Origin of the sequence: Stenotrophomonas sp. PD6 (genome assembly GCF_049199305.1) — a bacterium.
Lineage (GTDB): Bacteria > Pseudomonadota > Gammaproteobacteria > Xanthomonadales > Xanthomonadaceae > Stenotrophomonas.
The window spans coordinates 218622-274164 of record NZ_JBLZQD010000004.1 but is presented as its reverse complement, the minus strand read 5'-3'; the positions used below and the strand labels follow the sequence as shown (position 1 = coordinate 274164).

The following is a 55543-nucleotide window of genomic DNA, read 5'->3' as shown; positions in this document are numbered from 1 at the left end:
ACAACTCGCCAAATTTGGGGTCCCACGCGAAGCCGATCGTGTTTCGCAGCCCACTAGCGAAGATCGTCCTGCTTTTGCCATCAGGCGTTGACCGTAACAAGGCGGCATGCTCCGGGTTGGTCTCGTTGCATGCGTTACAGGACGAGCCCACGCTGATGTAGAGCATACCGTCTGGGCCGAACGCCATCGTCCGGTTGGGATGCTGTCCGCCGTCCGGCAAATCGTTGATGATTCGCTCGACGGCACCCAGGGAACCGTCTGCATTGATGGGCGCTCGAAAGACCTCGGTCGGGGTAGCCATGTAGAGCTGTCCGCCTCCGATTGCCAACCCGTGGACGTTGGGTCGGTGCGTTACCGCCCTAGGCGCCTCGTCCAGGGCTCCGTCTTCGTTGGCGTCCTTCAAGAGCAACACGTCGCCTTGCTCCCGACGGGAGACGTAAATGTCGCCGTTTGGAGCAACGGCGATGATCCGAATGTTCTTCAGGTCCTTGGCGAAGGCCTCGACCTCGAATCCCTGCGGCACCTTCAGCGCGGCAATGCGCTGGTCAGTAGCGGGGACTTTGTCGGGTTTGAAGGTGTTGACCCGGGCGGGAACGTCCGTCCCATCGCCCTGCTGGGCAAGCACGGGGCCAGTTAAGACGCACAGCAGAGCGGCGTATACGAGGGTCCGTTTCATGGGCTCTAGTCCAAGGATAACCAGGACCTGAATCATCAGACGGCCCAGATCAACCGCGTGCGAATGCTATGCGAGTGGAGCGTGAGCGGGCTCTTGGTGGGTCATGCCCCTCGGAAGAAGTTCCGCTGCCACTCGGTCGTGCCCTTGGACTTCGCGTTCTGTCGTGGTCAGAAGGACTCCGTGACCCTGCGCTCGGCCCGTCAGCGTGCATACGGCAAATGGGTTCCAACGCAGGGGCCAAGATCAGTCGTCTTGTGCCCACCGGGCCAGGTTCTGCTGAATCGTGTTGATGTCCGCCCACGGATCTTTTCGGCGCCGCTTCAGCTTTTCGGGCACCTCCTTCATGGTGAAAGCATCCGCACGGGTCAGCTTGGAGAGCTCGCTCCAGGCGATGGGCACGGCCACAGGCGCGCCGGGCCGACCACGCAGTGAATAGGAGGCCACAGCCGTGGCGCCGCGGCCGTTTCGCAGGTAGTCGACAAAGATGCGCTTGTTGCGAAGGCTCTTGGTCGAGGTCGCCAGGAAGCGGGTCGGCTCCGACTGAGACAAGGCCTCGGCGAACCCTTTGGCAAACCGCTTGGTCAGGTCCCAATCGCACCCGGGGTTCAAGGGCACCACCACGTGCAAGCCTTTCCCTCCCGACACCCGCAAGAACGACTCCAGTTCCAGTTGCTCAAGCAGCTTCCGGATGTCCACGGCGGCCTTTTTGACCTCGGAGAACGGAACATCCGGGCCCGGGTCCAAGTCGAAGACCACGCGATCAGCCCTGTCCGGGTCCTCTGCGTGGCTACCCCAAGGGTGAAACTCCAGCGCGTTGAACTGCACCAGCTCCAGCAGGCTGGCCGCGTCGCGAACCACCAGGTAGTGCGCGTTGATGCCGCTGTCCTCTTTAAGGCGAACCGAATCCACCAGCTCCAAGCCGGCCGTGTGGTGCTTTTGGAAGAAACAGGGCTTGGCTGTCCCGCTGGGACAGCGAATGATCGACAACGGACGGCCGATGATCTCGGGAAGCAAATGATCCATCACGGCCGTGTAGTAATCCCACACGTCCTGTTTAGTCGCCTTTATGTCCGGAAAGATTACCTTGGTGGGACTGGACAGTTTGGGCGGCGTGCGCGCTTCACCTACCGACTTGGCCGAGCTCCCCACAGAAGGTTTTTTGGTCGCCTTCCGGGACGGCTTTAACGGGACTGCATCCGTGGCCTTGTCCGCTGGAGGTGTCCTGTCTGAGTCGGCCAGGTCGGCCACGTCTTTGTCTCGCCGAACCGCTTTGAGCGAGGGTTGACGCAGCAGTTGTTGCCCACCAATGCCCCGGTAGAACGCTTCCACGACAAAGCGCGGCTCAAACCAAGTCGCTGACCGAAGGTCGGTATCCTTGGTGGGCACGTGGGCCGTGGGCGTCTTTCCACCCGCCCGGCCGATCAACTGGCTCAACTCCTTGATGAGCGTGTCGGAGAAGCCCGAGCCCACTCGCCCCACGTAAAGCCACCCGTGTTTGGGATCCGGCTTGGCCAACAACAGCGACCCAAAGCCGGCGCGGCTTCCCTTGGGGGCGGTGTAGCCCACCACCGCAAACTCATCGCTGGCCAACTGCTTGGTCTTCTTCCAGTCCTCGCTTCGGCCACCGCGATAGGCCCGATCAGCTCGCTTGGAGATAATCCCTTCGAAGTGGCGGTCGCCGGCGAGTTGATAGGCCGATTCCCCGTCCCCCTCGATGTGCGAGCTGTAGGCCAAGGGCCCTAAACTCCCTTCCAAGAGCTCTTGCAGGAGCTCCTTGCGCTCCAGCAGGGGCGCATCGGCGATGTCGATTCCGTCGATGTGGAGCAAATCGAACAGGGCGTAAGCCAACGTGCCTTGGCGCTCCCCGGATAACGTGGCCTGGAGGAGGTTGAAGTCCTCCTTGGTGCCACTGCCGGCGATGAGTTCGCCGTCCAATGCGCCTGATTTCAGCCCCAAGGCGGCCACAGCGTCCCGGATTTCGGGGATCTTCGACGTCCACTCCAGCGCATTGCGGGACCATAGCTGCACTTGGCCCTCAGCGATCGTGGCCAGAATGCGGTAACCGTCCCACTTGATCTCATGAATCCACTGGTCTCCCTTGGGGGGCACGTCTCCCAGCTTGGCCAGCTGCGGCTCGAACGGGCCTTCGGGCGCTTTGGCTTTCTTGGCTTTGGTCAGCGCCGAGGCTTTCTTCGCCCAGTCCCTGCGCCGTCCTTTCTTCGGCAACGCGACGGCGGTGAGCTTCTTCTTATCGGCCTTCCCCGCGCCCGCGCGCTTCAGATCTTCGGCGGGCGGTGCGGTCACATCGCCAAGCAAATCGTCCGCCTCCACGTCGCTTGCGAAGGCATCGTCGTCTTTGAATAGTAACCATTGCGGCTGCTTGGCGGGCTTACCCGACCGGACCAGGTGCCATCCACCCTTCAGCTTCGTGCCAAACAACTCGAACCGAAGATGCCCCTTGGCGAGCTGGGCTTCCGGGTCGCCCGTCGTCGCCCACACACCGTGGTCAAACTGGGCGACGTGCCCGCCGCCGTATTGCCCTTTGGGGATGTCGCCTTCGAAGCCGGCATAGTCCACGGGATGGTCTTCCACCTCTACGGCCATCCGTTTGACCGTCGGATCGTAGCTGGGCCCTTTGGGAACGGCCCAGCTCTTCAGCGCGTCCCCGACCTGGAGCCTGAAGTCGTAATGCCGGCGGCTGGCGTGGTGTAGCTGGACCACGAAAATCGCCCGTTTCCCCTGCGGCAACGCCTTGCCGGGCTCCGGCTCCTTCGTTTTGTCAAAGCTCCGCTTGCGGCGGTATTCCGTAAGCGACATGCCCTTCCCCGGTTACTTGTGCAAGTGCTTTCGCACCGCGACCGCCGTCGGACCTACGGCCTTCACCGCCGCCCGCAGTTCCTCGGCGCTGACACCCAGCGCCTTGGTCCAATACTGGAGCTCGTAATCTTCGTTGACGTTGATGCGGTCGCGGTCCGGGCTGCCAGTGTTCTTTTTGTCGTCGGTCATGGTGATCTCCTCCGTTCGTCCTAAATGGTTTGGGCCCAAGCAACTGCCGGCTTCAGGTCACTGCATAGCGGGAGATGGGGTCGCGCTGAACGCTGTTGGCCGAACAGCGACAGGTCCGTAGGCCATCTCGCCTGCAGCAGCAATCACTTCCAATAGGTGAGCTGCGACGGGGCTTCGCGTTTTCCGCACGCCGATAAAGTGGACCCATGAACCGTCCACTTCCACGCGTGTTCCGGCAAGCTCTGGGGACCGGCTCACCAGCCCTTGCAGGTTCTGAATCCACGTATCGCAGGGGGTCGCGTCCAGCTGGACCACGGTGGTGGCATCGCCCGCGTAAAGATCCGCCATTTCCATTCGGGTCACTCGCGGCGTCGCAGCCAGAAACTGTGGATAAGCGCTCATACGATTCTCCTAATAAGGTTGGAGACAAATATCCGCTTCAGAGAGAGCACGGCGTGTCACCAAGACGTCAAGGGGACGTCAAGCCGCTGGGCAGCTCTAGTCGAGTCGCCATTCATACACGAACGCTCGCACGCGCGACGAAAAAACACGCCGTCGTAAGCGGTAGTTCCCTAGTATTTTCGGTAGAGCTAAGCTTGCACCCATTACGCGGGAGTCACGGTGAGAAGTGATTGCAACTGATTCCGGGAGCGACAATGTTCAACTCAGCGATGGACGTGACGATTTGGCATGGCCTCTATCTGCTTTGGCTTACTGCAGGGGCCATCGACTTTTGGCTTCACAGAGCCAGTAGCATCGAAACCACGTCGGGGCTAAAAGAATCCGGGCTGCACTTGGTGCAGATCGCGATCCTGGGGGCGGCAACGCTGCTATGGCTCTCCTTTCGAGCGTCTCAACCGCTTTTCCTGATCCTTCTGGCGCTGGTGTGTCTGCACGCCATCACAGGCTATTGGGACACCCGCGTGGCCTATCCCACGCGAGCCATTCGCCCCTTGGAGCAGCACGTTCATAGCATCTTGGACTTGGCCCCTTGGATCGCAATCGGCGCCGTTTACTGGTCTATGCCTGATACGCATGTCGCTACTGGCCTGGCACTTGACCTGGCTCCCATCGCCTTGTGGTTGTTTGCCATCGTGCCGGCGCTCCTCCTTACGGTGCTTCCCGCCCTGATTGAGTTCCGACGCTGCATTGTCTACCGCGCGCCCTGAGACGCATGGCAAGTTGAGGCCCCGTCGGAGCGTCGTAGCGCATCCGACAGGGCACTGATGACGATCCAGCCGTTACTTCTTGGCTTCGACGCCTGGGGTCGCGTCGCGCACCAGGAATTCCTCGGTCACTTCGGGCAAGTGCGAGGCCAGCCAATCGGCCATTGCTTCTTCCTGGCCCAAGATCTCCTCGCATACGCGGGCCGTCTCCGGGTCGCCGGCGGTCTTGGCGGCCGCGATCAGCGCGGTGTAAGACGCGATTTCGAAGTGCTCGAACACGTAGCCGGCCATCGCGCCTTTCACGATCTCATCCGAGGCGGTCATCCCGCCCAGCGCTTGACCGAAGGCGGCCATCTTGCCCATCACGTCTTTGATGGTGGAAGGAGAACCGCCCAGGCGCTTGATGCACCCTTCCAGCAGCTCTCGCTGGCCGATCGTTTCTTGGATGTGCTCTTCGATTCGCGCTTTCAAGACGGGATAGTGCTCGATGCGGGACGCCTGGCCCTTCAGCATGGTCTCCGCCTGCTGCTCCATCGCATGAGCATCGCGGAGCCAATCGAGCAGGTTTTCTTTGGTTTCAGCCATGGTGCAACTCCTCGTTTGGATCAGGGGAAACCGCACCCTATCCAGACAAGCATCGACGAAACGCGATGTAGAAGTGACGGCCGGGCGAATCCGACCCTCAACGCCGGTCAGACAGACGCCGCCGGGTGGAGCTCAGAGATGGCGCGCCGAATGTCCTTGAGTCGGAATGGCTTCTCCATGACCGGGGTTCGTTGGAAACGCTCGGGAAGGGTCCTAGCCCCAAAGCCCGTGGTGAACACAAACGGGATCCCGCGCTCCATCAGCACATCTGCGACGGGGAAGGACTCTTGGCCGTGCAGGTTGACATCCAACATCGCCACGTCAAAGGCTTCGCTTTGCGCTCGCTCCAACGCTTCAGGCAGATACTCCGCCTTCTCCCCCACCGCATAGCCCAAGCTCTTGAGCGACTCTTCCAGCACATACATCAAGCTGGGTTCGTCCTCGACCAGGAACACACTCACCGATTTAGTCCCATCTGGCATGCCCTCACCCTCCCACGCCCGTCGTTTATCCATGCAAGGACAGTGTGAACGACTACCCGCAGGGTTGTGTAAAGGTCAAGTCAAACTGCGCACCGAGACACCTTTTTACGGTTTCTTTACAAGCCATCCTTTAGGGTCACGCGATCCCGGGGAGGATGGACGTGACAGAGTTGCAGCACCCCAAAGATGTCTTGAATGACGAATCCAGGCAGTTCGCTCTCTTAGTCAACTCCGTCACTGACTATGCGATTTATATGCTGGACGAGCATGGCGTGATCCGAACTTGGAACCCTGGTGGTCAGCGGATCAAGGGCTACACGGCCGAAGATGTCGTTGGAACCAATTTTTCTCGCTTCTACTTGCCGGAGGATGCGGCTGCCGGCGTGCCGCAACGCAACCTGCGAACGGCCGCTACCGAAGGCCGTTGTATTGAGGACCGATGGCGGGTTCGGCAAGACGGCTCGCGGTTCTTGGCGAGCGTCGTGATTGATCCCATCTGGGTTGATGGCGTGTTGGTTGGATACGCCAAAGTGACCCGAGACATCACCGAGCGCCACGACGCTCAAGAACGGTTGCAGCAGGTTCAACACAGCCTTCTACAGGCGCAGAAGATGGAAGCGATTGGCAAGTTGACTCTCGGTCTTGCCCATGACTTCAACAACCTTCTGACGATCATCGTCAACTGCCTCGACCTCATCAGCGTCCGCGTGAAGGACGGGCCCGCTGCCAAGCTGATCGAGACGGCCCTTCGCGCGGCCGAACGGGGCGCCCTCCTTTCCAGACAACTGCTGACGTTTGGCCGAGGACAGAAGCTGTCCCCCGAATCGTTGGATGTCACCGCCGCCCTGCGCGAGTCGAAAGAGCTCCTGCAACGGTCTGCGGGTGACACAGTCAACGTGGTTTTCAATCTCGATGACGATCTTCCGCTGGTGTTCGTCGACAGGGCTCAGCTGGAAGCGGCAGTGCTCAACTTGGTGTGCAACAGCCGCGACGCCATGCCCAGCGGCGGCACCATCACCATCACAGCGCGCGCGCAGGATACCCAAGACCCTGCATCGACAAACCATGCGCCCGAGCCCCACGTCTGCCTGACGGTCGAGGACGATGGCGAGGGCATCCCACCTGACAAGCAGGCACGGGTTTTCGAGCCCTTCTTTACGACCAAACCGGTAGGACGGGGCAGCGGTCTTGGTCTGAGTCAGGTCTTTGGTTTTACTACGCAATCCGGGGGATTTCCCCAACTAAGCAGCGTTCCGGGCGAAGGCACCCGCATCACGCTCTGCTTTCCAATCTATGAGCCTTGAAATGCCCATCAACGTTTTGTTTGTTGAAGACGAAGAAGATCTGCGCACCGTGGTGGTTGAAGCGTTGGCCGATCAAGGATTCGTGGTCACCCCTGCATCAGATGGCGTGGAAGCGATCGCTTATCTTAGGGGTGACACACGATATGCCGTGGTTGTCACCGACGTGAGCATGCCAGGCGGCATATCCGGCTTCGAGGTCGCTGCGGAGGTCGCTCAGACACAGCCCCACGCGCGCGTGTTAGTTGTTTCAGGCCTGCAACGCTCCCAACTCGCGCCCATTCCTGCGGCCGTGCGCTTTTTGCCAAAACCTTACCGCTTCAAGCAGCTGATCACCGCTATCCACGAACAGCTCTCGTAGCCATCGTCAGGCGCCCATCAAATTTCCGCCGATCAGCGTCGGTGTCGCCTACGGAGAGCAAGGATTTGGCCGACCACAGCGGTAACGAGGATCAGGCTATTGGTGACCACAAAGACCGTCGATCCCATCAGGGCGCTGTAAGCGATGAACAACACCGATGCGGTCATTTGCCCGACGAAGAGCCATGTGGACACCGCTTCCACCGACCCTGCCCGGTGTTGCTTGTAGATCTGTCGAGACAACGTGGCAATGAGCACGGCCGTGGCGGCCCATCCGAGTAGGTCTGCCGGCATCGCGGTCATCGCACAAGTGCCTGCGCTGGTGGCAGCGCAGCAGGGGTTCCCAAAACCTCGCGCTCCAAGGCCTGTAAAAAACTACTGAAACCCTGTGGTGCCCTTGATGAGCGTCGGGCGCTGGTGAATACCACCGGCCGCGCACGCCAAGCGATGCTTGCTCGCGAACACTCAAGGGCCCGCACCAGTGCTACATCCTCACCCGTTGCCAACGGCGGGAAGCCGCCGACTTTCTCATAAGCTGCGGCACTGAGGCCCAAGTTGGCGCCGTGGATATGACGGTGCCCATCGCACGACAGCTCGCGGCCGGCAAAGGCTTCACGCACAGCGGGGGGATAGTCGCGCCATTCGGCCACGTCCACCACCCCGCAGAACGCGTCAGCGCCGCATGCTACCTGCTTCCACAGCCAGTCCGCAGGCACGACCGTGTCGGCGTCGGTGCTGGCAATCCAACGTGCGCCCAAATCAAGCGCATGACGGGCCGCCGCCGCACGCGCGACACCTACGCAGCGCGCATCGAGCGCGACTGCCGCTGCACCGTGGAGAGCGCACACGCCGCCTGTGCCGTCGGTGCAGGCATCCAGCGCGACCACGGTTACTACCGGCTCGCCCTCCAAACCTGGATGCACTGCAGCTTCGTTGACCGCCTCAAGGCAGCGACCAATGTCATCGGCTTCGTTGTGCGCCGGCACGATAACCGCGATCACCACATGCCCTCAGGGTGGGCCACTCTGCTCGGTTTGGGGCTCAAGCCAATCAGTGGCAGATCGACGTCTGGGCCGGTCAGAGCGTGCGCAGGGCCGCGGCAAAGATGACGGTTCATTTGTCAGGGGATAAGGATCACCTTGCGGCAGTCCTCCTCCTTACGGTCGAAGAGTTCGTAGCCGCGGACGGCTTCTTCCAGGGGAAGGCGGTGAGTAATAATCACGCCCGGGTTGAGCGCGCCTTCCCCGATGTAGTCGAGCAACTCGGGCATCAGGCCCTGCACGTGGGTCTGGCCCATCTTGAAGGTCAGGCCCTTGTCGAACGCATCGCCAAGCAGGAAGCCATGCAGGTAACCGGCGTAGACGCCAGGAATGCTCACCGTGCCGCAGCGGCGGGTGGCCGCGATGCACTGGCGGATCGCCACCCCGCTGCTGCCTTCCACCTTCAGCGTGGTCAGTGCTGATTCGAGTGCGCTTCCTTCGGCTTCGAAGCCGACTGCTTCGATGGAGGCATCAACGCCGCGCCCGTTGGTCTGCGTGATGATGTATTCAGCCGGGTCTTCGATCTGACTGAAATCCACTGGGGTTACGCCGTAAGTCTGCGCGGCGAAGGCCAGCCGGTAGGCCAGGTGATCGACCATAAAGATGGTCTCGGCCCCCAGCAAACGGCAGCACGCGGCAGCCATCAGTCCGACCGGGCCGGCGCCGAAAATGGCCACAGTAGACCCCGGTTTGACGCCCGCATTGATCGCGGCCTGGTAGCCGGTAGGCAGGATGTCCGACAGGAACAGCACCTGCTCGTCGGGCAGCGCATCCGGCACGCGCAGCGGGCCCACGTTTGCCTTCGGAACCCTGACGTATTCAGCTTGGCCGCCGGACACCCCGCCGTATAGATGGCTATAGCCGAACAGAGCGGCGGGCGGGCGGATGCCCTTCTGGTTCACCGCCGCGCCCTTCCCGGTATTGGTGGTCTCACAGGCCGCGTGTTCAGCCAACTTGCAGTGGAAACATTCGCCGCAAGCGATGACGAAGGGCACCACCACGCGGTCGCCAGGCCTCAAGTCGGTCACGCCGCTTCCTACCTCCTCCACGACCCCCATGAACTCATGGCCTAGAACGTCGCCGGTGTGAAGGTCGGGAATCTTTCCGCGGTATAGGTGAAGGTCCGAGCCGCAGATAGCGGTCGCGGTGACGCGCAGGATCAGGTCATCGGGCGCCGCCAAGGTGGGATCCGGGACGGTGTCCACCCGGACATCTTTGCTGCCGTGGTAGGTCAACGCGCGCATTGGCGGCTCCTCTTAACGTGATCGGTGCACCTAGAGATACCCGTCGCTGCGTCCCGGGTCGGTGATTGCCGTGTCGTGACGATGTGGAGCCCACCAAGCAGAGGGCGGCAATGAGTGCTCTAAGGTGGTTTTCGGTGACCAGAATGCCGGCATCGGCAAGTGCGGAGGGCTCAACGAGGCACTCGTGCTGATCCACGCCGCGCGGATGAGCGGCTTGCGTGTCATGGTTGGCTCAATGATTGGCAGTTCCATGGCCATGCGTCCCGCCTTCATCGCCGGCCAGTTCGCGGATCTGGTGGACCTCGATGCGCCCCTCCTTCTCGGGTCCGACACCAGTCCCTCGGCGAGCTACGATGGTGGCTTTATCCAATTTCGCCACGACTCCCTCATCGATGCCGGCGCTTTGTCGGATGGGTAAAGGGACCGCCATGGATCTCCTCAAGCAGATTTCTAGCCGCAAGAAGCATTGCGTCATTGTCAGCGACTACGCCGGTCATCATCTGAAATTGTGCAGAGAGCAACAAAGCAAAAAGGCATTCCCCGATCACGGCGACTCGCTCTGGGGCCAAGCCGTCGTGGGCGAGCATCGACATCTGCTGCATGACGGCCGATCGCTGTCCCTGATATCCCTGGTCGACTGCCCCTCGAACTTCCGGGCTGCGCCGGGCCAAGGCGGCCAGCTCGAGAGTGACCCGCAAGCGTATGTTGGTCTCGTCCCGAAGCGCAAGCTCCGAAAGCATTTCGGCGAATCGTTGCAGTGTCTCTGGTGCTGTCTTGCATCCTCGGAACAAGGGACGGCTTTGAGGGTCACTTTTGATTAACTCGGCGAGCAGTGCCTGCCTCGACTCAAAGTGCGTATACAGCGCGCCGATACTCAATCCGGCAGCACTGCTGATGCGGGCCATGGACAAGAACTCCAAGCCCTCCCGATCTATCGCCACACGCGCCGCATCAAGGATCTGAGCGCGCCGGGCCGCCATGTGGGATTCGTCTCGCTTCGGCATCGTCTGTGGGGACTTGGACAAGTGGCCGAATGTTACCTCGAAAAGCGAACGAACACTCATTAATCTCTGGAGAAGAACGATGACATCAAGCGCTGCTTCAAGAGTCCACGCGATACTGGACCCATACAACGTGGGGGATGCCCCAGGGTTTGTCATCAGCGTTCTCCATGGTGGCCTCCCTTTGATCCGCCGCGGGTTTGGCCTTTCGAGTCTTGAATCACGCTTGGTCAATCAGCCCGCCACCCGCATGCGCATCGGCTCGACGACCAAGCACTTCGCGTGCGCTCTTGCATTGCTCGCTGAGCAAGATGGCGTATGCAGCATCGATGACCCGGTAGGGAGGTGGATTCCGGAGCTGCCCTCGGCCCAAGGGGTCCGCACGCTCAGGCAGCTGATGAACCACACTGGGGGAAGTCGCGACTATTTGGACCTGGCCCTGATGTCGAATGCAATGTCGGCCCTTCCAATGGACGCTGCACTGCGCTACCAGTGCATCCAGCAGGATGACAACTTTAGTCCAGGCGATCGTTTCATCTACAACAATGGCGGATACCGCTTACTCTCTGTCGCCTTGGAGCGCATGCTCGGCGCTCCGTTGGGAGAGTTGTTCGAGGAACGCCTCTTCCGTCCCCTTCAGCTGAACGACACCGCGCTTTGGGTCAGCGATTCAGATCTGCTTTATGGCGTGGCCACAAACCATTTGCGTCGTCCCACCGGCGATGGCTTCACCCGTGGGGTGTTCCCTACCCCCCTTCTCGGGGAGGGCGGAATAGTCTCCACCATCGACGACATGCAGCGATGGCTCGCTCACCTACAGCGCCCCACCCTTTGGGATTGCGCCCTCACCCATCAGTTGACGGCACCGACCCGGCTGAACAATGGTTTCGAGAGCGCCTACGGTCTGGGCTTGATTCGTGAACGATGGCGCGGCGTGGAGTTGCTCCATCACGCAGGCGGGGTAATCGGGGGAAGCTGCCAGATGTTGACGGTCTCAGAACACCAATTAGATGTTGTGATCATGAGCAACCGCAACGACATCTCCGCGTCAGACTTGGCATTGCGGGTCGTAGAAGCTGTATTGCAGGATGTCTTGTCCCCCCAAGCTCTTCCTGCAAAGGTTCAATCAGGATCTTCCCTGGTCGGTCACTATTATTGCGCCGCCATTGGGGAACATATCGAATTGTTGGTGGAAGACGGCAAGCCGGTGTTGACCTGGTTCGGCATGCCTTTGCCGTTAGTCGATGCCGGCGACGGCGCGCTTGCAGTCAATCTTCTCAGCATCATTGCGCTGCAGCTGCGTCCGCGCCTGGACGCAAGAGGCTACGTGACCGGGCTCGACGTCCGGGAGCAGGGCTACCAACATCAGTTCGACCGCTTGCAGCTGCCGTTGCAGGGCAACTGCGCGGATCTTGCGACGCTTCAGGGGACCTGGCACAGCCCCGATCTGGCGTCGCGCATCGATCTTGACGTCGACGAAAGGGACTGCTCAGCTCGCATGCTCATCAAAGGACTATACGGCCGTGCCCGGTATCGACTAAGCCCCCTTACGAAGGATGCGTTCCTCGTGAAGAGCGATGCCATAGAGGTGCCAATGGACGGGGTGCTGCGTCGGGTAACGTTGGAAGATGGCAATGTTGAGCTCCGGTTCACCACCATGCGCAGTAGGGATATTCGCATTCTTCCAGGATCAGGCGATGAATGACCGTCAGACCCACCGTCTGGGCAGCACCCTGCTCGTAGGCTATGGCGCCGGTGCTTTCGGGGCACTGCTGGGATTTGCGTTGGTGCCGCTCCTGCTCCTTTACTACCTCACAGAAGTCGCCGGACTGCCTCCAGTCTGGGCTGGGGTGGTCCTAGCAGTGCCAAAAATCAGCGACTTATTATTGGACCCGTGGCTGGGGCGTAAGACAGACGCCTTTGCCTCGGCCAACCGCGGGCGCGCAAGCGTGCTCTTGTTCAGCGCCGTGGTCCTCCCACTGCTGCTGGTGTTGCTGTTTATCCCGTTGCACGCCCTACCCCTTGCTGCGCGGGCAGTGGTTTTTGCCATACTGCTGACCACTCAATCCCTCCTCACGACCGTTTTTGCTGTGGCTCATACGGCTTTAGCTGGCGACATAGCCCCGACGCTTGGCGCGCGCGGCACACTCATTTCTGCTAGGTCGTTTGGCGCGACGACGGCAGGGCTGGTGGTCGCGGGCGTCGCCCCAGCACTTGTTTCCCGGTTTGGTAACGCTCAGCCCGGGTATTTGGGGATGGGAGCCGTCCTGGCTGTTGCCTCGATGCTCTTTTTGCTGCTGTCTTGGCTGACGTGCCGAGGGACACCGATGCGCGAAGGGACAGGGGATGTCGCGGCGAAAACCAAGCGACTAATCCCAGCGCTCCGAGCTACGTTGCAGAACCGTGCCTTCTATGTGGTGGCCGCGATGCTCGTCCTCATCGGCATTGGCAGCGGGTCCTTGGTCGCGCTGATGCCATACGTGAACCAATACCTGCTCCAGCGCACCCCCGCCGAGCTGCCTGCCTTGATGCTGCCGGTTTTCTTCGTGCTGCTTGCAGGCGTATTGGTTGCCCCGTGGCTGCTGAAGAAGGCGGGGCCGGGTAACGCGTTGCTGTTTTCACTTGTCATTGCATTGGCCGGCATTGTGGTGCTGGCAGGTGGGCCCAGGCGCGACATATCCATGGCGATCGGCGCCGGGCTCTTTGGGCTTGGCGCAGGGCTCCTGACCGTGCTCATTCTTACGTTGGCCACCGAGACTGCCACGCGCTCCCAAGCGGCAGGCGAAAGCTTGGGGCTTTACCTAGGCGTCTTGTTCTCGGCAGAGAAGATGGGTGCGTCAATCAGCGTGCTCCTTACCGGCTTCGGACTGGATTGGGTGGGTGTGCGGGCTGGCAATGCGCCCGGCCCGACCAAGTTGGGGGCGCTCTGGCTTTGGCTTCCATTGGGGGCCTTGCTCGCCTGCTTTGCCCTGCTCGCGATGCAGCGAAGGGCAATCTTCTCACTCAGGTAGCACTAACGCCTAAAAATGACATTCCGGATGGCTGGGAGGTTCGTTTGCAAAGCCCAGCCCAACGGGTGGATCCAGGTCTTAAACATCCGAAGCGCCGCAGTGGCCGCAGAAGGATCGCCCCACTGCAGTTGACAAATGTTTCGACGGCCTTTTGAGAGCACTGCAAAGGACCTTGCAATCACCATCTGCAGTCGCCGCATATACAGCCGGGAGGCCGCTCGCATCCAATGTAAGGATTGATGAGTGCAGTGACACACTCTATGCCCGTCGGAACCTGAAACATCGACACCTCTTGCCGGGTTGCCAAGCCGCGCCAATCGCTGACCTCTGCGATGCGCAGGTCTTCGGGTTCAACAGCCAGCCAACGCATGGACCAATGGGGAAAGCGCCTTGCCGCTCCAACGCTGCGGCCAAGCTCCACCAGCCTCAGATGGCTGCTGGCACTCGTAATCCTCAGATAAGCCGCGGCAACCCCTTGTTCAGGCCCTTCAATGTATTGCAAGAACCGCTTTCCATCGGTAAGCAGCACCCCGGTCACGCCTGTGTTGAGGTTGTGAGCAGAGGCTTTCTCGGCCAGCTCGTCGATCTGGAGAAGGCTCACACCGGGGCTGACCTGGCTGCAATAGGCAATGGCGAGCAAAGGCATGGCGCGCCCTCTGTGTGGTTACGGACACCGATGGCCCCAGAGTAGCAGCGGCAAGCACTCTGCGGCCGTCGAGCGATAAACGTAGGCGAAGAAGCCGGTCTCTTCTTCGCATAGGCCAAGCGTGCACCTGAGTCCTTTCCTGAACCGTTTGGTGTCTCTTCGCACGTGCCTGGGCCGTCGGCGGCACATGCAGCTAAAGCCACCCTCGCCTGCGGCCGACCAGGACGGACGTCACCCCCAATCCGACCATGACTCCGACGGCGGTCCAAAACCCCGTTGTCTTCAGGCCGAAGAAGTCTGCCTCGAAGTTCATGCCCAGCGCACCTGCGATGACCGCCAACAGGCCAGTGACCACCGTAACGAATGTGAGTAGCTTCATGCGCTCGTTGGTCTGAAGCTCCGTCTGGGTGCTGAACAGCTGGAAGCTCCCCACGACGAGCTCTCGGGCGTTCTCCACCACGTCCAAGGCCCGCTCGTAGCGGTCGTCCAGGTCGCGCAGGTGGCGGGCCACTTCTTCCGCCCCGTCTGGAACGAAGTCGGGCCGAGAAAGCCCATCAAACACGACGCGGTGGGGCGCGAGCATGCGACGCAGCCGAGAGGCCGCGCCCCTCAAGGCACAGAGCTCAGGGAGGGCGGAGCGGCCTGGGGGCTTATCGGAGAGGATGCGGCTCTCAAGTCGTTCAATCTCGACCTCAAAAAGGGCCACCGCCGAAAAATACGTGGACAGGTGCCAGTCCAGCAATGCGGCCACGAAACTTGCCTCGCCCAGGCAACCGATATCGCAGACCGTTTCCGGCTCCCGGACCCGCATGTCGGCCAAGAAGTCGATGTCGTCGACGTGGTGCGTTACGACGAAGTTTGCCCCGGCCACAATGGTGAGGACCGCGCCTTTAAAGCTCAGGTTTTGGCCGGGGAGCACCGCGACCACGCGCGCCATGAAATGGTTCGCGAACTTCTCCAGCCGAGGGTTTGTCGCGACAGGGCCGGCCGGCAACGACCCCCGCCCTAGGGACATGGCCTGCCAGACGCGTTCCACGTCCGCGTCAGTGGCCCCACCGAGATCTACCGAGAGCAACTCGTCGTCGTCGGGGACATTGCTCAACAAGTCTGCAATGGTCAGCGAGGAGCTGCCTTGCGCCTGGAAAAGAGTAATGGTGATGCCAGCAGCACTGCTTCTAGAGATGTCCATGGCTGGATTTTGCTGAGATGACCTTAGACCCTGCGTGAAGGGAGCGCCAAAGGTAGGAAACGCTCCCCTTGCAAACGGCAAGTATGCACTGGGAATCCCCTTGAGCCAGCGATCACGGCGGCAGGCCTAAGGTGAAGGAAATCCTTCCACGTTTCCTCCCATGTCTTCTATACACGCCTACCCCGCCGTCCATGGCAACCTCCTGGTTCTGGAGGATGATCGAGAGTTGGCCCCTCTTCTCAAAGAAGTGCTCGTTATGGCCGGTTACGACGTTCACCTCGTGCGAACCGTAGCGGATGCAAAGGACCGCATCGGCCGAGGCGCCCTGGCTGCCGCAGTGCTCGACTGGGGGATTTTTGGAGGGAATGCAAAGGAGGTGGCAGACGAACTGCGCACAGCAAGAGTGCCCTACGTCTTTGCCTCCGCCTCCAATCCTTCAGAGCTCCCGGCTGACCACCGTTGGGCGCCCTTCTTCTCCAAACCCTACCCCATCACCGCCCTTATCAACGCGGTGGAGGAAAGCCGCTCGGCTGGCGTTCCGATCCCTGGGTGACGACGCACTTCCACACGAGCACAAACCTTCACGCCGCTTGCTCCGAGCCAGGCGCATGGTAGGCATCCGATTCCCCTGAACGAAGGTGCTTTGCATGGCAATCAAGACCGCAGAAGAACTGTTTGTGCATGAGCTCTCGGACATTTAGAGCGCCGAAAAGCGGCTGACCAAGGCCCTTCCCCGCTTGGCCCGCGCCGCGGAGAACCCGGACCTTGCTGCTGCTTTTGAGACCCATCTGGAAGAAACCCAAGGCCAGATCGAGCGCATCGACCAAGTGGTCGAAGTGCTGGGCATACGCCTAAAGCGCATCAAGTGCGCGGCGATGGAAGGCCTGGTCGAAGAAGGCAAGGAAGTCATCGAAGAAATCGAAAAGGGCCCGGTGCGCGATGCCGCCCTCATTGGTGGTGCCCAGAAGGTGGAGCACTACGAAATCGCGTCCTACGGCACGATTGCCGCCTTGGCCAAGCAGCTTGGCTACAAGGACGCCCTGCCCTACCTGCTGGAGACGTTGGAAGAAGAAAAGGCCACGGACGAGAAGCTCACCTTGCTCGCTGAGCAAGGAGGCAACCAGAGCGCGGCCAAGTCGAAGTGAGTTCTGGGCGGGCCTTCGGGCCCGTCTTTTCTGGGAGTGGAAAGATGTGGCGTCGTAACGGTCCGTCTCTGGTGCTATTTGGCCTGATGGCCGTCTTCCTCGCGGGCCAAGCCCTCACTGGGTGGCACGTTTTCAACGAAGAACTAACCCAGCACGGCATGGCCTCGATTGGGCTGTGGAGCTACCGTTCTTCCGGTCACTTCATCAGCGCCACGTTTGAGAACTGGGAGAGCGAGTTTTTGCAGATGGGCATGTATGTGCTGCTCACCGTCCGCCTCCGCCAACAGGGGTCTGCCGAGTCCAGGCCCCTGGACCCGCAGGAAGAGGAAACCCGCATCGACCCCGGCCCTACCCCGCTGCCCGTGCTCAAGGGCGGGTTGTGGAAGGCCCTTTACGGCCACTCCTTGGCGATCGCCTTCTTTGCGCTGTTTTTCCTCTCTTTTGGGCTCCATGCAATGGGCAGCTGGGAGGCCAAATCCGCCGAGGATCGCTTGAGCGGTCTCATGCCTCCTGGCTTTATCGAGCACCTGTTCAGCAGCGACTTTTGGTTCGAGTCGATGCAGAACTGGCAGAGCGAGTTTCTAGCCGTGCTGGCGTTGGTCGTCTTGTCCATCTTCTTGCGTCAAAAAGACTCGCCGCAGTCCAAAGCGGTGGAGGCCCCGCACTCCCAGACGGGTGACTGACGTGCCTCGGCCCGCCCTTCTCATCATCGACCTCTTCTCTCGCTTCGACTTCCCAGACGGGACACCTTCATATGCTCTGGCATGAGGAGATGAACGTCCCGCAGACTCACCGGGACCACGGCATCCGCTGTGATATTCACAATGCGCGACGAGTGCGAGCGATCAGCCGCCGCGCACGCGACCCGATAGCTGGTTCGGTGTGAAGCATGCCACTGGCTCGCGTCATCGCGTGGCTCAGCGGCCCTTCGGCGTGGAAGGCCCCTTATCGGGTTTGGAACTACTTAACGGCTAAGTAGAAATACCGATCCTGACCTTCTTGATCTACGGATGGCCCTTCAGTGGTCCCTTTGTATCGTGTGTTAGACCCAAGGGCTTGCCACTGGGCTTTCGATGACGAGAAATTCCGCCGTTAGGCAGATCGGTGAAAGGGGGCATGTGTTGAAGAAGCGACCAGGAAGCTGTAGAAGAATCCGGCGGCTGTTGATCGCGGACGACCACTTGATCGTCGCAGAAGGGCTGGCCAAAATATGCTCTGATTTGGCGGACACCATCGAATTGGTGATTTCCGGCGACCAATTGCTTGACAGGGTCCAGGAGACGCCGCCAGATCTGGTCATTGCCGAGACCGAGTTGCCCATCCTTTCCGGCATCAACGCGATGAGGATTGCCCGATCGAGGGGTCAAGCGTTGCCATTTCTCTTCCTAACAAGGCGTGCTGACCTGGACGAAGCGGCCTCATCGGTCCGGTGGGGCGCCCGGGGCTACCTCACCAAAACCGCAGACCAAGCCGAGTTGTTGGAGGCCGTAAAGACCGTGCTCGCTGGCGGCATCTACTTTTCCGTAGCGGTTCTGACTTCGCCGCCGCGCTCGGACACCGGCAGCGCCTACGGTTTGACACCCAGTTAGGTCGGCATTACCGGGAACTCGGGCAAGCGATTCGAGCAAAGGGGATTGCATATGCCATGGGGCTCTCGACCCGAACCACCGAGCACCACAACTCTTGATTGATACGGAAGCTCGGAGTTCACGCCACCACAGCTGGTCGCAAAAGCGAGGGAGACAGGGGACATCGAGCAGCGGCTGTCGAACCGACCTCCTGGGGCCGCTATGCGGTCCAGTTGGGCCCTCGGGGGCCACCTGCAAGCGCGACAACCCCAGAACGCTCGACTCCCACCCCGCTGGGGCCGTCAAGCACTGCCGAACCCAGGCATCTGAAGGCTCACCTGCACCCTTGCCGCTGGGCACGTGAGCCTCCTAAGTCCCTGCGTTTGAACAGGCTCATTTCGACCTTTCGAGAAGACCGAGACCAGAAGGGGCCGCGGAGCGGACGTCGGCTCGCTGGTCGCAACCACGGGCATCGCGATCCGAGGGGATAGTAGTTTCAAAAGAACTTCATAGCAGCCGGGCACCCAGCGGCACTGGGTGCTCGGGCACGCATAGGCTGACGTTTCCGCAAGCATCATGAAAACCAAGCACCAAACATTGGGACATAAATGGCCCAACTTGCTTATCGGGGAGGTTCACGACCGCCACGACGTTCTTTCCTACAAGTGACTCCAGAGAATAGAGCGTCGTGATCTGAGCACTGCACTTCCGGATGCCGACCTCTTCACCGAAATCGATCTTAAGTTTGTATGCCGGATTTTTTGCTTCTGGGAACGCGTCGACGGCAATGACGCGACCGACCCTGATCTCCACTTTGCAAAAATCGGACCACCCGATTACGTCCATCGACTCGGCCTCCATACCAGATTAAAAAACGCCGCCACGTCACGTGGCTGTGAGCCCATCCAACCGCTACAGCGGCAACAGCCGTCGGCCTAGTCCAATTGAGAGCAATGCCGACGGCAACTCCAGTTCCCAATCTAGACGCGCCGTTATTCAGCCCCACGCTCTGACAGTCCGTTTGCTGGGTCCGCGATCGCGTCCACCATCAACTTCACAGCAGCCTCCAGTTGAGCGTCGTGGCCTGCCAAAATATCGGCCGGCATGTTCTCAACTTCGACATCCGGATCTACCCCGTGGTTTTCAACGACCTCTTGTCGTCTCATGTTATATACGGCCCTGGAGGGAATGGTGATGTATCCACCGTCGGCAAGCTGCACATTGCCATTGTAGCCACGCAGCCCGCCCCAAGTCCTCTTCCCAACAGCCTTGCCGAGCCCATACTCCTGGAACAAATACGGGAACAACTCTCCGTTCGAACCCGACCACTGATTGATAAGCACCGCCTTCGGTCCGGCTAAAAGCTCTTGAGGCTGGGTGTCCATTGCTCCGGCGCGATTGCCATTGAACCCCACCTGGGTCCTGCGCAGGCGCTCGATGAGATAGTCGGCCACGGAGCCACCAGCGTTCCAACGGACATCGAGCACCAATGCCTGCTTACCCATCTGCGAATAAAATTGGCGTGTGAACTGTGCCAGCCCGTGCTGTCCCATATCGGCTAAGTAGACATAGCCCACTCGGCCGTCCGACAGCCGCTCCACAGACTGGCGATTGCGTTCGATCCAATCGAGCTCGCGCAGGTTCACTTCGCTTGCGACCGGCTTGACACGCAGGGCGCGGCGCGGCTCTTTTGGCCCGACAGCAATTGTCAGCTCAACAGGCTCCGAAACCGCCAGGCCTTGCAACAGTTCGTCCGGCACTAGGGGCGCTTGCAGCTCCTTGCCATTGATAGCCAAGACATAGTCACCCTCTTTAACAGCCAACCCAGGCTGTCTTAACGGACTGCGATACTCTGGCAAGGTATTATCGCCCGGAAAAATTTTCGAGATCCTATACCTTCCAGAATCAGGGTCGAGCACCCAGTCTATGCCGAGCCGGGGTCGGTTGGCGCGGCTGTCCGTGTGGCCGTCATCGCCGCCGCCGACGCTCATGTGCGAATTCGACAGCTCCCCCATCATCTCGCCGATGAGCCAGTTCAGGTCGGCTCGAGATCCAAGCAGCGGCAGGAGTTTAGCGTAGCTGTCGCGGACCTTATCCCAGTCCTGGCCGTTCATCTCTTGCGAGACCAACAGGTCACGCTGCAGCCGCCAAGCACTGTTGAACATCTGCGCCCATTCGATGGCCGGATCCACCAACATACTCAGCCCGCTTAGGTCTAGGCTCTGTTCCTTCTTTCCAACGTGCCCCCGCGGCACATCCAGCACCGCGTAGTCACCTCCCCTCTTGATCAGAACCTTCTGCCCCACGAGAGCTAGGGAGTAGCTGTCCAAGTCTTCTGCGAGGACCGTATCCTGCTCGGTCTCAAAATCGAACCGATGAAGCGCAGATTTCTCGCCCTTCAAGAAGCCGTCGAATGTCGAAAGCGGTTGGCTCAAGTAGTAAATTCCGTCGTCGCGGACGTTGAGCTGAACGATATTAGCGGGCTCAATCGCAACCACCGTGGCGTTCGACATGAGGTCTTCCTGGGCGATTCGCGCCGGATCTTGGGGCAGATCAACCACGTAGACACCAGTGGACTTCACCATCGCAAAGTCGATTTCCTGGTCGGAGGGAACCGCATGCACATACCGGGAGGAAGTAAAGTAGAGCCGCCTGCTGTCTGGAGACCAAGCCGGGTTTGCCTCGGTCCCCTCCCCTTTCCCAAGGCGATGCGTGCGTCCCGTCGCCAGGTCGTAGAGGTAGATGTCGCGACGTTTTGCAGTCCCTGCCATGCTGAAGGCCAGCCAGCGACCATCGGGCGAATAGACCTGATCTCGTATCCCTTGCCGCTTGTCTCGGGCCACCTCGATCGGCGCGCCCCCGCTTAGTCCCACCTGCCACAGCCGGTGATCGCCATCGCTGAAGCTAAGACTTCGGCCGTCGGGAGAAAAGACTGGAGTAAAGAAATACCCTTTTTCGAAGCGAGTGATCACGCGCTCCGACCCATTGTTGACAGCACGGACGGCCACTTGAGGTGTTCCTGCAACTTCTGTGACGTAGGCAATCCTGCTGCCGTCCGGGGACCAACTTGGAGCATCCTCTTCAGCAGCAGGGGTCTGCGTGACGTTACTGGACTTGCCTTCCCCCGTCGGAACGATGAACAGGTCTCCGCGTGCAGAGAACAAACCGTGATGACCGTCCGGCGAAATCGCGTAGTTGATTCGATCGGGAAGGTCGAGGTCGCCATCCCGCACAATCGCTTCGCCACGCACTTGATTGCCCACCGCACGCAGCCGCTTCTCCAACCGCACGTTGTCGCCAGGCAGCGAGACAGGAACTTCTGTTAAGCGCTCGCTGGGCAGGTCCAGCCGATACAGCTTGCCGCCTTGCTGGAACGTGATTGCATCGCCACCCAAGGCAGGCGTATCGATGTCATAGTCCGTGAAAAACGTGAGTTGCTTTTCTCGGCGGGACTTGAGGTCGAGGACCCAAATGTTCGCGCGTCGATTGCTGTCCCGGTCTGAAAGGTAATAAATCTTTTGGCCATGCCACATTGGAAACGCATCCATTCCACCGGATGCAGTCAGTTGCTGGCTGCTGCGCGTTTCAAAGTCATACGTGAACACCTCACGCGACATGCCCCCGTTGTATCGCTTCCAATTTCCGTGGGGTGCCAGCAAGCGGTTGTATGCGAAGGTGTGGCCGTCCGGACCATACGTGCCCATACCGACTGCGTTATCAAGTGGCATGGCCTCAGGCAAGCCACCGGCGACCGGAACCCGGTAGAGTTCCCGCACGAGTCGGTTCCACTGCCTATGCTGGCTGAGATAGAGGATAAACTGCGAATCGGGGGACCAAGTGACGACAATGTTGTCCAGCCCACGCCCGTTGTGATGCGTCAGCCTGATCGGTTCGCCACCCGTCGACGGCATCACCCAAACGTCGCTGCCAGCGTTATTCATGCCCGTGAAAGCTATCCAACGACCGTCTGGGGAGACCCTTGGAAATACATCTGTCCCCGGCCCCTTCGTCAGCTGATTCGCTGTGCCACCTGCACGGGGAACTGACCAGAGGTGCTCGTTGGCACTGAAGACAATCTTTCCGTCGTAGGCTTGAGGATACCTCGGCAGCGCCGCAGATGCCTGGCCCCCGGCGAACATCGTGACTGCCAGAAGAAATGGAACGAAGGGACGCGATCGTCGAAACATAGAATGCTGCCGTGTGCCAAGTAGTGACGAATGCCGGGCATGGGAAGAGCGAACAGGCAACCCCAGCGCAATGCCTTTGCATTTTCGAAAAAGTCTAGTTACGAGGTATCCATACGTCAAATCGATACAAACCATCACTCACATCGATGAGTTCGATGAAGGTCACCATGTTAGGATCTCACCGGGCCGCCTCGCCATAGACATGACAGTCGATCACTTCAATCTTCGTTCCTTCGATCTGAACCTGCTACTGGCTTTTGATGCCCTCATGCAAGAGCTGAGCGTGACACGCGCAGCAACGAGGCTGAGAATCCGTCAACCCGCGATGAGCCACGCGCTGTCTAACCTGCGAATGCTTTTCGACGATGAGCTGTTCATTCGTAACGGCCACGTCATGGAACCAACTCCCCGTGCGAGGGCCCTTCATGAGGGGCTGCATCCCCTGTTGATTCAAATTGGAAGCGCGTTGGTTGTTCCTACCGGCTTCGATCCGGCGGAGGAAACCCGGATTTTTAGGCTCGGCATGAACGGCCAGGCCGAAGCGTTGCTTATGCCTGTCCTCGTTGAGCACCTCGCCAAACACTCTCCTGGAATAACCATCGAGTCCGTCCCTCTCGGCGAGCATGCAATCCAAAACCTGCTGAATGACGCCAAGATTGACCTCGCGATCGCGCATGTGAGCGAGGATACCGGACGCTTGCGCCGTGAAATGCTCTACTGCGAACAGTTCGTGTGCTGCTTTCATCCGTCCCAGCTCGCCTACGCAACCCCTATCGCCTCCGAAGACTACTTTTCCTCCGTGCACGGGCTCGTGTCGGACAGTGCAAACTTGCCTGGATTTTTGGAACATCTGCTTCGGCACGCCCCGATGCAGCTACAAGCCTCCCACTTATCGCACAACGGCATCACCTTGCTTGCGATGGCTTCTCGCGCTCCACTTGTCGCTTCCCTGCAAGCCGGTGTCGCCAGGCGTTACGCCGCGGCATTCGGCCTCGTTGTTAGCAACCTACCGTTCGACGTTGACGAATTGCAAATCGACCTGATCTGGCATCCGCGAAGTGAGAACGACCCAGGCATCTCGTGGCTGAGACGGCTATGCCAATCGTGCGTTGCCTGATGGAGTAGTGCCGGCTGCCACGCCAGCGTTCGACCGTGACCGAGCAACTCATCGTATTTGATATTGAGCACACCGTGATAAATAGACAGTTCACCTTTAATCGTGGCAATTGGCATACCGGCCACAATGTGATGGGGCCGTTGGACGGCGAAAACGACATTGCCGGCTTAACGCGGGCCGGGTATTCACCCAACGGTTCTCACTATGGAGGTGAGCACGGCCCGCGGCTCGAAATGTTCGAGAACTCAGCAGATGGCTCGTTCTTCGCGTTTGTTTCGCCCACCGGCCGGACCACAGTGGAAGTGCTCCTCCCCGACTTTGAGAGCTTCATGCTCTTCATGAAGGACTACGGGGGTTCATTTGCCGCAGCCGGTTCCGAGGCGACCCAAAAAGTGGTCATGGAAACGCTTGCGAAACTCTTCGGTGCGCTCCATGGCCACGACTGGAGCGAAATCTGCCAGCGGTGTGACCCCGTAGGATGGCGACGCTGGAACGGCATGCAGGACAGGGGCGAAGGCCGCCTCGACCACGTTGTCCCACCGGCGTCGCGACCGACCATTTAGCTGAGCGCTTAGGACAAGCAGCGCCGGGGGTTCTCTTCGTCGAACAAGCCAGCGCGGACGGGATGCCTTGGTTGGCAAAGTATCTATCCTGGCCTCGGAAATCGTGCGCACTGGAGTTCATTTTTAGGCTTCCGCAGGCCTTGAGCACGCGCATGCGCCCCGTGTAGACACGCGCAAATCACCAAGGCGGTCACCGCTGCCGCCATCCGGGGCAGCAACTGCGCCTGGTCGATCGTGAGGTTTCCCTCACGGAGCCAAATGAAGAGCGTCCGCGAATTGTCGGTAATACTTGTCTATCAGTTCTTCGCCATTGTCCGGGGAAAACAGATACAACCTCATTGTTCCTTCAAAGACAAGCGAGAGGCGATCGGTAACGACTTCAGGGTCCAGACCACTGGTTATTTGCCCCCTTTTCTGAGCACGTCGAATTCCTTCCCGCAACATTTCCAACAAGCCCAACTCGTGGCTTCTAAGAAGCCCAGCCACATGAGGATTGCGCGCCCCTTCGCTCGCAATTTCGGCGCGCAGAACTGCCACCGCATGTCCTTCCGGCTTGAGGAAGAGGTCTGCTAAGAGCTCTTTGACGGTCCGCCGACTAAAGTCTGAGTTCCAGAACCGTGCAATCAGGGCCTGATGGCGCTGCAAATCGAGTTCGATCAGGGTGAGGATAAGTGCTTCTTTACACGAAAAATACTGATAGATGTTAGCAACGCTGACCTTTGCGTTGGCGCTTATGTCGGAGAGGGAGGAAGCGTGGAAACCCTTGTGTATAAACGACTTCCGCGCTCCATCCAGAATTTGCATCAAGCGTTTTTCTCGCGCCCCCTCATTGACAGGGCGACCAAGCTGCGGCTTGCCTTCACCTCCATTCATTCAACACCTCAAAATTGGTCCTGTCCAAAGCAACAACACTACTTCCACGGGCGACCCGGCTCAACAGGCAGCATTCGCTTGCGCGATTGCTGCCCGGCCTGAAGCAGACCATCGCAACGCTCGAATCTTCCCTTCAATGAAGTTCAGTTCCTTCATTGGCCTCCGCGCAGATGCTCTACCGACGTCCAGCTCAAGGCAGGTCGATCAAGAATCGGACGAATGTGCGCCGGTGGCGTATACCTTGATTTCCTGGAACTGCTCAATGGCGCGAGGTCCGCAAAGCACACCGATGCCGCTTTGCTTGAATCCGCTCTGTTCAAACTGCTCGGACATGACGCCCCAACAGTTCATCCAAATATGGCCGGCCCGGATAGCCTTGCCCACTCGTCGGCAACGCGATGAGTCTTCCGAGAACACCGACGCAGCGAGGCCAAACTCGGTGGCATTTGCGCGCGCAATCGCGTCGGCCTCGCCCTCAAAGATCTCGAACGTCTGGACAGGCCCAAACACCTCGTTCTGAACGACGTAAGCGTTCAAGTCTTCGACCTCGATCAAACTTGGACGGTAGAATGCGCCGGCGGCCAACGGTCCTTCTTCGACTGGGCCGCCGCGAACGAGAATATTCGCATAAGACGCCGATTCGGCAACCACTGCGTCCACGCGTGCAACGCTGGCCTTGTCGATCAACGGACCGAGCTGTGCCTGTGGGTCCTCACTCTCGCCGAGTCGAACGTTGCCATAGGCCTCAATGAGGGCAGTCCGCAGTCGGTCTGCCACCGTCCGCTGAACCAAGACACGAGAACCTGTGCAACAGAACTGGCCATTCATCGCGACGAGGGCCATGACGATCTGCGGGACAACGGCCGCAAGGTTGGCGTCGTCAAATACCACCAACGGTGCTTTCCCGCCAAGCTCCAGGTTCAGCCGCTTCAGCGTTTTTGCGCCGTTAGCGGCGATGGTTCGTCCGATGTTTGTGCTGCCGGTATAGCTGATCATGTCCACTTGAGGCGATTCCACAAGCAGGGATGCGCCAATGCTTCCTGTCTCGGTGATGACATTGAGCACGCCGGGCGGCAGCGATTGAACGGCTGCGACCGCCTCGGCGAACAGCGCGTTGGTGAGTGCCGTCTGATGAGGCAGCTTAAGCACCACCGTGCACCCGGCCGCCAACGCCGGAGCTATCGCTCGCACGGAGAGAATAATCGGGGAGTTCCAAGGCGAAATGACGCCAACAACGCCAAGCGGCTCGGGATCGGAGAAGAAGTGCACTCCTGGCGCAGCTTCAAGAGCTCGGCCACCGGTTTGGAGCAGCGCGGTTGCCGCGCCATAGCGGAGCCACTCCGACGCCAAGGAGAGTTCCCACTCGGTCTGAGCCAACAGCTTGCCCCCTTCCTGAGAGAGGCGGACCGCCATTGTTTTTGCGCGCTTGGCGACCTCGACGGCTAACTCATTTAAGGCTCTGGAACGCAATGACCGCTCTGTCGGCCAGTTCGATGTATCAAAGGCCTTACGTGCAGCCTCAATTGCAAGCTGAGCTTCGTCTTGGCCGATATCCAAATAGGTGCCCAGAGGCTGGCCCGTCGAAGGACTGACCGCTTGCCTGATCGTCCCCCCTTTGTTCCAACTGCCATTGATCCAGTTCTTTACTGCTTCAGTCGCACGCGAGTCTGTCATGGCGTTTTCCTTTCGTCGTATTGGGCAGGGTCGTTCCCCTGCTTCACCTTCCGCACCGATTGAGCGATCAACGCTGCCTTCGGACAGTTATAAGAGTGAGCGCTCACCAATGTATCTGTCAAGCGTTTTTGTTGATGGGGGTTGAGGCTGTGATGATTGGTTAGCAATAAGACCAGCTCCCTCCCCGAGCTCAGCTACTTGGGCTGCATCACGCGACGAGTTGGATCTTGGGCGTTCGGCCACACATTGAGCCTCAGCGGAGCCCCCGTTTCGAGAAGCAGCCCGAGGCGGTGGTCGTTCAGACGCGGAACCCGGAAGGCTGCGCGTCGTTACCCGGTCGAGGCCCACGCAGCGCAGGCACGCGACGTGGGCTTCACCTGGTGGCAGTGGTGGATCATGACGCCCCTGACGCTGATCGGCACTTTCTGGGTGTTCGGCCTGCTGAGCGGGTTGCCGATGTTCTTGTATGTGATGTATGCACAACTGACCCAGCTCTAGAGAGCAGCCGCTTGGGGTTAGGGCGGCCCGCGTTGAGGCCGCCTTATCACCGGACGCACGTTTGCGATGGGCTTGCGCGGAATTTGGGGATGGGATATACAGCAGCTGCCGGTCGCATAAGCGCCGGTGTTGTGCCCGCATAGCCAATAGGCTCCGGGTGCCCGAGGTTCTCCTATAGGAGGCACGGGAATCGTCTTCTGATTCCGGAGCCCCTATGAGCAAGAAACGCCTCAAATCCATCCGCACGTCCGCCTTTCACGCCCAGTCCGGCCGCTGCTATTACTGCGGCCTGCCGATGTGGCTGGCCTCTCCAAACGAGCTGGGGCTCAAGGGCAGCAACGGGCGCGGAGTCCAATGCACTGCCGAGCATCTAACGGCCCAACAGGACGGAGGGCAGCACGTGCCAGAGAACGTCGTGGCGGCGCATGCCCGGTGCAACCAGGGCCGCCACAAGCGCCTCGGCCAGGCACCATCTCCCGACGCGTTCAGGACGCTGGTGATGCGAAGGGTCGCACGAGGAAAGTGGTGGCCTCAGAACCTGCCGTTCTGGCAACATCGGCAGGTCCTTTAGGAATCACAATCAGGAAAGGAAGCACGGATGCTGATCAGGGGAAAAACGCCCGCCAGTTGTTTTGGACTCGCTGGTTGCGATGAGAACGCCGGAACCTATGCCTTGGGATGGTGCCTGAAGCAATCGCCAGCGCTTTGTGCAGAGCTGCTTTGCTCTATGGGCCTGGATCCGTGTGCGGAGATCGAGTTGTCGAGTCAAACCTTTTGCTCGGTTGACCGGGGATTCACGGATCTAGAGGTGCGGTCAGGCACCGCGTTTCACCTGATTTTCGAGGCGAAACGCTTTTGGCAGGTCGCTTCGAGGGAGCAACTGGAGAGGTATGCGGGACGTCTTACTGGCTCCAACGTCCAGCAGAGGCGCTTTGTTTCGATCAGCGCAGCTCGGAAGGATTGGGCCATTCGGCACCTTCCTCCCGACGTGGATGGCATCCCTGTTGAGCACCTCTCCTGGACAGATATTAGGGCGATGGCGAGAAGGGCGCACGCGGCGAGCAAAAGCCAAGTCGAGCGCCTATGGCTTCATCAACTCAACTTGCATCTTTCGGAGTATGGAATGACCTCAAACGCCTTTGATTCGCTCGCCTACGTGGTGTCCCTCAGTCGCGAACTGCTGCCCAACTCGCCTGATGCCACGTGGATCGATGTGGTGGTCAATCAAGGACGGTATTTCCATCCCGTCGGAGGAAATGGCTGGCCATTGATTCCTCCAGCCTATATCGGCTTCCGATACCTCTCAGAGTTCAAAAGTGTTCATTTCATTGAACGCGTTGACACGGTTGATAACCTTCAGGAGATCGATCCAACTTGGCCCGCGACGACCACGGCGCACTTTGTCTACACGCTGGGACCTGCAATGCGGCCAGCTACTCCGCTCCCACTTGGAAACATCTACTACACCGCCCGGCACTGGGTCGCTTTGGACCTTCTGATTAGTGGCAAGGCCGCCAGCTATGAAGAGGCAATCGCACTGACCAAAGAGCGCCAAGCGCTGCGGGGCGACGCCTGACGACCACCTGGGTGGATCGGAACTAAATTTGCCATGACCTAGGCGGTCGTCATGCATCTGCCAGCCTTCCAACCAAGTCGGCAACACCCATTTCCCAGTAGCTACAGTTCAACTACCGATCCGTCCACCGACGACCGTTCTAAGACCTCCGACCCATGTTCCACCAAGGATACTCTGCACCATGAGTAAGCCGCCGGCCTCCTTGAAGACAGCCTTTCTCGCCCGTGCTGGAAACCGGTGGGCGCAGGCCGAGCCTGCGCTCCGGCTGAACATCCTGAACGCGCTGTCGGACCTTTTTGACGAGTTTCATCAGCGCGGCCTTGCCGATCCCCACTGCGCTCAACGGCTTGCTAAAGGCTCAGACCTGGAGCACCTGCAGAGGGTTGCGGAAATGCTGCTGGCCAAGCACCTCTGGGATCACGGGTTCTCTTTGACCAGCGGCCGGGCTGGTCCAGACTTCCGTGCATCGAAAGACGGCTACTCCGTATGGGTCGAGCTCGTCACGCCGGAACCTAAGGGCATCGATCCGGCTTGGTTAGGCCCGTCTCATCAAGAGGGAGTGTGGACGTATCCGCACGAGGCCATCGCTCTTCGCTACACGAGCGCGCTGAAGGAAAAGCACGAGAAGCTCGTTGGAAGGGATGGGAACAAGCCTGGTTACTTGACCCAAGGCATCGTCCGTCAGGGAGAACCCTACGTCATCGCGATCAATCAGCATCTGCTCCATGGACGCTGTCCTTCACTTGGAGGCATCAGTCAGGTGCCCGTCGCGGGCGAAGTGGTCTACGCCATCGGGCCACAGCAGCTCCACCTAAGCGCCGCTACAGGAAGGTTGTTCATGCCGACCACTCCCATCGGCCCCTCTTGCAAAAGGTCAAGCCTGCGGGCGGATGCGTGGGTGTGCCCGCAGACAGCTTCCTCAACCCTGCCTACGATCCGGTTTCGGCGGTATGGGCATTGGACCTGCAGGAAGCCGCCCTCCTTGCACCCTCGAAGGAGCGTCTTGCCCATGTCCACTTGGCCGCCACGATCCACAACGTCAGGGCCACCAACAGGGTCCCTTCGCACCTTCTTCCATCGCAGGAAGATTGGATTGGAGAGGTCACTGCGTCCTCTATAACACTTAAGCGCCTGTAGGGCCCAAGGGCAGCGGTGCTATTGCCCCGCCCCACCTTCGCTCCCCCACCCGAGCGCTAACCATCAGTGCCATTTACAGGCCCAGGCGCAAGGCAATCCAGTCCATCCACTCCGACTGCGAAGCCGAGGCGTTGGCCGTCAGTGGACCCCGCCCGGGAATGAGTTCCAAGGCATCTGCTTCGGCGCGGTGCTGGAAGAAGAACGGCCCGTGGACGCCCATCACGAAGTGGTCCCCCTGAAGGGCATCGCAATGGGGGCAGTGGTTGGCCCAGTAGGTAGCCTCTGCGGTTTCAGAGTGCCCGGGTTTGAGCCAAGTCGCCACTTCACGCACGTGATCAGTAACGTTGTCGTCCAGATCCTCTATGTGGCGCAAGGTCGCCGCCCCTCCAATCTCCGGCTCGTCCTCCGGGCCTTCGACATCAGACGTATCAGTAAATGACGGCACCCATATCGTCGCCACCCGGGTGCTCTCGCCACATTTCCAGCACGTGGTGTCGGCCTGCAGGAGGGCATAGCTTGGGGCAGCGAGGGTCAGAGTCAGTGTCACGCCCCCTCCCCCACGGCCGCGTCTCGCACTTCCCGAAGCCGCAGGGCCAGTTTGCTGCCAGACGCCATTCCTCCGCGGCTGCCGCGTGCCTCGCTGACCACGCCCAAGGCCATTACCACGGCTTGGAGGAGGTCCGACTTCGTCCGTCCCTGCTCGTTCCAATCGTCCGGTAGGGCCGTCAATGCGCCGACGGCCTCCTTCCCTGACAGGTATTGGACGCACGTCAAGGCGGACCAATGGAGTCCCAGCTGGGTGCGCAGGCGCGCTCCTGCCTCTTCCTGCAAGAGCGTTCCATTGGCGATATCCAGCAATGCCTGCGCCGCAACCACCGCCTTGGCGCCGGCATTGGCCAGGCCTTTGCGCATGGGGTTAGCCAGCAGCCTTGGCCGAGCCCTTCTTGGCGGGCTTCCGAATCGGCTTGGCCTTGCTCGACTTCTTGACGACCTTCCTCACCTTCTTGGCTGCCTTTGTCGCCGCCTTCTTCACCGCGCCATCGGCCGGCGGGAACTTAGCACCCGGGTTGGCCTTGGCCCAAACTTTGCCGTCGGCGGATTTGGCCCACGTGGTGAAGGCCTTGGGGGTCAGGCCGCGGCCCGCCCATGTTTCACCGCTGGGAAGACGATACTTCGGGGCGACTTTGCCGAGCTTGCGGCCCTTCAACGATCCAGTGCCCGCCTTGGGCGCGCGCGCCGGCTGGGCGTCGATCGGTTCTCCGATGAGTTTGGCGACCTGCCGCCGCTGCGCGAGAGTGAGGACCTTCGCATACCTTTGGAGCACTGCGAGCGCCTTGGGCACCTCTCCGTCGCGTTTCTCGACCAGTTTTTTCTGCGCTTCCAGCTGTTTGATCTCAGCATCGAGCGATTTGAGGGTGGTGAAGGCCATTGAGATACTCGGTCAGATAAGGACGCCTTGGTTATATCCGATAACGCGCTTGCGAGACAGGCCCCCGTCTTTCTGCGCCCCTGCAATGGCTCGTTCGCACGTCTCGACGGAGCGCTCTCTATGGGGACGGGTGACCCAACAGCTTGCTCTTTTGCGAATCGAACTCGGCCTGCGTCAGGATACCTTGCTCCTTGAGCTTCAGAAGCTTGGCCAACTCATCGGCAACCGAAAGGGCTGGTGCTACGGGAGCGGGCACCGGGGCGGGCACCTCCGCGACGCTGACGACCTGAGTGGCCGTGGGACGGTAGTCCCGGTCGACGGTGAGCGACATTGCAGCATTGTTGCGCGTGACATCGAGTTGGTAGGTCGGCGCCTTGGTTGCCTTTGCCAGGCCATCCAGGAAGTCACCGTCGGTCTTGAACTTCTTTCCGGCCACGGAGGTGATGACGTCTCCTGCCTTGAGGCCCGCTCGGTCCGCGGCCCCACCAGGCGTCACCTCAGCCACCTCGTAGACAGCAGCCCTGCCGCGCGGAGCGACTTTCCCTAGAACTCCGAGCACGGTGTGGTTGGGGAAGGTCGTCCCTGCGGGGAACGCGCCTCCCGCACTGATCAGGAAGTTCATGATGCTGTTGTGGAAGTCCGCCCCTGAGAAAGGAGCGCGCTGCATCTGGCCGAAGGCCATCTGGGTTTCCATCCAGCCCGACACCTGCACACGCGAGACGCCGGACAGCTCACTCACGTTGAAGCGGAAGAAGCGCCGAGGAGGCGTGGAGTAACTGTTCCCGAGCAGCATCTGACCCATGATGGACTGACCCGTGCTCAACGGCGACTCGCAAACGACTTCCGTATCGCTGCTGCTCACGACCGTCCACTGGACATCCATGCATTTGCTGGACAAGCGGGAGACCGCCACCGATGCCTTGCCTGAGAACACCGCCTCGGGTGTGCCACTGGGAGTCACAGCGAACAGCTGGGAGCCAGTCGCGGTGAACGGAAGGACGATGAAACCAAGAAGAAAAATCAACGTTCGAATCGCCATATGCGCTCCCCCTAGAGCATCTGACGTTGGATCTCCAGCCAATGTTACCCGTTTAGGTGTCCCCTAAGCGCCGGATCGGCCCTCCAGTATCTTTCGCGCGATTTCCTCAGCGGCGTGCAGCGCCAGGCGGCACGATTCGAAATCCGGTAGCACCACTTCCTGGCACCCCGCTGCCGGAACCTCAACGGACAGCAGGCGCCATTGGAACCCTCCGCCGCGCCAGATCGTGGCCGAATACTCGTGACCGTCAAAAGAGAGAAATACCCGATGTAAAGACTCCGGAGGCTTCTGAGTGCCCATGACGGCTTTTCCAGGAGCAGGATGGCTCATTCTGTCTTCGGGCCCGACGCTGTGCAACACAGGAAGCCTGAATAGGCCGAGGCCGAGATGAGCTCTGGGCCTCATGGAAGCGATACGGCTGTAACAAAGGCCTTGGGGAAGTTCTTCGACCACGACAGCCCTGGAGATCAGCGCCTTACGCAGCCTTGCGGTGCTCGTAGTAGGGGTGCTGCTTGTCGTCCATCAGAGCGAGCAACTCCTCGCCGCCGCGGCCCTGCGGCGTCAACCAAGCGTCCACGTTCTCCGGCTTGAGGTTGACAATGGTGCGATCGTGCCCTGCAGCCGCGACTTCAGGCTCGGGGGCGTCGGTCACCGCCGCATAGGACCAGAGATCGGGCAGCAGGCCGGCCGGATCGGTCCAATGGGACACCAGGCACGCGATCAGCAGGTTCTCTCCGGTGCTCGGGATGAACTGAAGTTCTTGGCTGCCGCCTGCCCCATCATCGACGTTCTCGTAGAACACACGCGCCACCATCAAGCCGTGCGTATGCCCGAACTGGTGTCGCCAGAACCGAGTGAGGTTGTCCCGGCGGGCGTTGTAGGTGCCCGAGACCTGCCCGCGTTTGGTTCTGTCGATGCTAGGGTCCATGCCTGCCGGTCGGCAGTGGTAGCGCATCGGCCGAACGATCGGCCTGCCGTCCTCCACGATGAGAACAGGGGCATACCAGTCCGGGAAGATGCGGTCGTCGCGCTCGGGGACGGGCACCGTGCGGATGCCATCCGATATCCAGCGTTTCAGCTGCTTGACCTTGTTGCCCGCGATGCGTTGGTCGTTCGCGGCTTTCTTCGTCGGCTTGGACCCGGCCAACACCCGCTCTGCGTCGGCCAACCGCTCGGCCTGCTTGAACAGCTCTTGCTCGCTGTTTTGCACAAAAGTGGCGTTGTAGGACTGGATCAGCGCCTGAATCTCCGTCACGCCAGGCGTTTGCGGATGGTGGAACCCCTGGTCCATCCCTTTGGGGATTTTGATCTTGGGATCCGCTGCCCGGCGCAGGTAAAGCTCGACGAATGCGTCGATGTCGATGTCCGCGCCATAGGCGCGAACATATTTGTGGTAATCGGCCCACACTTCAGCGGAATAGCACATCCGGTCCTCTCCCAGCACGCGGTCTAGGCAATCCTAGCCAACCGGCCCGAGAGGGCGCGTGTGGAGGAAGCAAGCGCTCTGCCCCATGAGCGCATTCAGGAACTCCGACAAGCCGCGTTAGCAATACTACTAACAGCCCGCTAGACTGACGGCCCGTTGTGGTCTCACTGGATGAGCCAGCCTTTCAGGAAACTCCCGCCATGCTCACCCCATCCTCCTTCCCTCCCGGCTTCCTTGGCGCCGCCAACCTGGCCGCCGAAGTCCTGGCCCTCCCTGTGCTGCCGGTGCGCGTCACGTGTGGCTTCCCCAGTCCAGCCGAGGACTTCTTCGGCGTCACGGACCTGCTGGACCTCAACCAGCGGTGTATCGACAACCCGGTCGCCACGTTCTTTGTCGAGGCCGATACCGGCGAATCCATGGAGGGGTTTGGCATTGGACCAGGCGACACGCTGGTGGTCGACCGGAGCAAACGGCCGCGTCCGGGGGATGTCGTGATGGTGTTGTGGGAGGGAGGGTTCACCGTCAAGCAGCTGCGCCAGCGGGCCGGCCGGTTTGAGCTGCATTCCGGCAACCCGGCCAATGCTGCAATACTGGTTCCAGAAGACGTTGAGCTGGACGTCTGGGGCGTGGTGACCTGGTCCTTCCGAAAACAACTCAGGCGCTGACATGGAAGACTTACGAACCCGTTGGAGTCACCTCACAGCAATGGAGGGCCCGCGCTGGCCCATCCGCTGCGGTCATGTATTCAGCGCCGACGACCTCGCACTGCTGCGGGAGGGCCTTTGGCCCCGCGATACGGACGACCGGTGGGCGGTTTGGGTGGACGGTGGGGACACCTTGCGATGCTGGCGCTCCTCGACCGGCACGTGCATTTACGAGGCCCAGTTGCTGTTCGTCACCGACGGTTCGGCGGCAGTTGGCGTGCTGAACGTGCTTGACGAAGAAAATGTCTACCGGCGAGCGCCCACGGACGAAGGGGAGCTCGAACGCTTTGAAGGGGTGCTGTCCCTCGTGTGGCGTCGCGAGGCCGGGTCCAACGCGCTCGAAGACATAACAACTATCCAGGAGCCGTGATGCGCGATCGAATAGCTCTTTGGAAGCGTGTCTACGACACAGACGACAACGCGATTTCGAAGGCATTGTCCAAGCTCGCGTGGGACCTGACCGCATTCACTTGCGTGGTGGAAATGGTCCGCCACGCGCCCGATGTCGATGACGGGAAGCGACTCAATGGGATGGTGTTGGAAATGCTCGTTACGGGCTTCTGGAGCAGCACCATGCAAGGCGTTCGGCGTCTGGCTGAGCGGGACACCATCCACGGCGCTTATGGGGTGTGCTCCATTTCTGGCCTGTTGCTGGACGCCAAAGCGATCCGGCAACGCGTCACGCGCCGGGTATTCGTAGAGGACATTGCCGGATTGGCCTATAACTACTCCGCCGTTGAAGAACAGTATTGGCAGTTCGCGCGCGCCCAACCACCAGGCGACGCTTATCTCGTTCCGCGGGAGTATCAATACGAGCCTTCGGCACAACGGCATGCAGTGTTTGACTGGCTCAGCGGGACCACGTCCGGCACCTCAACTCCGGATGATCTGATTCGGGAAGAAGTGTTCGACGCGTTGGAGCGCCGCCTAGCGGGCCTGGATGGTGTCGTGGAACACGTTAACGTAGAGATTGCCCACGCGGCCACAGAGTTCAGCCGGACGGGCCGAGTGCTTCCGCGCTGGAATCTGGACGACGCAAAGGACGCCATCAAGGAGCTGGCCCAGATCGCGCAACTGGTGGGTGAGTGGTTTTGCTACAGCGGCATTGGCAGCGTTCTTCCCCACCCGTCGTTCGACCAATTCGCGCACTTGGACCAGCCCCTTTTCAACGGTGACACACAACAACTCCAAGCTACTTGGGATGGCTTGGAGCAAGAAATCAGGCAGTGGCACGACGTGGATCCGAGGACCCTTTGACATGTTGGGCCTCGTCGACGGCAACAACTTTTACGCCAGCTGCGAACGGATCTTTAACCCATCGCTCCGAGGCAGGCCCGTGGTCATCCTCTCCAACAACGACGGGTGCGCCATTGCCCGCAGCCAGGAGGCCAAGGATCTGGGGGTTGGGATGGGTCAGCCGATCCACCAAGTCCCTTCCGACGTTCGTCGCCAGCTGAAGGTGCTATCAGCCAACTTTGGCCTCTACGGCGATCTGTCGGGGCGCGTGGTCTCAATCCTCCGGGACCTTTTTCCGCACGTTGAGGTCTACAGCATCGATGAATCGTTCGTTTCGTTCGATGGCATCCCGGCCGGGGAGCACCAACGGATAGCCGGGGAAGCCCGCGCGCGGATTCTGCAGTGGACCGGGATTCCGTGCTGCGTGGGCATCGGCCCAACAAAAACATTGGCCAAGCTGGGCAACAAGGCCGCCAAGAAGACGGTGAACGGGGTCATGACCGCACTGCCCGGCTCCGCCCTGTTGGACCGCTTTCCTGTCGAAGATGTCTGGGGCGTGGGCCGCAAGCTCACTGCCCAGCTGGGGATTGAAGGTGTGCTTACCGCGGCTGACTTGGTTCACGCCGACAGCGACACGTTGCGGGCGCGGTATGGCGTGACGTTGGCCCGCACCCAGCGAGAGCTTCAGGGCATTGCCTGCTTCTCGTTAGAAGAAGTCGAACCGGACCGGCAGCAGATCGTGGTGTCCCGTTCGTTCGGCAAAGAGGTCGTGGCCTTAGAAGACGTCCAACAAGCCGTTGCCACCTTCGCCCAGCGGGCCTGCGAGAAGCTCCGAGGGCGCTCGCTGCAGGCCGGTGGGGTTTGGGTGTTTCTCCACACCAACCCGTTCAAGCCCGGGGCACCCCAATACCATCCCAGCAAGGCTCTTAACTTCATATCGCCGACCACGGACACCCGCGAGGTGCTCGTGGTGGTTCAAGCCCTGACCAAGGCGATGTGGAGGGAAGGCTACCGTTACAAGAAGGCGGGCATCGGGCTGCTGGACCTGACCGCGAGGGACGTCCACCAAGGCGATCTGTTCGCCCAGGTAGACCCGCGCTCCCACGCGTTGATGGACGTCATGGACCGCGCAAACGCGAAGTTCGGTCGTGGCGCCATGGCGTTTGCGTCGTCTGCCAAGCGCGTGCGCGGAGGCGAGCAGCGCAGGCAGGTGTGGGCCATGAACCAGACCGCGTTGTCACCGGCTTATACGACCAGGTGGGATCAGCTGGTTCGAGTGAGGTAGTGACCGTCATCGCGCCAACCATTCCACCAACTCGCGGACACCGGCCGCGTCGGAGCAGGCTGCGTCCACTCCCTCGTTCTCCACCTTCATTTGCAAGGTGAGCCACGCGTGTTCCTTCTTCTCCTTCAGCCCGACATGAGGTTCGATAGCTCCTCGGCTCCATAACCAGATCGATTTATCCCGAAGCTTTAGAACTAGAGCATGAATGTGAGGCGCCGCCTCTGGCTTTCCCGCAAGAAGTTCGAAGGCTTTTGATGCGCCCCCCTGCGGGCCCTTCTTTGGAAGCCCGCCATCGTCCAGAGAGATGGTTCCCGCGTCCGACATCTCTGCCAGTATGGTCTTACAGGCACCAAGATCCGTGTCGTCCGCATCTAAAAACCCATGCTTAGATGCCTGCCGGAAAGCATAGTCGAGATCCACAATCGCACATGCCGGAATCCCAATCGCGTCAAGAATCTCCATGGATTTCTGAGTGTCGGACACCCCGCTCATCGCGACAATCGCGAGTGAAGACTGTCCCATGGTCTTCCCGGAGGCGGCGCAAAAGAGACTTGGAAGCAAACGGAGTTCTGTCTTTCCCTCGGTCAAGACCACCTTGTCCGCGAATAGCATCTGGGACGAGTTGGTCAAACTAAAAATCTGGTGGAGTTGGTGCGTCGGCTCCGCAACCAGCTTTTCGACGACCGCCTGAAGCCTCGGCCTTGCTTGTGTGCCCTGCGGATGTTTCTTCGTCATCAGCAAGGCGTTCTTCGCGTCACGGGCGAGGATCATCTGAGCGGAGTGAGTCGAAAAAATGACTTGATAGCCCGCTTCAGATAGCAAACGCAAAGCCTCGCGAACTTGCTCCACTGCGAAGGGGTGCATGAACAGCTCGGGCTCATCGATCAACAACAAGGTCACACCGCCCACGACCGCCGCCCCTCGCTTCAGATCAGCCAAGTGACGCACCATGGCCATTTGAATGGCGCGCTGGGCACCGTGGCCGTAGGAACCGAAGGCTCTGCCCTTTCCATCACCTTCATAGACCTTAACAGTTCCAGCTTTGATGAGATCGTTCAGAACTGGGACTGGAAAATCCAGCTTGATGCTGACCCCAGGGAACAAATCAGAGATTTTCGCATTAATCGAGGCATCGATTCGCCCCAGCTCATCAAACCGCTCTGCTCCCTCCGCGGAAAGCATTCCAACGATCGCCGAAAGGTGCGGTGACAGGTCAGCCTCGTGCCTCTCCTGGATCGCCGCAACCATGTCGGTAAGAAGTTTGCCAATCGTCGTAGTGGTTTTTGCTTTACTGGCGTCCTCGGCCGCATCCTCCATCGCTCCGATGCGTATTGGCTCCGGGAAAAGAGCAGAGATTGCTTGATCAATACCGGTTGGATTGGGATCCCACGCGTTCGTGTCTGGATTCAATATGGTTAGGAATACATCCCCGCCAGGCACCTGCTGAACTTTTCGGATGAAGAGCACCCCATTGCGCACATGGTGCTCAATTTTGCTTCGATGCCTAACCTCTAGCGTCGCGAGGTCCGCTTCGGCGATGCCGTAAAGGCGGCCGAATACCTCAACAGGCAATAGGGAATCGTGGAAGTCTTCCTCCTTCAACTTCCCCTTTTTCACCAACCATTGCAACGCAGTGAGGCAGTTGCTTTTACCGCAGTTGTTCAACCCGACCAGCGGCGTAAACTTGGTCAGTTGCAACTGGGTGGAAACACACGATCGGAAGTTCCGAATATCTAAGTCTGAGATGTAGACAGCCATTCCGTTGCCCCCTGTTGTGAGTCACTCCCCGATCACAGCCCTAAGCTGTTCGGTGACGCTGTTGCCCTTCTCATCCTTCAACTGGGCCATGAGGTAAACCCCTCGGCCATTGCTCTTCTTGGCCCACAGCTCCCCGATCATGCGCTTCTCCTTCTCGGAGTCTGCGGAGTAGCGGTCGCCGCCTTTGTATTCAACGACCAGCAAGCGGCCGTCCTTGAGTCGGGCGACGAAATCCGGGTAGGTCCGCTGCTTGGACGTCGGCATCCAGAACTGGCTCTTGTCCACCAGGTTGCGGACCCAGAACTCCACCTCATCCAGCTGGTCGATGGCTTGGGCACACAAGAACTCTTCACCGACCTTGCCGCTGGCGGTCTTCCACTGAAGATCGCCCACGAAGGGGTAGTAGTGCTTGCGGAAGCGATACGTGCCGCCTTGGTAGTAGGAATGCGCCGGATACTGGGTCATGTCCGCCGGATAGGTGAACATGGCATCGGACTCGTCGCTGACCACGATCTCGGCCTTTGCACCGAACAAGGCCTGTTGGAAGCCATCCTTGAGCGCCTCGGCTTTGGCGATCTGGAGCTGCTCGCCCAACTTCCGCCGGAGCACGAACTGGCCATTGAGCAGTTGGGACAGTGAGAAGCCCCGATCTTCGGACAGCCCGCTGATGGACCGGCGCAACCACTCGCGAAGAACCGGCTGCTTCACGCCAGGGTCTCGGATCTTCTGATCCAGCCAACCCACCAAATCTGCTTGGGTCCTATCCTTAGCAAAGCCCGGCAGGTAGGTGTTTACGTCGTCATCGATCTTCGTGTAGCTGACCTTTGCATCAACCAAATCCACCTCGAAGGTCTGGCTGTCGGCATTGAACTTGAGGCTGGAGAGGTCCGGCGGGTAAGCCAGCAAGTCCCAGGCGAAGCCCGGGGGCGTGGCACCGCTCTCCACGAACTCCAGTTCGCCCTGTTCCATGACGCCGAGTCGGGGGACGCTGAACACCAGGCCGTTCTGGCTCGGCGCTTTGACCGCCTTGGCCGTGATCTGGTGCCGCTGGATTGTGGCCGTCGCCTCCTCCCGCTCCCTTGCCGGCACTGCGTTGGTAATGGCTTCGACCGTGGAATCGTCTAGCTCCCCAGTGATCTCGACCGTGCCGCCCTTGCCATCCCCGCCCAAGGTAAACACTACGTTCTCCTGGTCCCTTGCCGGGACGCCAGAGAAGTCGGGGCGCTTGCTAACCGAGAGGGTGGTCTTTGGAGCGGTCGGAGCGGGGTTAACGTTGCCACCCTTGAGATCCAAGCCAGCCCCAGGGGTGAGATCCGGCAGCACTGCGCCGACGGCTTCCAACGGGTTGAACCCGATATCGATGAGCGACTTGGTGAGCTCTGCGGCCGCCAAGTTGAAAGCCGTAGTGGTGACGTGCGCGTAGGCCTTGTTCATGGCCTCTTGCTTGCGGCGGGTGGCATAGGGCATGCGCAGCACGCGGCCCAGCAACTGCTGGATGTCTTTGTCGCTTTTGACTTGGGCCACCGAGCAGAAGACGTAGGCGAAAGAGCAATCCCACCCTTCCTTGAGCGCTTGCTTGGTGATGATGACCTCGATCGGACAGTCCTTGGCGAACAGGTCCACGCCATCGATTTCGCGTTGGTCACCGGTTGCAATGGCAATGGCCTTCTCGGGCACCTTTTCGTTGTCGATGAGGTGCTTCTTGACCTCCTCCACCGTGGCCGTGCCCTTGGCGTTCTCGGCCTGGATCAGCAGGATGGGACGGATATAGTCCGGCTCGCCAAGCGCGGTCTTGCCCAGCTCGTTTCGGCGGGCGACGGCGCTGCCCACAGCGACCTCCCACTGCGCGACATGCTCTTTCAGCACGACCGGGAACTTGATCATGTCCGCTGCCTTGAGCTCAAAGGCGCTGACGCTGACCAGCACGTTGCTCTTGCTGGCCTCGGGGGTCGCGGTCAGCTCCACCACCACTTTGGCACCCAAGCGCTCGTAGACCTGATACGAGAGCGGCGTGTTCGCATTGTGGGCTTCGTCGGTGATGACCAACGGTCCGTGGAGTTTGAGCAGGTTGGCAAACGACGCTATGGCTTTGCCGGCCTTGTTTTGCTCTAAGTAGGGCAAATCGGACACGCTGCCGGCAAAATGGGCTTCGAGGTCCTCGTGGTGCTCGTAGACCTTGCGGCCTTCCTGGTTCTCCACGCGCAGCGCCGCCATGGTCGAAATGACCACGCACACCTTGGTGCCCAGGTCCGCGGGGCGGATATGAGTGAAGTCCTCCACGTCAAATACCGCCACCTTGCCGCCGAACGCCTCGTCCAGTTCCTGGCGGTAGGGATGTCGTGGGTTCTTGAACGCCTCCAAGGTCTGGGTTTTGATCTGGGTGGTGGGCACCATCCACATGACCAAGGGGAACTCGCGCTCCAGGTAAGCGTCGCCTGCAGCCTGAATGATGTGCGCACCCATAACTGTCTTGCCGCCGCCCGTGGGGATGCGCAGGCAGACGTAGGGCGAGGCTTCCATGCCCGGCATAGGCTTGTAGTGGGTGACCAGGCCAGGATCCACGTTCTTTTCGAACGCGGATGCGGGGCCGGTCAGCCGGGCGTCTTCGAGGAAATGCGCCAGGCTGGACAAGGCCCGCTGCTGATACACCTTGAGAGAAAGAGCCATGCTTAGCGCGCCTTGATGTCGTAGGGGGTCTGCTTGAAGGTGATTTGGAGCTCCTCCAGCCGCTCCTTCGGCAGGTCGCACGACTCGCCGTAGATCACCTTGGGACCTTCATAGGGTTGCAGGCCCTTCAACACCCGCTTGGTCAGCACGTTGCCGCCGGTCTTGCTTTCATCGCCCAAGATCCCGTTGAACAGCAAGTAGTAGCCGATTCCGTGATGCTCGCCCAGAAATGGCTGTTTAACGGCACGGGTGGAACGTGCGGTGCCGGTTTCGGCGAACCAGACGTGGGCCGCAAGGTGCTCAAACTTTATGCCCTCGCGGATATGGCCTTCGTCATCGAACACGGGCACGCCAAGCTTGTAGAAGCGGAACCCGCCACCACCATTCCATCCAACAACCTCTGAGACACCGCCTGCGTCGGTTCCATCGACGACCTTCATCAACCGTGGCCGGGAAAAAGTTCTAGCATGCTCTCCAATCTCCACCCCAATCCAGTGTCGCCCCATCTTATGGGCTACGGCGGCGGTGGTGCCAGATCCCAGAAAGCTATCTAAGACGACGTCACCCGGGCGTGTGGCAAGATCCAGTATTCCCTTCAACAGCCGTTCGGGCTTGGGCGTCGAGAACACATTATCCACACCTTCGAACATCGCCTTGAGGTGAATGCTGGCCTCCTTATTGCTTCCGAACTGATCGTGCGGCCACCATGTCATGGGAGTCAAACCGCCCGTCATTTCGGCAAGATACTTTTTCAGCATGGGCCTACCTGTTCCTTTCAGCCCGAAAGTTATCCGACCATCAGCAAGCCACTTCTCATATTGGCCTTCATTGCATCGCCAGAAACGATTTGCAGGCGGGGAAAACTTCAGCCCAGTTGGGCCGGTTATCTCAAACTGGCCTGCCGCATAGAACTTGCCTGCAGACAGGTTCTCAGCCTTCCAAGCACCACGCGGATCGTTATCTGGATTTTTAAATGTCGCTCGTTGCTCTTCCGTCCTGTCCATCTTCCCAAGAACTAGCTTTTGGATGTCTTTGGCGTAGACGAGAACGTGATCATGGGTGTTGGAAATATGCTGGGCGGTCTGATTTGCGGTATAGGCCTTCTGCCATACAACGTTAGCCACAAAATTCTTCCTACCCAAAATCTCATCCGCGATGACTCGGAGGTAATGAGCTTCATTGTCGTCCAACGTGATCCAGATAGACCCATCTTCAGACAGCAAATCCCGCAATAGCTCAAGCCTCGGATAGATCAACGAAAGCCACTGCGAGTGTTCGATATTGTCTTCATAGTGCAAGCTAACCGCCGATTGTGTGTTGTAAGGAGGATCGATAAAGATGCACTTCACTTTGCCGGCGAAATACGGCAACAGCGCCTTTAAGGCATCAAGGTTGTCGCCTTCGATCAGCATGTTGGGAGCGTCCACCTCCCCATAGGACAAGCTGGCCACCGGCTCCAAGAGGCGGTAGGGCGTCAGGGCGGAGCGGGTAAGGTCCTCGTCACGGTTGGACCAGTTGAGCAGTGGCATCGAATACATCCCCTCGAACAGGCCTCAAGTATCGTTCAGCCGCGCGTCTGGGCCAACGATTCCGACCATCTCCGCCCGTAAGTGCCTGATCGGCATGGCCATCGGAGGATTGGACCGCGAGTAGGCCCTCCCCCCCCCCTACTAGGAGGCGATGAGGCCCGTCTTCTTGCAAAAGCGGTAGACCGCCGAGCTGCTGATCCTGAGCTCCCGGGCCAACTGGGCTCTACTGACGGCGTTTAAATGGGCCTGAACCTGCGCCAGAGTCAGACCACGCAAGGTGCGTTGCTTGGATCGGATTCGGGCGCAGCGCAAGCCCAACGCCTGACGGTCGAGACTGACCGTGGCGATGGACACCCCCAACCGGGCAGCCACCTCCGCCGAGGTCCGCCCCTCTTCCAGCAGCTGCCGCACCTGCCGACGGCGTTGAGCCACCTGGTCGACTTGCCGGGATCGGTAGGCCTGCAGCCCCCCAGAAAGGAGGCCATGCCGGCGCACGAACCGGCTCACGGCTTGGTGCGTGACGCCCACCCGGTCGGCCAGCGCGCGCTGAGTGAGGCCCTGGCCCAATAGGTCTTGGACGTGCTGCGGGGAGTGACCAGCCAGTCCGCGGCTACGTGGGGTCATGGGGCAAAGGTCCAGGTCATCGCTTCAACCGGTGTTTTCCCCGGTCATCGCGGGGAGCCTTGAGCTCCACTCGCTTCAGGTATTTGGAGACCAGGGGGGAGCTGGTGTTCAAGTGCCGTGCTAGCGCTCCGACGGTTTCAAACTGCATCAGCAGGCGTTGAACCTCTGCGCGGCTCAAGCCGAGAAGAGTGAACTCGTCAATCGGCGTCTTGCGGCGCGGCAGTTTTAAGTTCGCGCGGTCGCGCGACACCACATGCGTCGAAACGCCCACGCGCTCTGCCATCTCGCCGATTGAAAGGCCTTCGGCGCTTAAGAGGCGCACCCTTTCCTGCCGCTCGGATATCTTTTCTTGGCGTTGTGCTCGGGCAGGGTTGGTAAGGCCGTTCGCCATGCAGAACTGGCTGACTGCTTGTTGGGACACCTTGAGCCGCTTAGACAAGTTGCCTTGTGTGAGCCCCTGGTTAAGCAGGCCCTGGATTTCGGCAGGCATACACCCTGCGAGGGTCGGCGACAGGAGCCGCTGGCGACGCAGGCGCATGGTTGTCAGGTCTTTACGGATCGTGTGGACCGGCACCCCCAGCACTCGGGCCATGTCTTCGGGGTGCTTGCCTGCTTCAAAGTGAGCCCGAACCGCGTAGCGGCGCTGGCTCACGTAAGCCTTGTAGCGCTCTGCCGGGCTGCTGGGCATGGCATCGCAGGGGTCCACGCGTAGCGCGTGCGGGATCTGCTCCGGCTCACCATGCGCTTGGCGGTGGGCCGCCAGGGCGTCGTCCAGCTCGGTGCCGTAGGGAGTGTTTCGCTGTGCAGCGTCGTAGATAGCCTGGATGTTTGGAGGCATGGACAGCAACTCAAAGCCACCGCTATTCGACAGCGCGCCTGGAGCAAACAAGGTGGAGCGCTCGCGGCTCATTGCCTCGCTCCGCGCGTGACAATGCATGCACCCAAGCCGACCACAAGCAGGAAGAGCCCTACCGGCCAGGCACCGAAGGTGCCCACCGCCGCGACCATCCCTAGGAAGGTGACCCCCACCCCAAACAAGGCGGCTTGGATAACGAAGCGGCCGTAGGTTCGGCCGTGTCGCTCTCCAGCGCGGACGCGGATCCATGCGTCCTTTGCTTCCGCGAAGCGGTTAAGGGTCCAGAACGGCACCGTGAGCATCAACCCCAGCAGCAATACCAGCAGAAGCGCGCTCATCACTGGCGTTCACCCCGGGCAGTGGACATCTGGTTTGCACGGCAAACCAAGGCCTGGCCCCAGTGGCTTTGCTGCACGAACCAAGCATTCGACCGGGCCGGCGGATGGCCAGACCTGGCCCACGCCGGGGTGCCGACTACAAGAACAGAGGAAGGGACGTTGAAGAGCGACCCCATCAGTGCTGCCCCTCAATCGGCACGACACGCGTCTTGCTCCCCTTCCCCGTGAGGAACACCTTGTCTCCGGTGCGAATCAGCAAGTCATCGGCCTGGACGATGGCAAAGACCTTTCCACTTTCCACGTCCCGGACATATACCTCCACACCCCGGCGACTGCTCAAGCCGTTCTGGATCGCAGTGCCAGCCACCCCGCCGATGGTCCCGGCCGCAATACGAGAAGCGTTTCGATAGTTTTTGTTCACGTCTCGCACGGACGCGTAACCTACGACGGCGCCAATTGCGGAACCGGCGTTTAGACGCTTGTCGCTCTTGATGTCCACGCTGCGGACCATCAACACCTCGCCCAGGCGGGCGTTCTGAACGGACAAGGTTTCGCTGGTGCCGTATCGGCGGGCCGACGTGTTATCCGCGGCCGAGGCAGTGAGCGGGAGCAGGCTGGCGAGGGCCAGGGAAAGGATGAGTGCGCGCATGGATGCTCCTTCTTCGTGTGGGTTGAACTACCCATAACAAAGAGGTGGAGTTGCGCAAGGGCTCAGACAGGGAAAAGGCGGCTTTCGCCGCCTCTCTCCTTCAGCCACACTTCAACTGATTGGACCAGTGGGGATAGATCTTGGCCGACGCTCCTGAGCCGTATACGCAGGCGAAGGATGTGGAGCGAAAGTAGTCCACGGTCAGTTGACCGGACTTGCTCACAACGAGCTCCTTTACGCGGGCGCCATCAATACCCAGGTAAGCGACCTGTATTTTGTCACCGGCTTCTTCTACACGCATCACCTTCACCAGTGCCCCTGGGCCTGATGGCCGATCCGTGCGGATGAAGGGCGCTGGGGTCGACCCAATGGGTGCGGTGACGACGGACGCAAAGGGGCCAGTTCCATAGACGAAGACACCGTCATTGGGTTGGAGCGCGTGCCGCCCGTTGGCAAAGGCTGGCTGGACAATCGCCCGTTTGACATCCTTCGGTCCAATCAGGCGGTAGAGGACCAACCCGCCATCAAATCCTGGCGGCCAGACGCCCTCTACCCCGACGGCCTGGTGCGAGCGCACGCTTTCAGTGGTGTTCTCTACCGGTTCCACTGACAGGACCACGTAGCCAACCTGTGGGTCTTCAGATGGGGGCGAACCTGACATCTTTTCAGACGAGCAGCCGGCCAGAGCGAGCAGAGAGGCGGCGACAGCCGAAACAGTAACAATGCGCATGAATCCCCCTTTTTTGTGTAAGTAGATACACCCATAACAAACAAATGGAGTTGCGCAAGGGATGGGATAGAAAAGAGATGATAAGGGCGGCCTAAGCCGCCCTTTCGCCATTCCCTCTTTGATGCAAGCGTAAGGAGAAAAGACGCAGCTTAGTTAGTGATTTCTCAGGTCTTTTAACTAAGTATTCTTTCCACCCCGGCCAGGATTCGTCCTAACTCTTCCTTTGTAGCAAAGATCCTTACACCGTCAAGGGTGACCCGTCTGAGCAGTCGACGGTCCGGAGCTTGGAAAATATTTCAAGCCACGTCGCGCTCGCGTTCCTTCTTTCGCACACGCGCCCCGCCCTTTTCCGAGCTCTCGGCCACCTGGGTTGAAGCGGGCTTTTCGGCTTCCTGTTCTTTTCTGACGACTGGCAAGGGCTCCCGCTCGAATGCCGGGATATCCAGGAAGGTCATGACCTTCTCAGCCTGGGACGCTGCACGAAACAGGGTTTTGGGGTCGTCGGCCAGGGCCTTCATCCAACTCTGCAGGTAGGCGGCGTGCTGCCCTTCGTGTTCCCTGCCCACCCCGATCCCGAGGCGCTCGGAAATGAACAAACTTGAGAGCTCGGCTACCAGTTCCTCTTTGGCGTAGTCCTGGCTGCCGAACCGACCGGTCTGGTCGCGGTCGAGCCGGTGCTTCGCGCCGGTCCAATGGGCCAGTTCGTGGAGCAGCGTGGCCTGGTAGCTCACGTCATCGCTGAAAGTGTGGTGCTTCGGCAGGTGAATCGAATCCGCGGCGATGGAGTAGAAAGCCCGGTTGCCCCCGTCGTGGTGAACCTTCGGCTGGTGCCGATCCAGCAGCTCCCGAACCCGCAGGTTGCGGACCGTCTCGGGCATAACAAAGGGCGGCGGGGGCTCGGGCATGCCGTCGATCTGGCTCGCGTTGAAAACAGTTGCCACGAAGACCGATGGACCCTGGTAGCCCTTCTCTTCGCCTTCAACGGCGGGCTGCTCACCTTCTTGCGCTTTGCCCGTCTTGCTGAAGTCCCAGTAGGCGATCTGCTGGCCCTTCTCGCCTCGCCTGACTTGGGCTCCTCCGATGCCGGCCGCTTGTTTGTAAGTCAGCCAGCGGTTGTCCTTGTAGCCGTGGACCAGTTGGGCGCCCCGCAAGATAAGGGTGTTCGAGCCGCGGTAGGCCTTGCCCGTTGTCGGGTTCCAGGGCCCGTTGATCAAGCCATTCTGCGGAGCGTCGGGGTCGTTCCAGGGCCGGCGCCAGGGGATGGTGCCCTGCTTCATCAGGTCGAGCATGCGCTCGGCGGTGGCCTGGATGAGATCGGAATACTTTGACATGGGGTGTTGCCTCAAATCTTTTTCAAACGCCTGCGCCTCTTAAGCAGGTGCTTGTGGGTGGATGGGGTTGGTTAAAACTCGAAATGCAGGTCTACCGATTTGCGCCGGTCCAGAAGTCGGCGGACCAGGTCAACGATGTCATTCTCGCTTCGCAGGCCTTCGTCCCCGTCTTTGCCGGATTTGACGTGAAGGCCGAACACGGACTGGACCAGCAGGTATTGCGGGTCAAACTCTGGGCCTTCTTGCCCCAGATCGGCGGCGGTGATGGCCTCTTCGTGAAAAGCGTCGTCTGGGATGTTGGGGGTCGGCGATGGCATAGGAGGGGTTCCTTTTCTGAGGGATACCCCTTTGCAATACCTCACCTGCGGCGGATGTAAAGCCCTAGGCAGCTTCGGCCAAGCGGCCGTCCGACAGAAGCTCAATAGCTTCCAGAGCCTCTTTGCAGGGACGCGCGCAGTCACCCAAGGGCACGTCCTCATCGGCGGCGCCTTGTCCGCGGGCCGACTCCATGCGCGGTTTCAACCCACCAACACGCAGATTGACCCAGCGCTCGGCCTTGGCGCTCTTCGTGGCCTTCTTCTGCTTCTGCTGAATGCCCGGCATGCGTTCGCGCACGCGCTTCCAGAGCTCCTCCGCGCCCACCGGCTTACGGCCCAACTCATCCAGCACGTAGTTGCGGTAGTCGTCGTAGATGTCGTTCTTGTCGGTCCAGGTGCCTTCTTCTTCGATCACCATCCGCTCGGCGAAGTATGACGCGGTGGTATCCGTCTCCTGGCGGGTCTGTTCGGCAAGCGCCTTGACAGCCTCGGGCATTTCCTCGGGCAAGCCGCCGCGCTCGATGAGGCGCAGAGCCCCCTCCAGAAGCCAGTCGATGATCACGGCCATCTCCGCCGGGTCTTCGGTCAGCTTTTTGTGGAAGTCGGGATCGCGGTCCTTGTCGTTTTCGGCCAGACGCACGTTGAACGGAATCATGCAGATCTTTCGCCAGAAGCCGTGCTCATGGCTCGTGACCGAGAACATGGCGTTCAGGGCGAGGAAGAGCGTGCCGCGCGGCACCGTGGTGTAAGCATCCTTGCCCTTGTTCTCGGCAGACATGGGGTCACGTGAGATGAGGGCCTTCATGACTTGCTGGATAGCATCGGAAAGGACCTTGGGCGCCTCTGTCGCCAGATAAAGAGTTTTGGAAGCAAGGGGGGCCATCGCGAACTGCCCATCCAGCTTGTCGATGCGAACCGCGGTGTTCTTGGGGTGGATTGCGCGGAGAACATGAAGCAAGGTGCTCTTCCCGTTGCTGCCGCTGCCCAGCAGCAGGAAGGCTTTCTCCAGGCACATCGGCATGACCGAAGACGCCATCGCCTCTTGAAGCAGCCCCCGCACGGCCATATCCGGCATGAAGCGGACAAGGTATTTGGCCCAGCGAGACTTGGGGTCCAACGGCTTGGGGGTGTAGCGCCCGTCGCGCACCTGATCTAGGTTGAGCTTCGCTGGAACCAGAGAGGTAATCCCGTGCTTGGGGTCGGCCGGCAGGTATTCGATGTAGGCTTTCTTGTTGGCGTCCTTGAGGATCTCCAAGTAGCCGCCCTTCAGCGGCACGATGGCCCGGTGCTGGCTTTCGGGCAGCTTCATTCCCGGCAAGCGAATCATCTCCAAGATCGCGGTCTTAACGCAGCTGGCCGCGGTGCTCTGCTTGGCGTCTTCGGGCGCGTGCATGCGCATCCAATCCAAGGCGTGGGCCTCAACTTCCCGAGTAGCTTGCAGAGCCCAGATGCCTTCTGCTTCGTTCCACTGATACAGGGAAATATCGATCTCGCCGTTGTCCATCTTGCCGCCAATGCGGAACTGGTTGCCGCGTCGCAGGTCGTCGGCATAGGCCAGCTCGAACGAGAGGTCTTCGCCCACGATGCCCAGGTCATCCGTGGCGCCGTTCGGGTTGGCGTCGGCCCTATAGGCCTTACCCTTTTTCTTCGGAGCCTGATCAACGGCGTCGCCATTGGCCTCCCCGCGCTTGACAGCGCCAGTGTTCGCTTTACTCTTCATCCTGTAATCCTTAGTTGTAAACGCCCCGGTTCGCACCCGGGGTTTTTTATGCCGCTTGACTGGGTCGATGCACCCACTCTTGAAGCGCCTGACGCATGGCTTCGGAAGGGGTTTGCCCACGGGCCACCGCCGTCTCCTCCACCAACGCCTTAAAACTTTTGCTGACCCGGGCCTTCAACAACTCATCCCGTGCGGTCTTTTCACGTTTCGTCTTCACTGCCTGCTCCGTTTCTTGATTTGTGGTCCTGTTGTGACCACAAATCCATCAAAGCAGACTCTTCAGAACTGGCAAGCTCTGACACCAGCCAATGTTGATTTCTGCTTCACCTCCTTCAGAAACAACTGAAAGATTGAATCAGCTCAAAGATTTGCCCGGGAGGTAACAAGTGCTTGTTACCCACTTGTTACCCTTCACACCCTTATATTTATTGGAGGTAACAGGCGGTAACAAGGTAACAAGTGGTTTAAGAGATCCACGCAAGAAAAACGCATTCCTGCATCCCGCAACATCCATGCATACATCTATCGGGAGCTCTCGATCCGCCCGTTACCCTGTTACCCCTTGCTACCTCCTTATGGGACAAGGCTTTCACGGGTAACAAGGGGGTAACGGGTTCTTGTTACCTGTTAGGAAAAACAAGAGCAAAAGCGGCTTGAAGCAAGAGCCGGCGGCTACTCGCCGCCGAGTCTTGGGATGGAAAGGCCGGACCTCCGGCCTACTCGTAGTTGCAGGAGTGGGACCAGTAGCCAGGGCGCCTTTCACCGACCAACTCGTTCCCAACCGTGACTTTGACCGCCCCAAGCGGCAGAAGATGAAAGGTCTGATTCGCGTGGATCTGCAAAGCCGTCATCGCTGCGCACAACGGATCGATGTCCCCTGCCAGCACCAGGATTTTTTCGCTCGTGGTGTGTTTCAGGCGACCCCTGATCGCGGCAAGGGCCAGCGAACCCGCACCGCAACAGCTGTCGTAGACCTTGACCCCGCTCCCATTAGGGCGATGCCTTGTGTCGAGGGCTTGAGCCAGATTGAGAAGATCGCCGGGGATGAAAAACTGCCCTAGCCCTTCCCCACCCCTCCTTGCCAGCAGCTCGGCATGGACCCGTCCCAGCACATCCTCGAATGGCCTGCTCGCGGTGACTGCATTGAGGTAGGCGGTGATTGCTGCCGCCACTTCGGGCACTGCTTCGGCATTTTGTTGCAAGGGGACAAACGCAAGGACTTTGGGGTCAAGGCAAGCCTTGGTGTCCACCTGGATACGCCAAATTGACATCAGTGCATGCTGAACAAACGTTTCGACTGCAACCCGCGGATTCCACGGTGTGCCATCGGCGGAAGGAATGGCTCGGATGGCCTTCACAAGCGCAGTGACCTCACTCATCGTTGGCCGCCCCCAGGTCAGCGCTCGACACCCGACCCACACAGGCCATGTCCAGGTATGTGCCGCGGATCAGGCCCTCTTTGACCGCCCGCTTGAGCCGCCGGGCCGCTTCAACGCCGTAACCCACAAACACCGATCCCGCGGGGCAGCTGTTGCCGGGCGTTCCATCCGAGCGGCAGAAAGACAGGCGTCCCTTGGTGAACACCACCGCGGAAACGTTGGGGTGGTTCAACACCGAGTCCTGCATCCAGCCGGTTTCCATCCGAGCCAGCACCAGGGCAATCCCGTTGCCGTGCTCTGCAGCCTTTTCCATCCAGCGATGCTGCGAGGTCGGGCTGTTCTTGTGGCCGCCGTAGGGCGGGTTCATCCACACAAACGCCGTCTTGGGCCAAGGGCTCTTGAGCCCGTCATCGATGGGCTTGAGCATTTTTTTGGCGGTCCGCCAAGGCATCCCCTGCTGCGGGGTGCACGGATCCAGATCGAACGGCCCCAAGCCCGTGTGGCCCTTTGCGGGATCGCCGTGGATCAGCTTCGGCGGAGTCAGCCAAGTTTCGGTGGTAATACCTTCAGGCGCCCGGTCGTAGCCCACGTTCTTGGCGAGGGCGACCGCAAGCTTGGTCGGCTTGATCGTGACGCGCCTCTTCGGGGTTGGGGTGGTTTTGAGGTGGTAAGTAACAGCGTTCATGGGATTCTCCGAGGTTTTTAGGCAAAGCTCCGCCAGCACGGCTGACAAGCCGCGTTTCGCGAAAGGGTTTGAGGAATTGGGCCTTAGATGACTGCCAGGCCCGGGCAGTTACAAGTCACCATCAATGAGCTGGGCAATCGCTTCCAGCTTGTCCTCGTCCACCTCCAGCTCCTGCTCATAGAAATACGCCTCGTAGAAGTCCGCCGCTCCCAGGTACCAGGGCACGGCGTTGAGCTGCGCCTCATCCAGAGCGAGAAACACCGCGAGGGCTTTAGCTTGCGTCTCCCCAGCCATCGGGTAGCGCTTGGTCGCCAACGCATCCCCGGTCAGCTCAATACGACCCTCTGGGTGAACGCTGCGCGGTTCGTCTTCAAGCGAGGGGAAATCCAGAAGGGCGGCACGCTCTTGGGAAAAGACGGCGCCCAGCACCTCCTCCGCGATGCCGTTGTCCACCGAGCACCCGATGTCGCGCTCGATACGATTCACGTCGTAAGTGATCGTCAGAGCATCGGCGGCCTCCTTGGCATTGATGCGCTTCATTTCCCTTTCAGCGCCTTTAGCGGTCCGGGCACGGACCGGCAGAAATGCGGTGATATCCAGCGCAGCGGTGATGTGAAAAGTGAAGATCTGGGTCATGTGGATTCCTTGGTTTGGGCAGAGCTCCGCCAGCACGGCTTGTCAGCCGCGTTTCGCGAAAGGTGGGGAAGGGTTGGGCCAGTCCCGGCCCGGGTTACTGCAGGGGTTAGCTGTTGGCGGCGTCGGACACGTCGAGGAAGCTCTGCAACGTGGCGATCTGCAGGGTGAGCACCTGGCCCGGATGCAGGCCGCCCGTGTCGCCGCTCTGGACGATGGCCGCCGTGCTGCGGTCGCTGGCGAGCTGGGCCAGGGCCTGGGGCAACGCGTCGGCCAGGGCGTCAGCAAGGGCCTGCGGGGTCAGGGTGGAGAAGTGGGCCGAGAGCGAGGGGTCGAGCGAGAGGATGAGCGGCTGCATGTCTGTGTTCCCGATTGGTGTGGCGCCAGCCTACGGATCCAGAAACCGACATTGTCCCGATAAGGGGTGCTCACCCCTTTGGCGTCAGGACACGAAAAAGCCCCGGGGGTGAGCCGGGGCTTGGGATGGTCTTCTGGGCTGCGGCGGAAGCCGCTGCATCCTGCTTTTTCCTCCAAGACCGAGCCGGCGGGCAGCCGGCGAGTCCTGCTCAAAAGCGGAAAGGTGTCCTTGTTGTTGGGACAGCAGGGGGAAGGGAGATGTCCAGCAGTTCGGCACGGACCTCCGAATGGAGCTCTTGCACGTCGCGCTCCTCGTCCTTCCACATGTCCAGCAGGGCAGCCAACGCCAACGCCCCGGGTGAGCCCTCTTCGTCCGACCCTGCATCACGAATGTCTTCCTTGACCCGCTCCAGATGCTGGGCCAGCTCGTCCTGTGCGCTTTCGAGCAACCCCTGGTAGCGCTCCACGTATTCGCTCTTGAGGGCTTCGTCAGTCCACTGCATCCTGAAGGCTTCAGGCAACGTCGATGCAACGGGTGTGAGCATCGCCAGGCCGCGCTCGTCGTGCTGGATCGCGCCACGTCCTCCCCGCAAGATTTCTGTGATTTTCGCCCGCTCCGCATCGCTCAAGTGAGAGAGATCGAGCGACGTCACCTTGCCTTCGATGAGGCCGAACTCGATCCGGGCGTTCTTTACAATTCGGAAGGCCGCCGCGGGAGAACTAGGCGTTGTCTTTCCCAGCAAGTCCTCATCGTTCCGGGACTCTCGCCAGCGCCGAACCTTAGCCGCGTCGGTCATCCCCTCTGCCCACTCCAGCAACCGACACAACCGGATGGAGACGTGCTTGCCCTCGCCCACGATGAGGGAACCGGTTTTGCTGTCCATCGTAGCGAGTGCGCGAAACACCTTCTGATTGAGTGCCAAAAGGCCAGCAGCTTCGGCAGAAGACCACGGCGCGGTGAACTGCACGTTCTTTTCCGTCTTTTCAGCAGCGGCTTCTTTGTCGAAGTCGTCCTTCAGGCGTTTCCAGGAAACCCCCTCCCCCGCCAAGAACGCCGGGTGCTTCTGGCCCCAGGTTTTCTTGTAGCGCTTCAGGAGCTCTTTTTCAGCGTCTTTTATCGAGTCGAGGGACATCGGGGATACCGCAAGGAGATGGCTCGATGGTAGCCGGTCAGAACCGGAACGGCTTGCGCGGGCTCTCTGCTGCCGTGGCCGGTGGCAGCCTGTCCTCCAGCCCTCGAGCTCGATCCTGGTTGCGTGCGTGGTCCCGGGCGCCCTGGAAGGCAGCTAGCGCCTCCTTCATGGCGTCATCGAAGGGATCGCGCGCCGCCACGCTGGTCCAAGGCTCCAGCAAGGCGTTGGGCAGGGTAGCGTCCCAGATCTCGCCTTCGGCCAGGGCTCGATCCAATGTGTCCTCGTCCACCGTGAGAGCGTGCCCGGCGATAAGACCATCCACGACGGCCCAAGCATGGGAGGCCGCCCAGCCCTCGTGGGACGTCACCAACGCGGTGTAGCGCCCAGCATTTTTCCGCAGCTTCTCCAAGGCCACCTTCGCCTCGTGGATCTGCCGCTCCAGTTCCAGTTCCCGCTGCTGTTGGCTTAACCGCTCCAGCTCCGAACTCAACCGGCGCTCTTTCGCGGTCCTGCCCTGCTGTCCGTCCTTCCACGTCAACAGCTCGTCGTAGTCGTATTTCACCCGCTGATTGGGACCGTTAACCGCACTGCCCGAGGCTTTTTGAAAGCGAGGACCCATGGGTGGAATGCGGCGTCGCCACTCGCCCAGCGTGTCGGCGTGGATGCCCAGGAACCATGCTGCAGCTTTCGCCGACACCATTCCTCCGCCCGCGTTCTTCGCGCGGACCAACTCCCCGCTCCACGACGCCTCGGCTTTGGCAAGAAACGCTTCTTCCGTGCGGACGGGTTCAATCCTCGTCATAGAGCGCCACCTTTTGATTTCGTGCAGCGAAGATCGTAGCCGGAGGGTCGTTGGCTTCGTCAAGTCGCGGCTTGTCCGTGCCTTTCCAGCGGTTCCAGACCCGGGGGCTGCTCGCCATCATGTGCTCTTCCACCTCGCCAAACGCCCGACGCAGCTCGGACCATTCCTGCTCGGTATAAATCTCGTCCGTTGACGCGGTTTCCCGGTCTTTGGCCCGGTGATGCAGCATCTGGGATACCACCCGGCTCTTGCCCAACAGCCTCCCCGCGTAGCGCCCCAGCGTGCGGCGCAGGTCGTGCGGGGTCAGGCCGATGTCCACCTCCTTGCGCAAATCGACCAGCCCGGCGTCACGGCGCACGTTGGCGATGATGGATTTGCTGTCCGAGTAGTGCCCAGTCTTACTGCGCCCGGATCGGGCCGGAAACACGTATCGGGTGCGGTCCAAGGCGTGCTCGGCGTTGGCCACTTCTTCGGTCAGGGCCGCAATGACCGCTTTGCTCCCTCCCCGCTTGATGGCCGCTGCCAGCGCCGCCTTTGCGCCTTCCAACTCCTGCCTGGGACGGGCATCGTCCATGCGCTCGTTGAACCGGCGCTGGAGGATCCGCTCGGCGAAATAGGTGACTGGCAGAAATCTCTCTTCCTTGTTTTTCGTCTCGAACAAATAGACCTGGCTGCCCTCTCGCTTGGTGGTGGGATTCACTTGCCCTGGAGCGGCGATCCACACCCAGGACAGCAACGACTGCGACAGCTCTCCCGGTGTGCAGCGGTCATACCACCGCAAGGGGGCGGCCTCGCTGCGACGGGTGCCCCAAAGCAACGTCAGCAGCAGGTAGTCCGCCCCTGCGGTGTTGCGCCCGCCTTGCTCATCGCG

General features: G+C 60.2%; 56 protein-coding genes and 4 pseudogenes (2 of these 60 only partly in view). 19 read left to right on the top strand and 41 right to left on the bottom strand.

The annotated features are described in order from the left end of the window. The 5 genes and pseudogenes from ACOZHM_RS08905 to ACOZHM_RS08885 all read right to left on the bottom strand — a co-directional run. Nucleotides 1-676, bottom strand: the beginning of a protein-coding gene (locus ACOZHM_RS08905) for a YbhB/YbcL family Raf kinase inhibitor-like protein (RefSeq protein ID WP_421568894.1). Its footprint begins 1100 nt before the window's first position; 676 of the gene's 1776 nt are visible here — the first part of the coding sequence; it begins with the start codon at nt 674-676; the stop codon falls past the left edge of the window. Between the two features lie 243 nt (nt 677-919). Beyond that, a pseudogene (ligD, locus tag ACOZHM_RS08900) lies at nt 920-2815 on the bottom strand (DNA ligase D); the annotation flags it as partial. A 267-nt stretch (nt 2816-3082) separates the two neighbouring features. Then, nucleotides 3083-3493, bottom strand: a pseudogene (locus ACOZHM_RS08895) (DNA polymerase ligase N-terminal domain-containing protein); the annotation flags it as partial. Nucleotides 3494-3505: 12 nt separating this feature from the next. Further along, the gene (locus ACOZHM_RS08890) at nt 3506-3682 is read right to left on the bottom strand and encodes a DUF3606 domain-containing protein (RefSeq protein ID WP_394161515.1); all 177 of its coding nucleotides are present in this window, start codon (nt 3680-3682) and stop codon (nt 3506-3508) included. A gap of 57 nt (nt 3683-3739) precedes the next feature. Beyond that, a complete protein-coding gene (locus ACOZHM_RS08885) occupies nt 3740-4084 on the bottom strand; it encodes a hypothetical protein (RefSeq protein ID WP_394161517.1) in 345 nt (114 codons plus the stop codon). A 230-nt stretch (nt 4085-4314) separates the two neighbouring features. Here ACOZHM_RS08885 and ACOZHM_RS08880 point away from each other — a divergent pair, with 230 nt between their 5' ends. Further along, nucleotides 4315-4851 carry a hypothetical protein gene (locus ACOZHM_RS08880; protein WP_394161519.1) on the top strand — a complete coding sequence of 179 codons (537 nt, stop codon included), beginning with the start codon at nt 4315-4317 and terminating at the stop codon, nt 4849-4851. Nucleotides 4852-4923: 72 nt separating this feature from the next. Here the strand turns inward: ACOZHM_RS08880 and ACOZHM_RS08875 are convergent, their stop codons facing one another. Both ACOZHM_RS08875 and ACOZHM_RS08870 read right to left on the bottom strand, forming a co-directional pair. Then, nucleotides 4924-5433, bottom strand: coding sequence for a ferritin-like domain-containing protein (locus tag ACOZHM_RS08875; RefSeq protein WP_217539222.1), 510 nt, complete (start codon nt 5431-5433; stop codon nt 4924-4926). A 107-nt stretch (nt 5434-5540) separates the two neighbouring features. Then, the gene (locus ACOZHM_RS08870; protein ID WP_210131546.1) at nt 5541-5894 is read right to left on the bottom strand and encodes a response regulator; all 354 of its coding nucleotides are present in this window, start codon (nt 5892-5894) and stop codon (nt 5541-5543) included. Nucleotides 5895-6070: 176 nt separating this feature from the next. On the opposite strand from ACOZHM_RS08870, the gene ACOZHM_RS08865 reads away from it, so the two are divergent. Together ACOZHM_RS08865 and ACOZHM_RS08860 are read left to right on the top strand one after the other, a co-directional pair. Next, a complete protein-coding gene (locus ACOZHM_RS08865; RefSeq protein WP_421568893.1) occupies nt 6071-7219 on the top strand; it encodes a two-component system sensor histidine kinase NtrB in 1149 nt (382 codons plus the stop codon). Nucleotide 7220: 1 nt separating this feature from the next. Continuing rightward, nucleotides 7221-7577 (top strand): response regulator, encoded by a 357-nt coding sequence (locus tag ACOZHM_RS08860; protein ID WP_421568892.1) that lies wholly within the window; start codon nt 7221-7223, stop codon nt 7575-7577. Between the two features lie 32 nt (nt 7578-7609). On the opposite strand, the gene ACOZHM_RS08855 is transcribed toward ACOZHM_RS08860, so the two are convergent. The 3 genes from ACOZHM_RS08855 to ACOZHM_RS08845 all read right to left on the bottom strand — a co-directional run bounded on the left by ACOZHM_RS08855 (nt 7610) and on the right by ACOZHM_RS08845 (nt 9860). Further along, nucleotides 7610-7870, bottom strand: a complete 261-nt coding sequence (locus ACOZHM_RS08855; RefSeq protein ID WP_210132181.1) for a PQ-loop repeat-containing protein — start codon at nt 7868-7870, stop codon at nt 7610-7612. 5 nt (nt 7871-7875) lie between these two features. Next, nucleotides 7876-8577 carry a glycosyltransferase gene (locus ACOZHM_RS08850; RefSeq protein ID WP_421568891.1) on the bottom strand — a complete coding sequence of 234 codons (702 nt, stop codon included), beginning with the start codon at nt 8575-8577 and terminating at the stop codon, nt 7876-7878. Between the two features lie 119 nt (nt 8578-8696). Beyond that, nucleotides 8697-9860: a zinc-dependent alcohol dehydrogenase gene (locus ACOZHM_RS08845; RefSeq protein WP_210131552.1), complete on the bottom strand. Its 1164-nt coding sequence runs from the start codon at nt 9858-9860 to the stop codon at nt 8697-8699. A gap of 124 nt (nt 9861-9984) precedes the next feature. Here ACOZHM_RS08845 and ACOZHM_RS08840 point away from each other — a divergent pair, with 124 nt between their 5' ends. Next, a complete protein-coding gene (locus ACOZHM_RS08840) occupies nt 9985-10278 on the top strand; it encodes a hypothetical protein (protein ID WP_421568890.1) in 294 nt (97 codons plus the stop codon). Here ACOZHM_RS08840 and ACOZHM_RS08835 read toward each other — a convergent pair. Continuing rightward, nucleotides 10247-10840: a TetR/AcrR family transcriptional regulator gene (locus ACOZHM_RS08835; RefSeq protein ID WP_421568889.1), complete on the bottom strand. Its 594-nt coding sequence runs from the start codon at nt 10838-10840 to the stop codon at nt 10247-10249. The genes ACOZHM_RS08840 and ACOZHM_RS08835 overlap by 32 nt on opposite strands. On the opposite strand from ACOZHM_RS08835, the gene ACOZHM_RS08830 reads away from it, so the two are divergent. Both ACOZHM_RS08830 and ACOZHM_RS08825 read left to right on the top strand, forming a co-directional pair. After that, on the top strand, nt 10839-12566 hold the full coding sequence (locus tag ACOZHM_RS08830) for a serine hydrolase domain-containing protein (protein ID WP_421568888.1): 1728 nt from the start codon (nt 10839-10841) through the stop codon (nt 12564-12566). The two genes, ACOZHM_RS08835 and ACOZHM_RS08830, sit on opposite strands and share 2 nt — an antisense overlap. Further along, nucleotides 12559-13872 (top strand): MFS transporter, encoded by a 1314-nt coding sequence (locus ACOZHM_RS08825; protein ID WP_421568887.1) that lies wholly within the window; start codon nt 12559-12561, stop codon nt 13870-13872. Before ACOZHM_RS08830 ends, ACOZHM_RS08825 begins: the two co-directional genes overlap by 8 nt. 178 nt (nt 13873-14050) lie before the next feature. Here ACOZHM_RS08825 and ACOZHM_RS08820 read toward each other — a convergent pair whose 3' ends face one another. Together ACOZHM_RS08820 and ACOZHM_RS08815 are read right to left on the bottom strand one after the other, a co-directional pair. Then, entirely contained in the window at nt 14051-14518 is a 468-nt protein-coding gene (locus ACOZHM_RS08820; protein WP_421568886.1) for a BLUF domain-containing protein, read from the bottom strand. Nucleotides 14519-14711: 193 nt separating this feature from the next. Then, nucleotides 14712-15707, bottom strand: coding sequence for a magnesium transporter CorA family protein (locus ACOZHM_RS08815; RefSeq protein WP_421568885.1), 996 nt, complete (start codon nt 15705-15707; stop codon nt 14712-14714). 160 nt (nt 15708-15867) lie between these two features. Here ACOZHM_RS08815 and ACOZHM_RS08810 point away from each other — a divergent pair, with 160 nt between their 5' ends. From ACOZHM_RS08810 to ACOZHM_RS08795, 4 genes and pseudogenes are all read left to right on the top strand, one after another. After that, nucleotides 15868-16260, top strand: a complete 393-nt coding sequence (locus ACOZHM_RS08810; RefSeq protein WP_421568884.1) for a hypothetical protein — start codon at nt 15868-15870, stop codon at nt 16258-16260. A 94-nt stretch (nt 16261-16354) separates the two neighbouring features. Next, a pseudogene (locus ACOZHM_RS08805) lies at nt 16355-16852 on the top strand (ferritin-like domain-containing protein). Nucleotides 16853-16896: 44 nt separating this feature from the next. Then, on the top strand, nt 16897-17535 hold the full coding sequence (locus ACOZHM_RS08800; RefSeq protein ID WP_421568883.1) for a DUF6766 family protein: 639 nt from the start codon (nt 16897-16899) through the stop codon (nt 17533-17535). A gap of 390 nt (nt 17536-17925) precedes the next feature. After that, entirely contained in the window at nt 17926-18441 is a 516-nt protein-coding gene (locus tag ACOZHM_RS08795) for a response regulator (protein ID WP_421568882.1), read from the top strand. A gap of 486 nt (nt 18442-18927) precedes the next feature. Here ACOZHM_RS08795 and ACOZHM_RS08790 read toward each other — a convergent pair whose 3' ends face one another. Both ACOZHM_RS08790 and ACOZHM_RS08785 read right to left on the bottom strand, forming a co-directional pair. Beyond that, the gene (locus ACOZHM_RS08790) at nt 18928-19266 is read right to left on the bottom strand and encodes a tRNA-binding protein (RefSeq protein ID WP_421568881.1); all 339 of its coding nucleotides are present in this window, start codon (nt 19264-19266) and stop codon (nt 18928-18930) included. Between the two features lie 146 nt (nt 19267-19412). Then, nucleotides 19413-22361, bottom strand: coding sequence for a S41 family peptidase (locus ACOZHM_RS08785; protein WP_421568880.1), 2949 nt, complete (start codon nt 22359-22361; stop codon nt 19413-19415). Between the two features lie 448 nt (nt 22362-22809). On the opposite strand from ACOZHM_RS08785, the gene ACOZHM_RS08780 reads away from it, so the two are divergent. Both ACOZHM_RS08780 and ACOZHM_RS08775 read left to right on the top strand, forming a co-directional pair. Continuing rightward, entirely contained in the window at nt 22810-23724 is a 915-nt protein-coding gene (locus ACOZHM_RS08780) for a LysR family transcriptional regulator (RefSeq protein ID WP_421568879.1), read from the top strand. 35 nt (nt 23725-23759) lie between these two features. After that, a complete protein-coding gene (locus ACOZHM_RS08775) occupies nt 23760-24287 on the top strand; it encodes a hypothetical protein (protein ID WP_421568878.1) in 528 nt (175 codons plus the stop codon). A gap of 246 nt (nt 24288-24533) precedes the next feature. On the opposite strand, the gene ACOZHM_RS08770 is transcribed toward ACOZHM_RS08775, so the two are convergent. Together ACOZHM_RS08770 and ACOZHM_RS08765 are read right to left on the bottom strand one after the other, a co-directional pair. Then, nucleotides 24534-25160 carry a TetR/AcrR family transcriptional regulator gene (locus ACOZHM_RS08770; protein ID WP_313318611.1) on the bottom strand — a complete coding sequence of 209 codons (627 nt, stop codon included), beginning with the start codon at nt 25158-25160 and terminating at the stop codon, nt 24534-24536. Nucleotides 25161-25364: 204 nt separating this feature from the next. Then, the gene (locus tag ACOZHM_RS08765; RefSeq protein ID WP_421568877.1) at nt 25365-26834 is read right to left on the bottom strand and encodes an aldehyde dehydrogenase family protein; all 1470 of its coding nucleotides are present in this window, start codon (nt 26832-26834) and stop codon (nt 25365-25367) included. A gap of 300 nt (nt 26835-27134) precedes the next feature. Between ACOZHM_RS08765 and ACOZHM_RS08760 the strand changes: the two are divergent. The 3 genes and pseudogenes from ACOZHM_RS08760 to ACOZHM_RS08750 form a co-directional block, all read left to right on the top strand. Beyond that, a pseudogene (locus ACOZHM_RS08760) lies at nt 27135-27332 on the top strand (hypothetical protein); the annotation flags it as partial. A 214-nt stretch (nt 27333-27546) separates the two neighbouring features. Next, complete coding sequence (locus ACOZHM_RS08755) at nt 27547-27903, top strand: HNH endonuclease (RefSeq protein ID WP_421568876.1); 357 nt, start codon at nt 27547-27549, stop codon at nt 27901-27903. Between the two features lie 27 nt (nt 27904-27930). After that, entirely contained in the window at nt 27931-28908 is a 978-nt protein-coding gene (locus tag ACOZHM_RS08750) for a hypothetical protein (RefSeq protein ID WP_421568875.1), read from the top strand. Nucleotides 28909-30118: 1210 nt separating this feature from the next. Here ACOZHM_RS08750 and ACOZHM_RS08745 read toward each other — a convergent pair. From ACOZHM_RS08745 to ACOZHM_RS08725, 5 genes are all read right to left on the bottom strand, one after another. Next, a complete protein-coding gene (locus ACOZHM_RS08745) occupies nt 30119-30592 on the bottom strand; it encodes a hypothetical protein (RefSeq protein ID WP_421568874.1) in 474 nt (157 codons plus the stop codon). Continuing rightward, nucleotides 30589-30957 (bottom strand): hypothetical protein, encoded by a 369-nt coding sequence (locus tag ACOZHM_RS08740; RefSeq protein WP_394161539.1) that lies wholly within the window; start codon nt 30955-30957, stop codon nt 30589-30591. The genes ACOZHM_RS08745 and ACOZHM_RS08740 overlap by 4 nt, the downstream gene beginning before the upstream one ends. A 4-nt stretch (nt 30958-30961) precedes the next feature. Next, nucleotides 30962-31474, bottom strand: coding sequence for a histone-like nucleoid-structuring protein (locus ACOZHM_RS08735; RefSeq protein ID WP_421568873.1), 513 nt, complete (start codon nt 31472-31474; stop codon nt 30962-30964). Nucleotides 31475-31592: 118 nt separating this feature from the next. Then, nucleotides 31593-32513 carry a PDZ domain-containing protein gene (locus ACOZHM_RS08730; RefSeq protein WP_421568872.1) on the bottom strand — a complete coding sequence of 307 codons (921 nt, stop codon included), beginning with the start codon at nt 32511-32513 and terminating at the stop codon, nt 31593-31595. A 475-nt stretch (nt 32514-32988) separates the two neighbouring features. After that, on the bottom strand, nt 32989-33939 hold the full coding sequence (locus ACOZHM_RS08725) for an SOS response-associated peptidase family protein (protein WP_421568871.1): 951 nt from the start codon (nt 33937-33939) through the stop codon (nt 32989-32991). Nucleotides 33940-34139: 200 nt separating this feature from the next. On the opposite strand from ACOZHM_RS08725, the gene ACOZHM_RS08720 reads away from it, so the two are divergent. The 4 genes from ACOZHM_RS08720 (at nt 34140) to ACOZHM_RS08705 (ending at nt 37164) form a co-directional block, all read left to right on the top strand. Beyond that, nucleotides 34140-34604: a LexA family protein gene (locus ACOZHM_RS08720; protein ID WP_399638371.1), complete on the top strand. Its 465-nt coding sequence runs from the start codon at nt 34140-34142 to the stop codon at nt 34602-34604. Between the two features lie 220 nt (nt 34605-34824). After that, entirely contained in the window at nt 34825-35013 is a 189-nt protein-coding gene (locus ACOZHM_RS08715) for a hypothetical protein (protein ID WP_282243677.1), read from the top strand. Further along, complete coding sequence (locus ACOZHM_RS08710) at nt 35013-35900, top strand: hypothetical protein (protein WP_399638369.1); 888 nt, start codon at nt 35013-35015, stop codon at nt 35898-35900. Before ACOZHM_RS08715 ends, ACOZHM_RS08710 begins: the two co-directional genes overlap by 1 nt. 1 nt (nt 35901) lies before the next feature. Continuing rightward, nucleotides 35902-37164 carry a Y-family DNA polymerase gene (locus ACOZHM_RS08705; protein ID WP_399638367.1) on the top strand — a complete coding sequence of 421 codons (1263 nt, stop codon included), beginning with the start codon at nt 35902-35904 and terminating at the stop codon, nt 37162-37164. 6 nt (nt 37165-37170) lie between these two features. On the opposite strand, the gene ACOZHM_RS08700 is transcribed toward ACOZHM_RS08705, so the two are convergent. The 19 genes from ACOZHM_RS08700 to ACOZHM_RS08610 form a co-directional block, all read right to left on the bottom strand. Continuing rightward, on the bottom strand, nt 37171-38922 hold the full coding sequence (locus ACOZHM_RS08700) for an ATP-dependent nuclease (protein ID WP_421568870.1): 1752 nt from the start codon (nt 38920-38922) through the stop codon (nt 37171-37173). 21 nt (nt 38923-38943) lie between these two features. Next, nucleotides 38944-41589 carry a DEAD/DEAH box helicase gene (locus ACOZHM_RS08695; protein ID WP_421568869.1) on the bottom strand — a complete coding sequence of 882 codons (2646 nt, stop codon included), beginning with the start codon at nt 41587-41589 and terminating at the stop codon, nt 38944-38946. A gap of 2 nt (nt 41590-41591) precedes the next feature. Then, nucleotides 41592-43118, bottom strand: a complete 1527-nt coding sequence (locus ACOZHM_RS08690) for a site-specific DNA-methyltransferase (protein ID WP_421568868.1) — start codon at nt 43116-43118, stop codon at nt 41592-41594. 141 nt (nt 43119-43259) lie between these two features. Continuing rightward, complete coding sequence (locus tag ACOZHM_RS08685) at nt 43260-43742, bottom strand: hypothetical protein (RefSeq protein ID WP_421568867.1); 483 nt, start codon at nt 43740-43742, stop codon at nt 43260-43262. A gap of 16 nt (nt 43743-43758) precedes the next feature. After that, on the bottom strand, nt 43759-44652 hold the full coding sequence (locus ACOZHM_RS08680) for a hypothetical protein (protein WP_421568866.1): 894 nt from the start codon (nt 44650-44652) through the stop codon (nt 43759-43761). Then, entirely contained in the window at nt 44649-44936 is a 288-nt protein-coding gene (locus ACOZHM_RS08675; RefSeq protein WP_421568865.1) for a hypothetical protein, read from the bottom strand. Before ACOZHM_RS08675 ends, ACOZHM_RS08680 begins: the two co-directional genes overlap by 4 nt. A gap of 175 nt (nt 44937-45111) precedes the next feature. Further along, nucleotides 45112-45585: a hypothetical protein gene (locus ACOZHM_RS08670; RefSeq protein ID WP_421568864.1), complete on the bottom strand. Its 474-nt coding sequence runs from the start codon at nt 45583-45585 to the stop codon at nt 45112-45114. A gap of 100 nt (nt 45586-45685) precedes the next feature. Continuing rightward, a complete protein-coding gene (locus ACOZHM_RS08665; protein ID WP_421568863.1) occupies nt 45686-46315 on the bottom strand; it encodes a hypothetical protein in 630 nt (209 codons plus the stop codon). Between the two features lie 296 nt (nt 46316-46611). Beyond that, nucleotides 46612-47646, bottom strand: a complete 1035-nt coding sequence (locus tag ACOZHM_RS08660; protein ID WP_421568862.1) for an ArdC family protein — start codon at nt 47644-47646, stop codon at nt 46612-46614. Nucleotides 47647-47717: 71 nt separating this feature from the next. Then, the gene (locus ACOZHM_RS08655; protein WP_421568861.1) at nt 47718-47963 is read right to left on the bottom strand and encodes a hypothetical protein; all 246 of its coding nucleotides are present in this window, start codon (nt 47961-47963) and stop codon (nt 47718-47720) included. Between the two features lie 64 nt (nt 47964-48027). Next, a complete protein-coding gene (locus tag ACOZHM_RS08650) occupies nt 48028-49683 on the bottom strand; it encodes a DNA primase family protein (protein ID WP_394161557.1) in 1656 nt (551 codons plus the stop codon). Between the two features lie 46 nt (nt 49684-49729). After that, nucleotides 49730-49900: a ribbon-helix-helix protein, CopG family gene (locus ACOZHM_RS08645; protein ID WP_140222693.1), complete on the bottom strand. Its 171-nt coding sequence runs from the start codon at nt 49898-49900 to the stop codon at nt 49730-49732. 499 nt (nt 49901-50399) lie between these two features. Further along, nucleotides 50400-51062 (bottom strand): hypothetical protein, encoded by a 663-nt coding sequence (locus ACOZHM_RS08640; protein WP_421568860.1) that lies wholly within the window; start codon nt 51060-51062, stop codon nt 50400-50402. Then, on the bottom strand, nt 51055-51747 hold the full coding sequence (locus ACOZHM_RS08635) for a DNA N-6-adenine-methyltransferase (RefSeq protein ID WP_421568859.1): 693 nt from the start codon (nt 51745-51747) through the stop codon (nt 51055-51057). Before ACOZHM_RS08635 ends, ACOZHM_RS08640 begins: the two co-directional genes overlap by 8 nt. A gap of 108 nt (nt 51748-51855) precedes the next feature. Further along, nucleotides 51856-52383 carry a hypothetical protein gene (locus tag ACOZHM_RS08630; protein WP_042613082.1) on the bottom strand — a complete coding sequence of 176 codons (528 nt, stop codon included), beginning with the start codon at nt 52381-52383 and terminating at the stop codon, nt 51856-51858. Nucleotides 52384-52489: 106 nt separating this feature from the next. Then, nucleotides 52490-52738 (bottom strand): hypothetical protein, encoded by a 249-nt coding sequence (locus ACOZHM_RS08625; RefSeq protein WP_421568858.1) that lies wholly within the window; start codon nt 52736-52738, stop codon nt 52490-52492. A gap of 208 nt (nt 52739-52946) precedes the next feature. After that, a complete protein-coding gene (locus ACOZHM_RS08620) occupies nt 52947-53870 on the bottom strand; it encodes a hypothetical protein (RefSeq protein WP_421568857.1) in 924 nt (307 codons plus the stop codon). A 37-nt stretch (nt 53871-53907) separates the two neighbouring features. Further along, on the bottom strand, nt 53908-54672 hold the full coding sequence (locus ACOZHM_RS08615; RefSeq protein ID WP_421568856.1) for a nucleotide-binding protein: 765 nt from the start codon (nt 54670-54672) through the stop codon (nt 53908-53910). Beyond that, nucleotides 54659-55543, bottom strand: partial view of an integrase gene (locus ACOZHM_RS08610; RefSeq protein WP_421568855.1) — the 3' end only. Its footprint extends 969 nt past the window's final position; the window shows 885 of its 1854 coding nt (coding positions 970-1854); its start codon lies off the right edge, out of view; its stop codon occupies nt 54659-54661. Before ACOZHM_RS08610 ends, ACOZHM_RS08615 begins: the two co-directional genes overlap by 14 nt.

Excerpts from the sequence above, each read along its gene's own strand:
- ACOZHM_RS08890 (WP_394161515.1), bottom strand. The coding sequence starts at position 3,682 with ATGACCGACGACAAAAAGAACACTGGCAGCCCGGACCGCGACCGCATC.
- ACOZHM_RS08885 (WP_394161517.1), bottom strand. The coding sequence starts at position 4,084 with ATGAGCGCTTATCCACAGTTTCTGGCTGCGACGCCGCGAGTGACCCGA.
- ACOZHM_RS08875 (WP_217539222.1), bottom strand. The coding sequence starts at position 5,433 with ATGGCTGAAACCAAAGAAAACCTGCTCGATTGGCTCCGCGATGCTCAT.
- ACOZHM_RS08865 (WP_421568893.1), top strand. The coding sequence starts at position 6,071 with ATGGACGTGACAGAGTTGCAGCACCCCAAAGATGTCTTGAATGACGAA.
- ACOZHM_RS08860 (WP_421568892.1), top strand. The coding sequence starts at position 7,221 with ATGCCCATCAACGTTTTGTTTGTTGAAGACGAAGAAGATCTGCGCACC.
- ACOZHM_RS08855 (WP_210132181.1), bottom strand. The coding sequence starts at position 7,870 with ATGCCGGCAGACCTACTCGGATGGGCCGCCACGGCCGTGCTCATTGCC.
- ACOZHM_RS08845 (WP_210131552.1), bottom strand. The coding sequence starts at position 9,860 with ATGCGCGCGTTGACCTACCACGGCAGCAAAGATGTCCGGGTGGACACC.
- ACOZHM_RS08830 (WP_421568888.1), top strand. The coding sequence starts at position 10,839 with ATGTGGGATTCGTCTCGCTTCGGCATCGTCTGTGGGGACTTGGACAAG.
- ACOZHM_RS08835 (WP_421568889.1), bottom strand. The coding sequence starts at position 10,840 with ATGGCGGCCCGGCGCGCTCAGATCCTTGATGCGGCGCGTGTGGCGATA.
- ACOZHM_RS08825 (WP_421568887.1), top strand. The coding sequence starts at position 12,559 with ATGAATGACCGTCAGACCCACCGTCTGGGCAGCACCCTGCTCGTAGGC.
- ACOZHM_RS08820 (WP_421568886.1), bottom strand. The coding sequence starts at position 14,518 with ATGCCTTTGCTCGCCATTGCCTATTGCAGCCAGGTCAGCCCCGGTGTG.
- ACOZHM_RS08815 (WP_421568885.1), bottom strand. The coding sequence starts at position 15,707 with ATGGACATCTCTAGAAGCAGTGCTGCTGGCATCACCATTACTCTTTTC.
- ACOZHM_RS08810 (WP_421568884.1), top strand. The coding sequence starts at position 15,868 with ATGTCTTCTATACACGCCTACCCCGCCGTCCATGGCAACCTCCTGGTT.
- ACOZHM_RS08800 (WP_421568883.1), top strand. The coding sequence starts at position 16,897 with ATGTGGCGTCGTAACGGTCCGTCTCTGGTGCTATTTGGCCTGATGGCC.
- ACOZHM_RS08795 (WP_421568882.1), top strand. The coding sequence starts at position 17,926 with ATGACGAGAAATTCCGCCGTTAGGCAGATCGGTGAAAGGGGGCATGTG.
- ACOZHM_RS08790 (WP_421568881.1), bottom strand. The coding sequence starts at position 19,266 with ATGGACGTAATCGGGTGGTCCGATTTTTGCAAAGTGGAGATCAGGGTC.
- ACOZHM_RS08785 (WP_421568880.1), bottom strand. The coding sequence starts at position 22,361 with ATGAATAACGCTGGCAGCGACGTTTGGGTGATGCCGTCGACGGGTGGC.
- ACOZHM_RS08780 (WP_421568879.1), top strand. The coding sequence starts at position 22,810 with ATGACAGTCGATCACTTCAATCTTCGTTCCTTCGATCTGAACCTGCTA.
- ACOZHM_RS08770 (WP_313318611.1), bottom strand. The coding sequence starts at position 25,160 with ATGAATGGAGGTGAAGGCAAGCCGCAGCTTGGTCGCCCTGTCAATGAG.
- ACOZHM_RS08765 (WP_421568877.1), bottom strand. The coding sequence starts at position 26,834 with ATGACAGACTCGCGTGCGACTGAAGCAGTAAAGAACTGGATCAATGGC.
- ACOZHM_RS08755 (WP_421568876.1), top strand. The coding sequence starts at position 27,547 with ATGAGCAAGAAACGCCTCAAATCCATCCGCACGTCCGCCTTTCACGCC.
- ACOZHM_RS08750 (WP_421568875.1), top strand. The coding sequence starts at position 27,931 with ATGCTGATCAGGGGAAAAACGCCCGCCAGTTGTTTTGGACTCGCTGGT.
- ACOZHM_RS08740 (WP_394161539.1), bottom strand. The coding sequence starts at position 30,957 with ATGCGCAAAGGCCTGGCCAATGCCGGCGCCAAGGCGGTGGTTGCGGCG.
- ACOZHM_RS08735 (WP_421568873.1), bottom strand. The coding sequence starts at position 31,474 with ATGGCCTTCACCACCCTCAAATCGCTCGATGCTGAGATCAAACAGCTG.
- ACOZHM_RS08730 (WP_421568872.1), bottom strand. The coding sequence starts at position 32,513 with ATGGCGATTCGAACGTTGATTTTTCTTCTTGGTTTCATCGTCCTTCCG.
- ACOZHM_RS08725 (WP_421568871.1), bottom strand. The coding sequence starts at position 33,939 with ATGTGCTATTCCGCTGAAGTGTGGGCCGATTACCACAAATATGTTCGC.
- ACOZHM_RS08720 (WP_399638371.1), top strand. The coding sequence starts at position 34,140 with ATGCTCACCCCATCCTCCTTCCCTCCCGGCTTCCTTGGCGCCGCCAAC.
- ACOZHM_RS08710 (WP_399638369.1), top strand. The coding sequence starts at position 35,013 with ATGCGCGATCGAATAGCTCTTTGGAAGCGTGTCTACGACACAGACGAC.
- ACOZHM_RS08705 (WP_399638367.1), top strand. The coding sequence starts at position 35,902 with ATGTTGGGCCTCGTCGACGGCAACAACTTTTACGCCAGCTGCGAACGG.
- ACOZHM_RS08700 (WP_421568870.1), bottom strand. The coding sequence starts at position 38,922 with ATGGCTGTCTACATCTCAGACTTAGATATTCGGAACTTCCGATCGTGT.
- ACOZHM_RS08695 (WP_421568869.1), bottom strand. The coding sequence starts at position 41,589 with ATGGCTCTTTCTCTCAAGGTGTATCAGCAGCGGGCCTTGTCCAGCCTG.
- ACOZHM_RS08690 (WP_421568868.1), bottom strand. The coding sequence starts at position 43,118 with ATGCCACTGCTCAACTGGTCCAACCGTGACGAGGACCTTACCCGCTCC.
- ACOZHM_RS08685 (WP_421568867.1), bottom strand. The coding sequence starts at position 43,742 with ATGACCCCACGTAGCCGCGGACTGGCTGGTCACTCCCCGCAGCACGTC.
- ACOZHM_RS08680 (WP_421568866.1), bottom strand. The coding sequence starts at position 44,652 with ATGAGCCGCGAGCGCTCCACCTTGTTTGCTCCAGGCGCGCTGTCGAAT.
- ACOZHM_RS08675 (WP_421568865.1), bottom strand. The coding sequence starts at position 44,936 with ATGAGCGCGCTTCTGCTGGTATTGCTGCTGGGGTTGATGCTCACGGTG.
- ACOZHM_RS08670 (WP_421568864.1), bottom strand. The coding sequence starts at position 45,585 with ATGCGCGCACTCATCCTTTCCCTGGCCCTCGCCAGCCTGCTCCCGCTC.
- ACOZHM_RS08665 (WP_421568863.1), bottom strand. The coding sequence starts at position 46,315 with ATGCGCATTGTTACTGTTTCGGCTGTCGCCGCCTCTCTGCTCGCTCTG.
- ACOZHM_RS08660 (WP_421568862.1), bottom strand. The coding sequence starts at position 47,646 with ATGTCAAAGTATTCCGATCTCATCCAGGCCACCGCCGAGCGCATGCTC.
- ACOZHM_RS08655 (WP_421568861.1), bottom strand. The coding sequence starts at position 47,963 with ATGCCATCGCCGACCCCCAACATCCCAGACGACGCTTTTCACGAAGAG.
- ACOZHM_RS08650 (WP_394161557.1), bottom strand. The coding sequence starts at position 49,683 with ATGAAGAGTAAAGCGAACACTGGCGCTGTCAAGCGCGGGGAGGCCAAT.
- ACOZHM_RS08640 (WP_421568860.1), bottom strand. The coding sequence starts at position 51,062 with ATGAGTGAGGTCACTGCGCTTGTGAAGGCCATCCGAGCCATTCCTTCC.
- ACOZHM_RS08635 (WP_421568859.1), bottom strand. The coding sequence starts at position 51,747 with ATGAACGCTGTTACTTACCACCTCAAAACCACCCCAACCCCGAAGAGG.
- ACOZHM_RS08630 (WP_042613082.1), bottom strand. The coding sequence starts at position 52,383 with ATGACCCAGATCTTCACTTTTCACATCACCGCTGCGCTGGATATCACC.
- ACOZHM_RS08625 (WP_421568858.1), bottom strand. The coding sequence starts at position 52,738 with ATGCAGCCGCTCATCCTCTCGCTCGACCCCTCGCTCTCGGCCCACTTC.
- ACOZHM_RS08620 (WP_421568857.1), bottom strand. The coding sequence starts at position 53,870 with ATGTCCCTCGACTCGATAAAAGACGCTGAAAAAGAGCTCCTGAAGCGC.
- ACOZHM_RS08615 (WP_421568856.1), bottom strand. The coding sequence starts at position 54,672 with ATGACGAGGATTGAACCCGTCCGCACGGAAGAAGCGTTTCTTGCCAAA.